Here is a 55,724-nt window from a genome sequence, read left to right as displayed (position 1 = left end):
GGCGGCTGCCTCCGCCCCCGTGGCCAGCAGCTCGCGGAACAGCGCGCACCGGCCCCGCAGCTCCTCCTCGGTCCCGACGTCGACGACGCGGCCGGCGTCGAGCACCGCGATCCGGTCGGCGAGGGCGAGGGTGGAGCGCCGGTGGGCGACGAGGATCGTGGTCCGCCCGGCGGTGAGCTCGCGCAGGGCCTCGTGGATGGCGGACTCGGTGGCCGTGTCGACGGCGGAGGTCGCGTCGTCGAGCACCAGGACGCGCGGGTCGGTGAGCAGCGCGCGGGCCAGCGCGATCCGCTGCCGCTGTCCGCCGGAGAGCGTGAGCCCGCGCTCGCCGACCTGCGTGTCGTACCCCTCGGGCAGCGCCTCGACGAACGTGGCGACCTGCGCGGCCGACGCGGCGGCCCGGATCTCCTCCTCGGTCGCGTCGGGCCGGCCGTAGGCGATGTTGGCGCGGATCGTGTCCGAGAAGAGGAACGCCTCCTCGAACACCACGCCCAGCTCCGCGCGCAGGTCCCGCAGCCGCAGCTCGCGGACGTCGACGCCGCCGATCCGCACCGCCCCGTCCCAGGGGTCGTAGAAGCGGGGCAGCAGCAGCGCGATCGTGGACTTGCCGGACCCGGCGGTGCCGACCACCGCGAGGGTCTCCCCCGGCTCGGCGCGCAGGGACACCCCGTCGAGCACCGGCCGGCCCGGCTCGTAGCCGAACCGCACCCCGTCGAGCTCCACGCCGACCGGGCCGGCCGGCAGGGCCTTCGGCGACGGCGGGTCCTGCACGTCCGGCTCCGCGTCGACCAGGTCGTACACGCGCTCGACGCCGGCCCGCGCCAGCTGCGCGCTGACGATCAGCGACCCGACCAGCCGGGCCGGCCCGACGAGCTGGGCGACGTAGGTGGTGAAGGCCAGGAAGGTGCCCAGCGAGATCGAGCCGCGCAGCGCCATCAGGCCGCCGATGCCGATGACCGCGACCTGGCCGAGCGTGGGCAGCGCGAGCAGCACCGGGTTGAGCCGGGCCGTCATCCGCGCGGCGCGCATCCGCTCGCCGAACAGCCGCCGGGCCAGTCCCTCGAGCGTGCCGACCTCGCGGGTCTCCTGCCCGAAGCCCTTGACCACGCGTACGCCGGTGACGGTCTCCTCGACCTGCTGCGCCACGTCGGCCGCCCGCTGCTGCGCCGACCAGGTGGCCGGGAACAGCGAGCGCCGGGTGCGGCCGGTGATGTAGGCCGCGAGCGGCAGCATGATCAGCGAGACGACGGTGAGCAGCGGGGACAGCCACAGCATCGCCGCCACCGACGCGATCACCAGCGCGACCGTGCCCGCCGTGAGCGGCACCATCGACAGCAACGACTGGACCTGTTGCAGGTCGGTGATCGCGCGCGAGGCGACCTGGCCGGTGCGCAGCGCGTCCTGCCGGCGCCCGTCGAGCCGCTGGACCGCGGCGAACACCTGGCGGCGCAGGTCGTGCTGCACGTCGAGCGCCATGCGCCCGGCGAGGTAGCGGCGCAGGAAGGAGGCGGTGAAGCGGACCACCGCCAGCCCCAGGATGGCCAGCACGATGGGGAGCAGCACGTCCGTGACGCCGCGCACCGCGTCGTCGACCGCGACCCGGGTGAGTAGCGGGCCCGCCGCGTCGAGGCTGACCCCGAGCACGGACGCGACCAGCGCGCCGATCGTGACCCCGCGGTGCCGCAGGCACTCGCGGGTGAGCCGGCGCAGCCATCCGGTGGGCCGGGTGCCCTGGTCGGGCGAGGTGGTGGGGAGCGGGTCGGGCACGGATCCAGGTTAGGACGCCGGTCCGACACTCCGCCGCACGACGACGTCCGTGCTGGTCGGAAGGGGTCTCAGGTCACGTCGCGGCGCCCGCCGACCACCCAGGCGACCGCCAGCCCGGCGCCCGTCCACACGAGGAGCACGAGCAGCGCGCCCCACCCCGGCGGCGGCGCGGCGACCCCGGCCAGCCCCTCCACGATCGACGGCGCGTACCGGCCGCCGAGCTCGCGGGCGGGCAGGTCGTAGAGGGCGACGTCGCCGGCGTTGGCCGGCAGGAGCGAGGTGATCCGGGCGGCCGTTCCCGGCGCCTCGCCCTCCTCGGTGCCCGACCGCAGGACCAGCGCGACCAGGTTCTCCGCCGCCAGCACGTAGACCAGCAGCGCCACGACGGCGCCGGCCTGGTTCACGACCAGCGTGCCGAGCGCGACGCCCAGGACCGACCAGAACGCGCAGACCAGGATCCCGGCGCAGCTCAGCGACACGATCCCGCCGACGGACGGCAGCGGCGCGGCCCCCTGCCCCGCCAGCCCGGCCAGGAGCCCGAGCACGATCGCGAGGAGCGCGTACGCCGCGCCGACGCCGGCCGCCACCGCGGCCTTGGCCAGCAGGGTCGGCACCCGCCCGGCCAGCAGGTAGGTCGTGGTCACGGTGCGGTGCCGGAACTCCGCGGTGGCGAGCACGACGCCGTGCAGCGCGGCGAAGACCGTGGTCAGCGACAGCGCGTAGGCCAGCGACGCCAGCAGGATCCCCGGGATGCCGTCGTCGCCGCCGACCCCGGCGACCGCCGAGCCGAACAGCCCGCCGAACAGGTTGACCATCACCGCGAGCAGGCCCACCGGGATGGCGAGCGCCCACCAGGTGCGCACCGACAGCGCCTTGAGCGCCTCGGCCCGCAGCACGCCCGCGCCGGGGAGCAGATCGGTCGTCACGCCATGCCTCCGCCGGTCAGCCGCAGGAACATCGCCTCCAGGTCCGCGCGCTCCTCGGTCAGCCCGTAGACCGCGACCCCGGCGGCGAGCGCGGTGTCGCCGACGAGCACCGCGTCGGCGGCGACGGCGAGCCCGCCCTCGGCGACGTGGTCGATCTCCAGCACGCCGCGGGCGGCGAGCGCCTCGGCCAGCCGGACGGGGTCCGAGCACCGCACCCGGACCGCCGGGCGGCCCTGCAACCCGTCCGCCGCGCCCTGGTAGACGCAGGTGCCCGACGAGATCACGACGAGCCGGTCCGCGGTCTGCGCGATCTCGGCCAGCTGGTGGCTGGACACGAGCACGGTCCGGCCGGCGCGGGCGAAGCCGCGCAGGAACTCCCGCAGCCAGGCGATGCCCTGCGGATCGAGGCCGTTGCCCGGCTCGTCCAGGACCAGGATCCGGGGGTCGCCGAGCAGCGCGGTGGCCAGGGCGAGCCGCTGGGCCATGCCGAGCGAGAAGCCGCCGGCGGGCCGGTCGGCGGCCTCGGTGAGGCCGACGAGCGCGAGCACCTCGTCGACCCGCTCCTCCCGGACGCCGATCGCCGAGGCGCACACCTGCAGGTGCCGGCGGGCGGTGCGCCCGGGGTGGGTGCCCTGCGCCTCCAGCACCGCACCCACGACCCGCCCGGGTGCCGCCAGCCCGGCGTACGGCGCGCCCTCGACCAGCGTCGACCCGGCCGTCGGGGTGACCAGGCCGAGGATCGCGCGCAGCGTCGTCGTCTTGCCGGAGCCGTTGGGCCCCAGGAAGCCGGTCACCGCGCCCGGCCCGACCGTGAACGACAGCCCGCGCACGGCCTCGACCGTGCCGAACCGCTTGGCCAGGCCGGACACCTCGATCCGGCCGCTGCCGTCGGGTTCGCGTCCCACACCTCTCCTCACGCCTGCCGGAGCCCCATCCTGCCCGCGGTTCGCGCCGGTCGGACCCGGGGGTGCGTCCGTTCGGTTCGTCCCTCGATCCCGGTTCTCCCGACGCTAGAGTGGCGCTCGCCGTGATCCACCTCACGGTCCGTCATCCCGACGAGCAGGGAGCACCGATGACGTTGTCCCCCGACCGCCCCGCCGTCCCCGCAGGAGCGCCGACGGACGCCCCGGGCCTGCTCGGGCGCTGGGCCGCCGAGCGCCCCGACGCCGAGGCGCTGCGGTTCGCGGGCGTGCGGCGCACCTGGGCCGAGCTCGACGAGCGGGTCCGCCGGCTGGCCACCGCGCTGCGGGCCGACGGGGTGCGGGCGGGCGACCGGGTCGCCGTGCTCGACCTGAACCACCCCTCCTGCCTGGAGATGACGCTCGCCTGTGCCCGGATCGGGGCGGCCGACGCCGTCGTCAACTTCCGCCTGGCGCCGCCGGAGATCGTCTACGTGCTCAACGACGCCGGCGCCGTGCTCCTGCTGGTCGGGCCGGAGTTCGTGCAGGCCGTCGAGGGGCTGCGCGAGCACACCCCGGCGCTGCGCCGGACGGTCCGGGTCGGCGGGCCGGAGGACGAGTACGAGGCCTGGCTGGCCGCGCACGAGCCCGAGCAGGGCCCGGCCGAGGTCGATCCCGACGCCTGCTTCGTGCAGCTCTACACCTCGGGCACGACGGGCTTCCCCAAGGGCGTGATGCTCACCCACCGGGCGATGCTGGCCCACTCGACGAACGTGGCCGAGAGCTTCGAGGTGGACCACGAGGCGGTGGTGCAGGTGGCGATGCCGCTGTTCCACGTCGGCGGCACCAGCTACGCCCTGCTCGCGATCCACTTCGGTGCGCGGATGGTGATGCTGCGCGTCCCGGATCCGGCCGCGGTCGTCGAGCAGCTGGAGACGGAGCGGATCACCCACACCTTCCTGGTCCCCGCGCTGCTGGCGGCGCTCACCCGGGTCCCGGGGGTGGCCGACCGGGACCTCTCCGCGATCAAGGTCCTGTCCTACGGGGCCTCGCCGATGCCGCTGCCGGTGATGCGGGCCTGCCTGCCGCTCTTCCCGGGGCGGATGCACCAGGTCTACGGGATGACGGAGGCGTGCGGCGTGGTCACCGCGCTCGGCGCGGCGGACCACGAGGACCCGTCCGTGGCGCACCGGCTGGTCTCGGCCGGGACGCCGATCCACGGCGTCGAGATCGAGGTCCGCGACCCCGCCACCGGCGAGCCGGTGCCGACCGGCGAGCCCGGGGAGATCTGGGTGCGCACGGCCCAGCTGATGAAGGGGTACTGGCAGCAGCCCGAGGCCACCGCCGCGGCGATCACGCCCGACGGCTGGCTGCGCTCCGGCGACGGCGGCCACCTCGACGCCGACGGCTACGTCTACGTCACCGACCGGGTCAAGGACATGATCGTCAGCGGCGGGGAGAACGTGTACCCCGCCGAGATCGAGCGCGTGCTGGCCGAGTACCCCGGCATCGCGGACGTGGCGGTGATCGGCGTGCCGGACGAGCGGTGGGGCGAGGTGCCGCGCGCGATCGTCGTCGCCGCGGCGGGGACCGAGCTCGACGAGGCGGCCGTGCTCGCCCACTGCCGCGCACACCTGGCCCCGTACAAGTGCCCCAAGGGCGTCGACGTCGTGAGCGAGCTGCCCCGCAACCCCACCGGCAAGATCCTCAAGAAGGACCTGCGCGCACCCTTCTGGGCGGGTCGGGAGCGCCGCACGGTGTGATCCGGGCCGCGCATGTGACAGTCTCGCTGTCGTGAAGCTCTCGACCCAGCTGCCGTACAGCGACGACCCGGTGGCGGGCGCCACCCGCATCGTCGAGCTCGAGAAGGCCGGGCTCGACGTCGTGTGGGTCGCCGAGGCCTACAGCTTCGACGCCGTGTCCCTCATGGGCTACCTGGCCGCCCGCACCGAGCGGATCGAGATCGGCTCGGGGATCCTGCCGATCTACAGCCGGACGCCGACGCTCACGGCGATGACCGCCGCGGGCCTCGACGCGCTGTCCGGCGGCCGGGCGATCCTCGGGCTCGGCACCTCGGGGCCGCAGGTGATCGAGGGGTTCCACGGCGTGCCGTTCGACAAGCCCGTCGGCCGGACCCGCGAGGTCATCGAGATCTGCCGGGCCGTGTGGCGGCGCGAGCGCATCGAGCACGAGGGCATCTACACGATTCCCGTCCCCGAGGGCCGGGGCACCGGGCTGGGCAAGCCGCTCAAGCTGATCAACCACCCGCGACGGGCGGACATCCCGATCTGGATCGCGGCGCTCGGCGACAAGAACGTCGAGATGACCGCCGAGCTCGCCGAGGGCTGGCTGCCGCACGCCGTCATCCCGGAGCGGATGCAGCAGGCGTTCGGCGAGCCGCTGGCCGCCGGCCTGGCCAAGCGGGCGCCCGAGCTCGGGCCGCTGCAGATCACCGGCGGCGGCTTCCTCGCGATCGAGGAGGAGATGTGGGAGCCGGCCCGGCAGGCGGCGAGGGCGATGTTCGCGCTCTACGTCGGCGGCATGGGCGCCCGCGGGAAGAACTTCTACAACACCGTGATGCAGCGCCAGGGCTGGGCGGACGCGGCGAGGACCGTCCAGGACCTCTACCTCGACGGACGCAAGGAGGAGGCCGCCGCCGCACTGCCGGACGAGTTCATCGAGCAGGCCACGCTCATCGGCCCGCCCTCGTTCGTCAAGGAGCGGATCGCGGCGCTGCACGAGGTCGGCGTCACCCATCTCCAGGTCAACCCGGTCACCCAGGACGCGGCGAAGGTCCTCGGGCAGGTGCGGGAGTGGCTGCCGTGACACGCGGCTGAGCGGAGCTCGCGGAGCGAACATCGGCACCGAGCGGAGCTCGCGGAGCGAACATCGACACCGAGCGGAGCCCGCGGAGCGAACATCGGCACCGAGCGAAGCTCGCGGAGCGAACATCGGCACCGAGCGAAGCCCGCGGAGCGGACATCGACACCGAGTGGAGCCCGCGGAGCGGACATCGGCACCGAGCGGAGCCCGCGGAGCGGACTTCGGCCCTGAGCAGCGCAGCGTCACACGAACCGGGGGTGGCGTCACGGCCCGTGTCGGGCCGTTCCACAATGCGGGGTGAACCTGTCGACCCCCGGGAGCTGCGTGGTGCCCGACCTGCCCGTGCGCACGTCCGACGAGCCGATGGAACCGGAGCAGTACCGGTACATCGCGACGCACGCCTGGTGGATGGGCACGTTCATGGGCCCCGACCCGGCCGGGCCGGTGCACGTGCACCTGTCCGAGCACCTGCTCCAGCAGTGGACACCGGCCGTCCAGGAGGCCGACTGGCTGCTCGACCGGGAGCTCACCGGGCGGATCACCTGGCTCGCCGGGTCCGGCGAGAAGGCCGACGAGGCCGGGTTCGACCTGCGCGACGCCTGGCCCACCGGCCGGTTCCGCGCGAAGTACGGCGACTTCTACGCCGATCTGCACGACACCGCCCCGCACCGGCCCGCCGGGAGCTGGGCCACGCCCACGCCGGAGTTCCTCGCCCTGCTGCCCCGCGAGCCCGACGAGCTGCTGGCCCGGCTGCTGGCGGACGCGCCGCTGGGGCGCACCTACACCGGGCCCTTCCGCAGCGCCGTCGACGCGCTGCGGACCTGCTCCGTCCCGGCCGACCTGCGCGCGCCGCTCTACGCCGCGCTGCTGCGGCTCCCGGCCGTCTCGCTCGTCGACGAGGTCAAGGACCTCGACGGCAACCTGTGCCTCGCCCTGGTGCACGACGCCGGCCCGACGCGCACCGAGCTCCTCGTCGACCCGGTCGACGGGCAGTACGCCGGCGAGCGGGACGTCCTGCGGCGCGACTCCTCGTGCGGGCTGGTCGAGGGCACGGTGATCGCGGAGACCTCCGTGCGGACCGCCGTCGTGCCCGCGATCGGCGCCCTCCCGGTTTTCTGAGCGGGCCGGACGGGCACCCGCCGGACGGACGTCACAGCGCCGTACCGGCGCCCTCCCGGGGAGGACTACCCTGGGAGGGCGGTCAGCGGCGACTGAAGAGCTTCAAGCGAACCAAGGCGGTTGAGAGCGCGTGTCCACCAGCAGTACGACCGGCCATACCGGCGAATTCGGTGCCAATCAGTTCGGCCCGAACGAGTGGCTCGTCGAGGAGATGTACCAGCGGTTCCTCGAGGACCCCTCGACCGTGGACCCGGCCTGGCACGACTTCTTCGCGGACTACAAGACCGGCGGCTCGCTGTCCGGCGCCGCGCCCGCCGAGGACAGCCCGACCGCGCAGGGCGCGGCCGAGCGCGCGGAGGCCGAGCAGGCCGACCGCGACGCCGCCGGGGGGAGGACGGCGAGGGCCGCGACGGGCACGGACTCCTCGCCCGACGCGGACGCCGACCGCGCCGCGACCTCCGACCGCTCCGCCACCACCACCAACGGCTCCTCTCGCACCGGAAAGCAGGACGTGCCCCCCGCCAGCACACCCACCACCAGTCCCGCCGAGCCGACCGAGGTCCGTCGCGCCGGCGACCGCGCCGCGAGCAACGGCGCCGGTTCGGCCACCGCCGCCAAGCCCGCCGCCGGCAGCACCTCCAAGGCCGCGAAGCCAGCCGCGGAGAGCCGCGACGAGGTCCTGCCGATCCGCGGCGCGGCCAACGCCGTCGTCAAGAACATGAACGCCTCGCTCGCCGTCCCGACGGCCACGAGCGTGCGCGCGGTCCCGGCGAAGCTGCTCGCGGACAACCGCATCGTCATCAACAACCAGCTGAAGCGCACCCGCGGCGGCAAGATCTCCTTCACCCACCTCATCGGCTACGCCGTGGTGAAGGCGCTGGCCGACTTCCCGGTGATGAACCGGCACTTCGCGGAGACGGACGGCAAGCCCACCGTCGTCCAGCCCGAGCACGTCAACCTCGGCCTGGCCATCGACCTGCCGGGCAGGAACGGGCAGCGCTCGCTCGTCGTGGTGTCGATCAAGGGCTGCGAGCGGATGTCGTTCGCCCAGTTCTGGTCCGCCTACGAGGGCATGGTCCACAAGGCGCGCAACGGCTCGCTGACCGCGGAGGACTTCCAGGGCACCACGATCTCGCTGACCAACCCGGGCACGCTGGGCACCAACCACTCGGTGCCGCGGCTCATGCAGGGCCAGGGCACGATCGTCGGCGTCGGCGCGATGGAGTACCCGGCGGAGTTCCAGGGCGCCTCCGAGGAGCGGCTCGCCCAGATCGGCGTCAGCAAGATCATCACGCTGACCTCGACCTACGACCACCGGATCATCCAGGGCGCCGAGTCCGGCGACTTCCTGCGCCGGGTGCACCGCCTGCTGCTGGGCGACGACGGCTTCTACGACGACGTCTTCACCTCGCTGCGGGTGCCGTACGAGCCGGTCCGCTGGGTGCAGGACTTCCCCGAGGGCGAGGTCGACAAGACCGCGCGCGTCCTCGAGCTGATCGAGTCCTACCGCACCCGCGGCCACCTGATGGCCGACACGGACCCGCTGAACTACCGCCAGCGCCGCCACCCCGACCTCGACGTGCTCTCCCACGGCCTGACGTTGTGGGACCTCGACCGCGACTTCGCCGTCGGCGGGTTCGGCGGCGAGGCGCACATGAAGCTGCGCGACGTCCTCGGCCTGCTGCGGGACTCCTACTGCCGCACCGTCGGCACGGAGTACATGCACATCGCCGACCCCGAGCAGCGCGCCTGGCTGCAGGAGCGCATCGAGGTGCCGCACCAGAAGCCCTCGGTCGTCGAGCAGAAGTACATCCTGTCGAAGCTCAACGCCGCCGAGGCGTTCGAGACCTTCCTGCAGACCAAGTACGTCGGGCAGAAGCGGTTCTCGCTGGAGGGCGGCGAGACCGTCATCCCGCTGCTCGACGCCGTGCTGGACAAGGCCGCCGAGAACGAGCTCGACGAGGTCGTCATCGGCATGCCGCACCGCGGCCGGCTCAACGTGCTAGCCAACATCGTCGGCAAGCCGATCAGCCAGATCTTCCGCGAGTTCGAGGGCAACCTCGACCCGGGCCAGGCGCACGGCTCCGGCGACGTCAAGTACCACCTGGGCGCCGAGGGCAAGTACTTCCGGATGTTCGGCGACGGCGAGACGGTCGTGTCGCTGGCCTCGAACCCCTCGCACCTGGAGGCGGTCGACCCGGTCCTCGAGGGTATCGTCCGCGCCAAGCAGGACCTGCTCGACAAGGGCGAGGGCGGCTTCACCGTCCTGCCGATCATGATGCACGGCGACGCGGCGTTCGCCGGCCAGGGCGTGGTCGCCGAGACGCTGAACCTGGCCCTGTTGCGCGGCTACCGCACCGGCGGCACCGTGCACGTCGTCGTCAACAACCAGGTCGGGTTCACCACCGCGCCGGAGCACTCGCGCTCGTCGCAGTACTGCACGGACGTGGCGAAGATGATCGGCGCGCCGGTCTTCCACGTGAACGGCGACGACCCCGAGGCGTGCGTCTGGGTGGCCAAGCTGGCCGTCGAGTACCGGCAGCGGTGGAACAACGACGTCGTGATCGACATGATCTGCTACCGCCGCCGCGGGCACAACGAGGGCGACGACCCCTCGATGACCCAGCCGGCGATGTACGACGTGATCGACGCCAAGCGCTCGGTGCGCAAGATCTACACCGAGTCGCTGATCGGCCGCGGCGACATCACCATGGAGGAGGCCGAGCACGCGCTCAAGGACTTCTCCAACCAGCTCGAGCACGTGTTCAACGAGGTCCGCGAGCTGGAGAAGACCCCACCGGCCGTCTCCACCTCGGTCGAGAAGGAACAGCTCGTGCCGATGGACCTGGACACCTCGATCCCGCTCGAGGTCGTGCACCGGGTCGGCGACGTGCACGAGCAGCTGCCCGAGGGCTTCACCCCGCACCAGCGCGTCAAGCCGGTGCTGGCCAAGCGCAAGAAGATGTCCCGCGAGGGCGACATCGACTGGGCCTTCGGCGAGCTGCTCGCCTTCGGCTCGCTGGCGATGGACGGCAAGCTGGTCCGGCTCTCCGGCCAGGACTCGCGGCGCGGCACGTTCGTGCAGCGGCACTCGGTGCTGATCGACCGGAAGACCGGCGAGGAGTACTACCCGCTGCGGAACCTGGCGAAGGACCAGGGCCGGTTCCTGCCCTACGACTCGGCGCTGTCGGAGTTCGCCGCGGTCGGCTTCGAGTACGGCTACTCGGTGGCCAACCCCGAGGCGCTGGTCATGTGGGAGGCGCAGTTCGGCGACTTCGTCAACGGCGCCCAGTCGATCATCGACGAGTTCATCTCGTCCGGCGAGGCGAAGTGGGGCCAGTTCTCCGACGTCGTGCTGCTCCTGCCGCACGGCCTGGAGGGCCAGGGCCCGGACCACAGCTCGGGCCGCATCGAGCGGTTCCTGCAGCTGTGCGCGGAGGGCTCGATGACGGTCGCGCTGCCCTCGGAGCCGGCGAACTACTTCCACCTGCTCCGCCGGCACGCGCTCGACGGCGTCCGCCGCCCGCTCGTCGTCTTCACCCCGAAGTCGATGCTGCGGAACAAGGCCGTCGTCTCGCCCATCTCGGACTTCACCGGCGGCCGGTTCCGCCCGGTGATCGACGACCCGGAGTTCCGCTCCGCGGACGGCGCCGCCACGTCGGTCAAGAAGGTCCTGCTGTGCAGCGGCAAGATCTTCTGGGAGCTGCACCAGCAGCGGCAGAAGCGCGACATCACCGACACGGCGATCGTGCGCGTCGAGCAGCTGTACCCGGTGCCGGACCGCCAGCTGGCCTCGATCCTGGAGCGCTACCCGAACGCCCAGGACATCCGCTGGGTCCAGGAGGAGCCGGCCAACCAGGGCGCCTGGCCGCACATGGGCCTGGAGCTGCCGGACAAGCTGCCGGAGCGGCTCTCGAGCCTCAAGCGGGTCAGCCGTCGCCGGATGGCCGCGCCGGCAGCCGGGTCGTCGAAGGTGCACGAGGTCGAGCAGCGCGAGCTGATCGACAAGGCCTTCGCCTGATCCTGCGCACGGCGATGTACTTCACCGACCGGGGCATCGAGGAGCTGGTCGAACGCCGAGGGGACGAGGCGGTCAGCGTCGAGTGGCTGGCCGCCCGTCTCCGGGCCTTCGTCGACACCCACCCCGGCTACGAGGACGCCGTCGAGCGCCTCGCCACCTTCCTCGCCCGCGACGACGAGGACGACTGACCCCCGTGAGTGGCGAGGTCAGCGGCGGAAGCCGAAGCGGCGGCGGGCGACCAGGTCCATGAGCTCCGTGTAGGTCCGGTCGACCTCGCGCTCGTAGCGGTCCAGCTGCGCGGGGTCGGCCTCGGGATCGGGGCGCGGGAAGGGGCGGACCGTCATCCACGGCTCCGCCCACAGCGCCTCCAGCGCCGACTCCCAGTGCAGCTCCACCGAGAAGCGGGTCAGCGCCGCGCGCTCGCCCACCCGCCGCATGCGCTCGTCGATGCGGGCCAGCGCCTGCTCGAGGCGGGTCGCGCGCAGCTCGTCCTGCCGGCGGACCGCGCCGACCGCGTCGTCGACCCCGCTCGCGATCCGGCGGTACGCGGCCGCGGGCGACTCCGGGTACCCGCTGCTCATCCGTCCTCCTCGGGCGGGCCGGGCACGATCACGACCTCGGGCCGGGCGTGCACCGCACGGTCGAAGAACAGGCCGCGTCCGGCGCGCGGCGCCCAGGCGCTGATCAGTCCCGGGGCGAGCGGACCGAGCTCCGATCCCTGGACGTCGAGCCCGATCCACGCCCCGACGTCGTCGACGCCCGCGGACAGGGTGAGCAGCTGCCGCAGCCGCGCCGTCGAGCGCCACCAGCCGATCACATGGAGCCCCACCTCGGGTCCGAACCGCAGGACCGTGCGCAGCGCCTCCGTGCCGGGACGCTCGAGCAGCGGATCGGCCGCGTCGGCCCCCAGGAGCAGCACGAACACCGGCGTGCGGTCGCCGCTGGTCACCCGCTCCCTGACCTCGCGCGCCAGCTCCTCCACCCGCCCGCGCATCCCCTCGAGCCCCACGGTCTCCACCGTGCGGGCCGCCAGAACACCCGCGGGCAGATCCCCGACCAGGGGCGCGACGACGAACCGGGCGTCGGCCGGCGCGGTCGCCGCCAGCGCCGCGGCGGCCGCGCCCATGACCCGCAACCCCTCGATCGAACCCGCACCGAGGACGGCGACGTTGCGCCCGGGCGCGTCGGGCAGCTCGACGGCCGCGGCGCTGCCCGCCAGGTCGATCACCTGCCCGAGCACGGCCCGCGCGGGCCCACCCGAAGGCAGGGCCTCGACCAGATCCCCGACGCGGGGCGACCGCGAGCCGTCGAACAGTCGTGGTCGCGGACCCGGGTACCGCTTGTGCGCGGCCCGCTGGACCTCGTCGAGATCGGAGCCGGCACCGGCGTCCGGGATCCGGGCGATCTCGTTGCCGTGCTTCATCCCGGACTCGTGGTTGACGATCGCGTGCCAGCGGGGCAGGGCGAGGGCGGCGTCGTTGAGGTTGGCCAGCACCCGCCGGGCCCGGGGCAGCGCGATCCGCAGCACGAACTGCTCGAAGATCGCCGGGCGGCCCCAGAACGCCTCGATCCCGGAGACGTCCTGGCTGGCGAAGACCAGGTGGATGCCCTGCGAGCGGCCGCGCCGCGCGACGTCCTCCAGCAGCGCCGTGGCCTGCTTCGTGACCTGGTCCTTCTCCGCGAACAGGTACTGGAACTCGTCGACCACCGCGACGATCCGCGGCCAGTGCCCCTCCGGGTCGGCCCGGCGCAGCTCCTCGAGCTTGGTCACCTCGAAGGACTTGGCCACCTCGGCCCGGTGGCGCATCTCGTCGGCGAGGAACTGCAGCAGCGCCAGCCCGAACTCACGGTCGGTGTTGACGTTGATCCCGATCAGCCGGGCGTGCGGCAGCCAGCTCGCGTCCCGGCGGCCCGGTGCGAACCGGGCGAAGGACACGCCCTCCTTGAAGTCCAGCAGGTAGAAGTGCAGCTCGTCGGGGCCGTACCGGGCGGCCATCGACCCGATCATCGCCAGCAGCAGGTTGGTCTTGCCCGAGCCGCTCGGCCCGCCGATCAACGCGTGCGGCGAGGCGTCGTCGAGCGCCATCTCGACCGGCATCCCGTCCGTGAACCCGATCGGCGCCACGACCCCGGCGGCCGACTTCCGGCTCCGTTCCCGGTCCTGGGGCAGCAGGTCGGCGAAGGTGGAGACCCGGGCCTGCCAGGCCTCGTGCGCGCGCACGATCGCGCTGCACGCGTCCGTGACCTGCTGCCGGGGCAGCGGCGGGTCCGGCTCGACGCGCACGTGCGGGCCGGTCATGGAGCACCGCACACCCTGCCGGGTGAAGCGGACGGTCTCGAGGGGCGCGGCGACGGTCACCGGGACGTCGAGCATCACGAGGTGGATCCCGCAGGCCAGGCCGCTACGGGCGATCCGCTGCAGCTGCCGCTGCTGGTCCTCGGGCAGCGCCGTGCGGTTCCCGGCCAGCACCACCACGACCCACGGCTCGCTGCGCCGCCCTTCGTTCGCGGCGTGCGCCCGCAGCGACGGGAACCCGCCGACGAGCACCCGGCTGTGCACCTTGCGGATCCGCTCGGACAGCTCGTCGAGCAGGTCGCCGAGGCGGTTCGGGTCGTGCGAGGTGACCAGGCCGGTGCGGGCCAGCGGGTAGAGCGCCGGCAGCAGCCCGTACTGGCCGACGTCCCAGACGTCGACGGTGAGGATCCCAGGCCTGAAGCACGCGAGCATCCGCATCAGCAGCTGCTCGACCAGCGCCTCGGCGGCCGGGCGGGACTCCGGCACCGAGTCGATCCGCAGGTGGGACTCGTCGAGCAGGGGCAACGCGACGGGGAACGCCTCGCCGATCTCCAGGTGCCCCGCGCCGATCCGCCACAGCTCCGGGTGGTCCTTCACGCCCTCGTTGCGCAGCAGGTCCGAACCCCGCGCCTCCGGGCCCGCCGCGCGGACGACCTCGTCGAGCCACGCGGTGTCGCGCGCCCCGGCCGGCCCGGGGGCGGCACCGGCGACGACGTCGGCGAGGGCACGCGGCCCCTCCGGCAGCCACCTCGACAGCCCGGACAGCCGGTCGCGCTCGGCCCGCTCGACGGCGGCGGCGAGCACGGGCGACCGGAAGGCCGGGGCCATCGAGGGGTCGGCGCGCACGGCCGCGACGCCCTCGCGCCGCAGCCACAGCTCGAACATCGCCTCCGCCTGCGCACGGACGGCCGACTCCCGCTGCCGGGCCGCCGCGCCGAGCGCCCGCGCGGCGGCAGCGTGGAACGCGTCGAACGCGGCGGTGACGCGCTCCCGCCGCGCCTTCCTCCCCGGTGCCACGGCTACAGCCGACCGCCCAGGTCGGCCACCGCGTCGCCCGCCAGGCCCACCGTCGCCACGAGCTCGTCGACCTCCTCGCGCGCCTTCTGCAGCGCCGCCACCGGCAGGTCGGCGCCGGTCCGCTCGCGCAGCTCGGCGAGCAGGGCGGCGGCCTCGGTCAACCGCTCGGCGGCGAGCTGGGCGTGGGCACGGGCCTCACCGGTACTGCCGCCGACGCCCTCCAGGGCGGCGCGCAGCTCGGCGATGCTCACTGGTGGCCCCTCCGGCCGGCCACCGTCAGAGGCGGGCGGCGACGCCCTCGGCCGCCTCGATCGCCGCGTTGATGGCCTGCTGCACGTCGTCGATCTTGCTGGCCGCCTCGGCGTAGTACGCGTTGGCCTGCTCGACGTCGCTCTGCGAGCTGCCCTCGGTCACCTGCTGCAGGGCGCGCTGGGCCTCCTCGATGCTCGAGCGCGCCTGGTCCAGCGCCCCCATGCTCTCGGAGGCCTTGTCGTTGGCCTGCGCGATGCCGTCCCTGACCTCTTCGATGCTCGCCACGGCCGCTGTTCGCCCTCTCTCGTTGAACCCGCTACGACGGTAACGGCGGAAACCTACAGTCCGCACCCCAGCACGATCGGTGAGCCCGCCCACGCGCCGTGGCGGCCAGGCGCTGCGGGACGCACCGGACACTCCTACCTTTTCCTCCGACAAGGTCGTCGGGTGCGGGGAGGTCGCCGTGAGTACGCAGCAGGGAGCCGGCCGGGCCGCGGAACTGACCCCACCCGTCGGGTTCGGCCCCAAGGTCCGGCAGGTCGGCCCGGGCCTGCTGGCCGCCGCGACGGGCGTCGGCGCAGGCGACCTCGTGGCGACCATGGTGGCGGGGGCCCGGTTCGGCACCATGCTGCTCTGGGCGGCCGTCCTCGGTACCGTGCTCAAGCTCGCCCTCGGCGAGGGCGTCGGGCGCTGGCACCTGGCCTCCGGCACCACCCTGCTCGACGGCTGGCGGCGGCTCGGCCGGTGGGCCACCGTCTTCTTCGGCGTCTACATCGTGGTGTGGGGCTTCGTCTACGGGGCGACGGCCATGTCCGCGGTCGGGCTGCCGCTCAACGCCCTGTTCGGCGGGCTGTCGGTGCGGTACTGGGCGATGATCGCCGGCGTCGTCGGACTGGTGCTGGTGTGGACGCAGCGCTACGCCTTCTTCGAGAAGTTCATGACGGTGCTGGTGCTGATCAAGTTCTGCACCGTGGTCGCGGTCGCCGTACTGGTCGCGCCCGATCTCGGCAACCTGGCGTCGGGGCTGGTCCCGCGGCTGCCGGAGGGCTCGACGATCTACGTCCTCGGCCTGATCGGCGGCGTCGGCGGCACCATCACGATGGCCGCGTACGGGTACTGGATGTTCGCCAAGGGCTGGCGGGGCACCGGCTGGCTGTCGATGATGCGGCTGGACAACGCCATCGGCTACATCATGACCGGCATCTTCGTCATCGCGATGATGATCGTCGGCTCCACCCTGCTGTTCGGTCAGAACCTCACCGAGTCCGACAGCGGCCTGCTCGTGCTGGGCACGGCGCTCGACGAGCGCTACGGCGCCTGGGCCCGGATCCTGTTCCTCGTCGGCTTCCTCGCCGTCACCTCGACCTCGCTGCTCGGGGTGTGGAACGGCGTCTCGTACATGTTCGCCGACTGGACCCGCGCGATCCGGCTGCCGCACGGCAAGGAGGCGGAGACGGGTGCGAGCATCGAGCGGTTCGCCTCCGGCGAGGCCGAGCGGTCGCTGCCCTTCCGCGGGTACCTCCTGTGGCTGACGCTCCCGCCGATGGGCCTGCTGTTCATCGACAAGCCCTTCGGCCTCACGCTCGTCTACGGCGTCCTCGGCTCGGTCTTCATGCCGTTCCTGGCCATCACCCTGATGCTGCTGCTCAACTCGAAGCGGGTCAGCGGGCACGGGCGCTCGGGCTGGCTGTCGAACCTGTTCCTCGGTGCGGCCTCCGTGCTCTTCCTCGCGCTGCTCGTGACGGACGTCGCCAACCGCTTCTAGAGCATCCCGAGGAGCATCACGGCCATCGCCCCGGCCATGACCAGGTGGGCGACGGCCGCGGCCTGGGGGGCACGCAGCGCGGCGAGGCGCCCCTCGTGCACGGCCCCGCCGTGACCACAGCCCGCGCTGTCCGCCACGGGTGCGGCGATGTCCACAGGGCTTGTGTCCACAGGGCCTCCCGCCGGGACGGGTTCGCCGAGGGCGAGACGTGCCCGCCGGGCGGCCGCGAACCGGTCCCCGCACCGCATGACGTGCCAGGCGAAGTAGCCGGCGAACACGATCGCGACGACCGAGGTCCAGGCACCGGCGCCCACCGCCGCGTGGTGCACGTGCCCGCTCCCGGACGCCGCCGTCCCCTCCAGGCCGAGGGAGAGCATGAACAGCATGGCCACCGCGCACGCGACGTGGTGCCCGGCGTCGTCCGTCGTGGAGCCGGTGCGCAGGGCGAGGGCCGCGAACCAGGCCGCGCTCACCCCGAACGCCGCGATCCAGACCACTGCCGGGACGGGGTCGCCGGCGGGCGAGAACATCGCCGCCATCCCGAACCCCATCACGGCGTGCGCCGCCTCCCCGGCGACCGGCCGGCCGTCCCGGCGCGCGGTGGCGAGCCGGACGAGGTGCAGCAGCCCGAGGCCGAGGGACACACAGGCGAGGAGGGCGTTGAACCAGGCCATGAACGGTCGACTCCCTCGCGCGCGTCAACTCATCGGTCGACGAGAGCCTAGGCAGAACGGAGCAGGGGAATCCATACCGTGCACGGGTACCTACATCGGGTGACGACCGTCCTCCTGATGCAGCCGGGCGGGCTCACGCTCCGCCCGTACGCCCGACGGTCCTGATCGTCGCCATCATCGCCATGTCCTCGTGCTCGAGGTTGTGGCAGTGCAGCACGAACCGGCCCGCGTGATCGGTGAACCGCACCGCGACGTCCACGATCTCCCCCGGCCGCAGGTCCACCGTGTCCTTCCACCCGGCGTCGGACGGCCCGGGGTCGCGGCCGCCGCGCGCGAGCACCTGAACGGGGTCGAGGTACACGTGCACGGGATGGTGGACGTCCGTGCGGAAGCGCCAGGTCTCCGTCTCCCCCAGGGGCACGTCCGCGAGCGAGGTGTCCGGGTCGAAGGAGCGGTCGTTGATCGTCCAGCCCGCGTGGTCGCCGACGGCGCCGCGCCGGAACACGAACTCGCGGCGCACGGGGCCGGGGACCAGGGGCTCGATCTCGGACAGCACGGCCGGGACGGTGCTGTCGTCGTGCGCGGCGCGGACGACCCGGAAGCGCAGCACGTCCCGCGTCGAGCCGGTGCCCAGCAGGTTGACGACGGTGATCTCGGTGCCGACGGGGACCCGTCCGAGGTCGACGACGACGTCGCACCGCTCCCCCGGCGCGAGGTCGACGGTCGGGCGCTCGAGCGGCGCGGCGAGCAGGCCGCCGTCCGAGCCGATCTGCGTGACGGGCAGGTCGGGGCCGTTCGGGCCCCGGAAGGCGAGGGAGAAGCGCCGGGCGTTCGCCCCGTTGAGGATCCGCAGCCGGTGCCGCGCGGCGTCGACCTCGGCGACCGGCCACGGAGCCCCGTTGACCAGCACGACGTCGCCCAGCACGCCCTCCCTCCACTCGTCCTCCACGCCGGGAACGCGGCGGAGGCTGCGGTCCAGCGAGGGGTAGGCGAACTGCCCGTCGGCGTCGAAGGACCGGTCGCAGAGGACGAGGGGGATCTCGCGGTCCCCGCGGGGCAGCGGCAGGGTGTCCTCCACGGCGTCGCGCACCAGGTGCAGCCCCAGCAGCCCGCGGTAGACGGCCGGGCCGGTGAAGTCCATGCGGTGGTCGTGGTACCAGAGCGTGGCCGCGCGCTGGGTCGTCGGATAGTGGTGGTCGCGGGTGCCCACGGCCAGGTCTCCGGGCATGCCGTGGTGCGGCGGCGTGCTGGTGGCGGGCAGCAGCAGGTCGAGCGGCCAGCCGTCCGAGTCGGCCGGGGTGTGCCCGCCGTGCAGGTGCGTGACCGTCGGGACCGGCAGCGCGTTGCGGTGCCGGACGACCACGGGCCGGCCGGTGCGGGTCTCCAGCGTCGGGCCGGGGAAGGTGCCGTCGTAGCCCCAGATCGTGGTGGTGACGCCGGGCAGGATCTCGACGTCGGCAGCCCGCTGGGTGATCTCGTAGAGGTCGGCGACGGTGCCGTCCGACCGGGTGATCACGCCGGTCGCGTGGGCCGTCGCCGGACGTGGCAGGGGCACGCGGTAGGGCGTGGGCAGGGGCCGGGCGCTGCGGAGCGTCTCGCCGGTCTGGCCGGGCGGGGTGTCGACGCCCAGGACGCCGCAGCCGGGGAGCGCCGTGGCGCCGGCGGCCGCGGCGAGCGCGCCGAGGAAGCCGCGGCGGGTCAGGTGGGGAGTGGACGGTCGTCTCATCGCCGCCCGCCGGGGTTGGTGGTGGGCGCGGTGGCGCCGGGCGCGGTCGGGGCGGGCGCGGTCGGGCCGGGCGCGGTCGGGCCGGGCGCGGTGGGGGCGGACGCGGGTGGGGCGGGCGCGGTCATCGTCGGCCTCGGCGGGCTGCGGGCGTCCACACCCACGCCGTGAGCAGGATCGACACCGTCACGACCAGCACCCCGAGCGGCACGTGCAGCTCGAGCCGGCGGGCGTACCCGAGCCCGACCTGCAGGCCCTCGGCGAAGAACAGCACCACGGACGCAGGCAGCACCCACCACCGGCCGCGGCCGACCAGGACGTAGGCCGCGGCCCCGGCGATCAGCACCAGCCCGACCGCGGCCAGCGCCGACCCGACGGTCCCGTGCACCGCGATCGCGTCGACGTCGCCGGACAGGTACAGCCCGGCCAGCAGCGGCTGCCCCAGCACCGCGAGCACGTGCACGGTCAGCAGCACCCGCAGGGTCCACAGTGTCGCGCGCGGCCGGGCGTCGGGCAGGCGCACGGGACCCGGCGCCTGTGCCTGGTCGGAGAGTGTGGTGTCCACGTCTCGGACGCTAGGAACCCGCCGCGCCCACCGGATCCGGGACGAACCCCGACCCCTCCCTGAGGGCAACGGATCAGGGGCTCGGGGACACCGGAACGGGCGGCTTGGGCGGGGCCGCTGGACCGTCGTTCGTTGCGCGTCCAGCGCTCGGGCCGCACCCCCGGCCGGCCGCGCACATCCAGCTGCCCTCACACACCGACCGGCCCTCGCACACCCGACCGGCCCTCGCACACCCGGCCGGCCCTCGCACACCCGGCCGGCCCTCGCACGCCCGGCCGGCCCTCGCACACCCGGCCGGCCCTCGCACACCCGGCCGGCCCTCGCACACCCGGCCGGCCCTCGCACACCTGGCCGAGAGGCGCTCAAAACCCGCGAGGTCGGCCGCACACCCGGTCGACGGCCCGCGGGACGCGCGAAGGGGTGTGCGAGCCCGACCCGCCCCCGCACACCCGACCGGACCTCGCACACCCAGCCGGACCTCGCACACCCAGCCGAGAGGCGCTTCACACCCGCGAGGACGGCCGCACACCTGGTCGACGGCCCGCGGGACGCGCGAAGGGGTGTGCGAGCTGAGCGAGAGCCGGCGATCGGCCGCGGCGAGCCTCCGAGGATCTGGCATCCGGTGGTCGACAGCTGCTCCGCTCGCTGCTCGCACACCTGATCGCGCGCACTACACCCTGTCGACGGGGTGTGCGACGCACCTCCCGGTTGTGGGACCGTGCGCGAGCGGGTGTGCGAGCAGCATGGGCCGGCGGTCGGCCACGGCGAGGAGTTCCCGGCGCCGGCGCGCGGCCCCACCGGATGCTCCCCGGCCCGCACCCGCTGGAGCGCGCTACACCCTGTCGACGGGGTGTGCGACGCACCTCCCGGTTGTGGGACCGTGCCCCGCCGGGTGTGCCAGGCCCGCCCGGGTGTGCCGGGCTGCGCCGGGTGTGCCGAGCCCCGCCTGATGTGCGAGCCCCGCCTGATGCCGGCCCCGCCTGATGCCGGCCCCGCCTGATGCCGGGCCCACCGGGGGTGCCGCACCAGCGGGCGGGCGATGTCCCGGCGGGTCCAGCGCTGGTGGAGGCGGCTACTCCCCGACCTCCACCTCGTCCCCCGTCTTCACCGTCCCGCCGACCACGACCTCGGCGTACACCCCCGCGCACGGGAGCAGGCCGAAGCCGGGGACCTCGACCCGGTGGGCGAGGAGGGGTCGGACGGCGTCGGGGGCGCGACCCAGCGAGCCGTGTTCCAGCGTGGGCACCGAGCAGCGCGGCGTGGGCAGCGTGGCCCGGAGCCGCACCGTGCCCAGCGTGATCTCCCGGCCGGGCCAGTCGTACTCGGCGAAGGGCGGATAGCCCTCCGGGGTCTGGATGACGACGTTGGGCCGGTACCGGATCGCCTCCGCCGCGCCGACCCCGATCGCGTCGAGCGTGGCGGTGGTGATCAGGTGCACCGGGGAGTGGTCGACGAAGGCGCCGCCCGGGGTGCCCTGGGCGATCTCGAGGATCGCGTAGTCCACGTCGGCCTCGACGCCCTCGGCGAGCACGTCGACCGGGTCCGGGCGCTCGACCTCCGCCCCCGCCGGGCGCTCGTCGGCCATCCGGACCCGCCGCCCGAGCAGCGTGGACAGCTCCTCGTCGGCCGCCCGGGCGTCGACCGAGCGCCCGTCCGGCAAGGTGACCTGCACGCCCTCCGACGACGTGGCGGAGCGGCACTTCAGCAGCTGCCGCCAGCGCCGCGGGTGCTTGGCCGTGGCCACCCGGCCGGTCTCCTCGTCGAGCAGCGCGTACCGCCGGTCCCCGGCGACGCCGAGCGGGCCGACCGCGATCTCCGCGACCGGCTCCCCCAGCATCGACTTGACCGGGTACCGGTACAGCGCGGCGACGCTCCCTGCCGTCATTCCCTACAGCCTCCCTACAGCCCCTGCTGCGCGAGCCAGTTCTTGGCGACCGTGCCGACGTCGGGCTTGTCCGCGCCCGCCAGGGTGCGGTTGAGCTCGACGAGGCCTTCGGTCGTCAGTTTGCCCTGGACCGCGTTGAGCGCCTGCTTGACGGTGTCGGTCGCCTTGGTCGAGTTGATCAACGGCACGACGTTCTGCGCGGCGAAGTTGTTGTCCGGGTCGCCGAGCACCACGAACCCGTTGTCCTCGATCGTGGGGTCGGTGGTGAACAGGTCCGCGGCCTGGACCGTGCCGTCCTTGAGCGCCGCCACGGTGAGCGGGCCGCCGGTGTCCAGCGCCTTGAACTCCTTGAACTTCAGCCCGTAGGTCTTCTCCAGGCCGGGGATGCCGTCGGGCCGGGTCTGGAACTCCGACGGCCCGCCGAACGCCGCCTGCCCGGCGAGCGGGGCGAGGTCGCCGATGTTCTTCAGGTTGTTCTGCTGCGCGTACTGCCCGGTGACGACGACCGCGTCCTTGTTCTCCGCTGCGGCCTTGTCCAGCACCGTGAGCGGCGCGGGGACGGCCTTCTGCAGCGCGGCGTAGACGGCGTCGGACTCGGTCTCCGTGGCGTTCTTGTTGATGTACTGCAGCAGCACGCCGGTGTAGTCCGGGATGAGGTCGATCGAGCCGTCCGTCAGCGCCGGGAAGTAGACCTCGCGGCTGCCGATGTTGAAGTTGCGCTCGACCTTCACGCCCTTGGCCTCGAGGCTCTGGGCGTAGATCTCCGCGAGCAGCTGGTTCTCGGGGAAGTCCGCGGAGCCGATGCGGACGGTGTCCGCCGCGGCCGGGGCCTGGCTGTTGCCGGAGGCCAGCGGGTCGTTCGAGCCTGCGCCGCCACCGCAGGCGGCGAGCCCGAGGACCAGGGCCGCGCCGGCGGCGACGAGGGTGAGGGGACGGGCGAGTTTCACGGTTCGGCTCCTGCGGGCTCTCGGACGGGAACGGGATCGGGGTTCGCGGGTGCGGGGGCGGGACGCCCGACGGTGACGGTGGGCGAGCGGCGGCCGCCGCCGCGCAGCCCGGGTGAGACGACCGCCCGCTGCAGCAGCGCGAGCAGTCCCTCGACGACGAGCGCGAGCACGGCCACGAGTACCGCGCCGGCGGCCATCTGCGCGTACTCCCGGGTGCGCAGCCCGTCGATGAGGTAGCGGCCCAGGCCGCCGTAGCTCACGTACGCCGCGACGGCGGCGGTGGCGATGACCTGCAGCGCCGCGCCGCGGAGGCCGCCGAGGACGAGCGGCAGCGCGTTGGGCAGCTCGACCTTGAACAGCACCTGCGGCTCGCGCATGCCCATGCCGCGCGCCGCGTCGACCGCGCCGGCGTCGACGTTGCGCACGCCGGAGTAGGTGCCGGCGAGCAGCGGCGGGATCGCCAGGACGGCCAGGGCGAGGGTGACCGGGAGCAGCCCGATCCCCATCAGCAGGACGAGCAGGGTGAGCAGCCCGAGCTCGGGCAGCGCACGCAGCCCGTTGGCGGTGCCGACGACGAGGAACCCGCCGCGTCGGCTGTGCCCGACGAGCGCGCCGACGGGCAGGGCGATCACGGCGCCGAGCAGGAGGGCCAGCACGGAGTACCAGAGGTGCTCGACGAGCCGGGCCGGGATGCCCGCGGGCCCGCTCCAGTGCACCGGGTCGGCGAGCCAGGAGAACACGGCGTTCATGCGTTCGCCCCCGCCCTGGCCCAGGGTGTGGTGACCCGCCCGACCAGCACGAGCAGCCCGTCGACGACCAGCGCCAGCAGCAGGATCAGCACGATGCCGGTGAGGATCTCGAGCGGGAAGTTCCGCTGGTAGCCGTCCGTGAACAGCTGCCCGAGACCGCCGACGCCGATGAGCGCGCCGACCGAGACCAGGCTGATGTTCGACACCGCGGCGACCCGCAGCCCCGCGATCAGGACCGGCACGGCGAGCGGCAGCTCCACCGACACGAACCGGCGGCCGGGCCGGTACCCCATCGCCGTGGCCGCGGCGACCACCAGCGACGGGACGGCGCCGAGTGCGTCGGCCACCGAGCGGACGAGCAGGGCGACGGTGTAGATCGTGAGTGCGACCACGACGTTGAGCGGGTCGAGGATCCGGGTGCCGATGATCGCCGGCAGGACGATGAACAGCGCCAGGGACGGGATCGTGTAGAGCACGCTGGCCGCAGGGACGAGCACTCCGCGCAGCGTCCGGTTCCGGTTGGCGGCCCAGCCGATCGGCACGGCGAGCACCAGGCCGATCAGCACCGGGACCAGGGCCAGGACCACGTGCTCGCCCAGGAGCCCGCCCAGCATGCCGAGGTTGCGCGGGATCCAGTCCCAGACCATCAGGCCGCCTCGTCCGCCCGCGAGGCGGCGAGCGCGCGCAGCACGTCGTCGGCGCTCAGCGCGCCGGTGACCCGGCCCTCGCCGTCGACCGCGACCCCGCGGCCCGACGGCGAGGAGAGCGCGGCGTCGAGCGCGCTGCGCAGCGAGCCGGACCCGACCTCGTAGAGGGAGCCGCCCGGGACGACGGCGGCCTCCTCGACCGGGCCCTCGCCGTGCACCCAGCCGAGCGGGCGGTCCTCGGGATCGACGACGAGCGTCCAGCCCCCGGGCGCCGGCTCGCCGACGCGCACGGCGGGCAGCTCGGTGAGCGGCAGCTCGTCGGACAGGAAGCCCAGCTTGCGGTAGCCGCGGTCGCGGCCGACGAACCCGTCGACGAAGCCGTCCGCCGGGCGGTCGAGCAGCACGCCGGGCTCGTCGTACTGCGCGAGGATCCCGCCGGTGCGGAACACCGCGACCTTGTCGCCGAGCTTCACGGCCTCGTCGATGTCGTGGGTGACGAACACGATCGTCTTGCCCAGCTCGCCCTGCAGCCGCAGCAGCTCCTCCTGCAGGCTCTCCCGGACCACCGGGTCGACGGCGCTGAACGGCTCGTCCATCAGCAGCACCGGCGGGTCGGCGGCGAGCGCGCGGGCCACGCCGACGCGCTGCTGCTGGCCGCCGGACAGCTGGGCCGGGTACCGGTCCGCCATCTCGGGCACCAGCCCGACGACCTCCATCAGCTCGTCCGCCCGGGCGCGCGCCCGGCGCTTGGGCCAGCCCAGCAGCAGCGGGACGGTGGCGATGTTGTCCCGGATCGTCTTGTGCGGGAACAGCCCCGCCTGCTGGATCACGTAGCCGATCCCGCGCCGGAGCTCGGCCGCGTCCCCGGACATCACGTCCCGCCCGTCGACGGTGACCGTGCCCTCGGTGGGGGCGATCATCCGGTTGATCATCCGGAGCGAGGTGGTCTTGCCGCACCCGGACGGGCCGACGAAGACCGTCACCTTCCCGGCCTCGACGGTCAGGTCCAGCCCGTCGACCGCGACGGTCCCGTCCGGGAACCGCTTCGTCACGCCGCGGAACTCGATCACGCGGGGTTTCCCCTCGTCCCGGCGGCCACCTTCCGGCCGCCATGGTGGTGCGAGGCTATCCGCCGGCACCGACGGGAGCGAGCCGGATGACCAAGTGTGATCCGCTCGCGACCCGTGCGGCCGCTCGCCGGTCAGGCTCCCGTCGACCGGGCGGGGGTCGGCAGCCGGCCGCCCGCGAGCACCCGGTGGAGCTCCTCCGCCGGGAGCGGCCGGGAGAACAGCCAGCCCTGGTAGGCGTCGACGCCGAGGCCACGCAGCACGTGGAACTGCTCGGCCGTCTCGACCCCCTCGGCCACCGTGGTCCGGCCCATCGCGCGGGCCATGTCGACGACGGCGCGGGCGACCGCGAAGTCCGCCGGGTCCGTCCCGACGCCGGTGACGAACGCCCGGTCCACCTTGACCGTCTGGGTGGGCAGCTCCTTGAGCCGGGCCAGCGAGGAGTAGCCGGTGCCGAAGTCGTCCACGGCGAACCGCACCCCGCGGGCGGTCAGCTCGGCCATCACGTCCCGTGCGGCCTGCGGCAGGGCGACGAGGCTGGTCTCCACCAGCTCGAGGATCAGCCGGTCCCACGGCAGGCCGGAGGCCGAGACGATGCGGGTCACCTCGTCGAGGAACCCGGGCTCGCTGGGCAGCAGGCCGGCGAGGTTCACGGCCACCGCCGCCCGGCCCGGCCAGGTCGCGGCCTCGTTCACAGCGGTCCGCAGCACCCACAGGTCCAGCTCGCGCAGCATCCCCGCGCGCTCGGCGACCGGCAGGAACTCCCCGGGCGGGATCGTCCCGTGCTCCGGGTGCGGCCAGCGGACCAGCGCCTCCGCGGACACCACCGCGCCGTCGGGGCCGACGACGGGCTGGTAGTGCAGCGTCAGCCCGTCCTCGGCCAGCGCGGCGCGCAGCTCGCCCTCCCGCTCCAGCTGCCGGTCGGCCGAGCCCACCACGGAGGGCGACGCGGTGGCGATCCCGCCCCGCTCCGTGCGCTTGGCCTCGTGCATCGCGACCTCGGCGTAGCGCAGCAGGTCGGCGGCCTCCACCGCCCCGTCCGGACGGGCGTCGGGGGTCGCGACGCCGACGGTGGCGGTGACCTGCACCGGCCTCCCCTGCACGCTCAGGGTGCCCCCCAACAGCCCGGCCACGGTGCGGGCCAGCGCCTCGGGCCCGCCGACCAGGGCGTGGTCGGCGCACACGACGACGAACTCGTCGCCGGAGAGCCGGGCGGGCGTGCAGCCGACGGGCAGCTCCCGGCGCAGCCGCGAGGCCGTCGCGGCGAGCAGCTCGTCGCCCGCCTCGTGGCCGAGCGCGGAGTTGACGCGCGCGAAGTCGTCGAGGTCGCCGCAGACCACGGCGACCCGGTCGCCCTCGGGCCCGGCGAGCAGCCCGGCGACGAGGTCGAGCGCGCCCGCGCGGTTCGGCAGCCGGGTCAGGGCGTCGACGGCGGTGCTCCCGCCGCGCTGCGCGGGCGGGGCGGTCTCCGTGGCCACCACCAGCCAGAACGGGTCGCCGTCGTCCGTGGTCGACGCGGTGACGGCGAGCGCGACGGTCACCCGGGAGCCGTCGCCGCGAAGCAGCGTGACGGCCGACAGCCGGTACCCGTGGCCGCCGCCGGTGGGGATGCGGCGCAACCAGCCGGGCAGCGCGGCCGGGGCGGCGTCGGGCTGCGGCTCGGCGTCGGCGGTGAGGTCGAGGGCGGTGTGTCCGCGCAGCTCGTCGAGCGGCCGGCCGAGGAGCGCGCAGAAGGCCTCGTTGGCGTCGACGAGCCGGCCCGCGGCGTCGAACAGCCCGACCCCGTCGGGCACGGTCGACAGCAGGTCGGCGAACCGGCGGGCGGAGTGCCGGCCGCCCTCGGCGAGCCGCTGGGCGGTGACGTCGCGGACCATCCCGGCGAGCCGCACGGGCACGCCGTCCGGACCGCGCTCGACGCCCGCGCGGCAGCTGAGCACACGGTCGCCGGGCAGCCGCAGCTCGACGTGGTGGTCGGTCGGTCCCGAACCGGAGCGCAGCGCCCGGCACAGCGCCGCCACCTGCTCGCCCTCCACCGGCCCGTGCGGGCCGTCGGGCACCACGCCGACGTCCCGGTAGAGCTCCTCGAGCGAGGGGCTGCGCCGGAAGGAGGCCGTGGCCAGGTCGAACGTCCAGGTGCCCACGCGGGCCAGGCGCTCCAGCTCGGCGGTCCAGCGCCGGTCGCCGCGGTCCCGCTCGCCCAGCTCCACGAGGACGACGGTGTGCAGGTCACCGGGCAGGTCCCAGCGGACCACGCGCACCCGGACCACGCCGCCGTCGGCGCGCAGCAGCCGGGCGTCGGCGTCGGGTCCGGCGAGCAGCCGCCCCAGCGGCAGGCCCAGCGGGGCGCCCGTGCGGTCGGCCGGGCAGCCGACGAGCCGCAGGAAGGCGTCGGTGACGCGCAGGATCCGGCCGGCGCCGTCGCAGAGCACCGCCGGCGCGGCCGGGAGCGGCACGAGGTCGATGCGGTCGCCGAAGAGCGCCGACGGCGAGAGGCCCGACGGGGACAGGCCCGAGGGCGGGAGGCCCGACGGGGACAGGCCCGACGGTGGGAGCGGCGTGCCGAAGGCCGCGTCCCGCACCGCCGGCGGCACCGGCGGCACCCCCTCGGGATCGGTCCGCTCCGGCTCGAGCGGGAGCGCGTGCGGACCGCTGACCTGCTGCGGCGGGGCGGCGAGCCGGACCGCTCCGGGATCGGCGCGCAGCTCGGGCTCGCCCGGGTCCTCGCGCTCCGGCAGGCCGGTGCGCCCGAGCGAGCCCGACGCCGGGCGACGGGTCTGGCCCGGCACCTGGCCGCCGGACGGCGCCGAGATCGCCCGTGCCAGGCGGTCGGCGAAGCGGGCCTGCTCCGGGCGCGGCGGGAGCTTCTTCGCCCGACGGAGATCGGCACGGCGCACCGGGAACGGGACGTCGCCCGTCCCGGCCCCGCCGGACCCGTTCAGGCCCCCGGCGACACCGGGCTCGTCGTCCCCGCCGGGCAGGTCCTCCTCGACCGGGTCGATCTCGTCGGGGCCGCCCGCCCGGGCAGGCCCGTCCGCCGCGTCGCCGCGCCCCCCGAAGCCGCTCACCGTGCCCCCCAGGTGCTCCGTGTGGTCGCGGGGCCAGTGGGCCCCGTCACGGAGCACAACGAGCGACTGCTCCACTCGATCCGGGCACGCCGCTCGAACGGACTACCTCACCCCGCGTGAGTTACCGCACGTCAACACACGCTCCGTGATCAACTCGACGGAACGGTGGAAGAGCACCAGGTAGGTGGCTTACTCCTGGTCACCCTCCGTGACACCGGCCGCCGGATCCCGGCGCGCGGCCCGGGCGACTGCGGCGGCCACCTCGGGCGCGACCCGCGGGTCGAAGGGGCTGGGGACGATCCGGTCGACCCCGAGGTCGTCGGCGGCCACGGAGAAGATCGCGTCCGCGGCGGCCAGCTTCATCGACTCGGTGATCCGGTGCGCGCCGGCGTCGAGCGCCCCGCGGAACACGCCGGGGAAGGCCAGCACGTTGTTGATCTGGTTCGGGAAGTCGCTGCGTCCGGTGGCGACGACCGCGGCGTAGCGGGCGGCGACGTCCGGGTGCACCTCCGGGTCCGGGTTGGACAGCGCGAACACGAAGGGGTCCGGCGCCATGGTGGCCAGGAGCTGCTCGGGCAGGGTGGCGCTGGAGAGCCCGACGAACACGTCCGCGCCGCGCAGCGCCTCGGCCAGGCCGCCGGTGACCCCGCGCGGGTTGGTCCCGGCGGCGAGGGCGCCCTTCTCCCCGCCGCGGGCGGTGTCGATGACCCCGCGGGAGTCGAGGACGACCACGTCGGACGCCCCGGCGGCGAGCAGGATGCGTGCGCACGCCACCCCCGCGGCGCCGGCGCCGGAGATCACGACCTTGAGGTGGCGCAGGTCCTGCGCGGTGGCGGCGCAGGCGCCCTGCAGCGCGGCGAGCAGCACGATCGCGGTGCCGTGCTGGTCGTCGTGCATGACCGGGCAGTCCAGCGCCTCGACCAGCCGGCGCTCCAGCTCGAAGCAGCGCGGGGCGGCGACGTCCTCGAGGTTGACCGCGCCGAAGCTCGGGCGCAGCCGGACCAGGGTCTCGACGATCTCGTCGACGTCGGTGGTGTCGAGGACCAGCGGGATCGAGTCCAGCCCGCCGAAGGTCTTGAACAGCGCGGACTTGCCCTCCATCACCGGCAGCGACGCGCGCGGGCCGATGTCGCCGAGCCCGAGCACGGCGGTGCCGTCGCTGACCACGGCGACCAGCCGGTCGGTCCAGGTGTAGCGCCGCGCCAGCGCGGGCTCGGCGGCGATCGCGCGGCTGACCTCGGCCACGCCCGGGGTGTAGGCGATGGCCAGGTCGCGGGCGTCGCGCAGCGGTGCGGACAGCCCGGTGGCCAGCTTGCCGCCCTCGTGCGAGGCGAAGATCTCCTCGCGGGTGGGGGTGGGGGTCGTGGGCAGCTCGGTGGACAGGCTGCGCTCGGGGGAGACGGTCATGGAGGAACTCCGGTACGGGTGCGGTGGCGGACGCGCGCGGGCGTCCCTACTCGCCGTGCACCGGGGGCAGGTCTCGCCGGGTCGGTGCCGGACGGCCCCCTCGTCGCGACCCCGCGGGATGCGGCGGGGCGGGGCGAGGGATCGGCTGTCGGGTACTGGGTGACGACCGTACCTCAGAGCCGCCGGGGGCGGGGCCACAACCGCCGCGTGACGACGGCCACGACCTCGGCCGGGCCGAGCGTGCGGGAGTCCGTGGACCCGAAGGGGTTGTCGCCCTCCACCCACCACAGCGCGCCCTCCGGCCGCACGGCCCGCTTCACCGAGAGCAGCTCGGGGCGCGCGGGCCAGCGCACCAGCACCACGTCACCCGGCCGGGCGGGCCGGCCGAACCGGGCGAGCACGACGTCGTCGTCGGACAGGGTCGTGGACATGGAGGGACCGCGGACGGTCACCGCGCGCCACCCGCGGCGCGGTCCTGTGACCCGCGTCCGGAACACCGTTCCACCCCACCTTCCGGCCTGCTGCCGCCCCGTCCCCGGGAGTAGGGTCGGGCACGCCAGAACGATCACCACCAGGGAGGACCCATGCGGCTGTCCCGCATTCTCCGCCCGCGGCTGGAGGCCACCGCGCACTGCGACCTCCCCTGCGGCGTGTACGACCCGGCCCAGGCGCGCATCGAGGCCGAGTCCGTCAAGGCCATCCAGGAGAAGTACCAGGGCAACGAGGACCCGGTGTTCCGGGAGCGGGCGCTCCAGATCAAGGAGCAGCGCTCCGACCTCGTCAAGCACCACCTCTGGGTGCTGTGGACGGACTACTTCAAGCCGCCGCACTTCGAGAAGTACCCGGAGCTGCACGAGCTGTTCAACAAGGCCACCAAGAAGGCCGGCGGCGGCCCCGGCGGCACCAAGGCCTCGGTCGACCCGAAGGACGGCCAGGAGCTGCTGGACTACATCGCCCAGATCGACAAGATCTTCTGGGAGACCAAGCAGGCTGCCTGAGCCTCGCGCAGAAGCGGCGCCGACCGGCGGGGTCACTCCTCGTGGGTCGGCGTCGCTCTGCGTTGTCGGGCGTCGACGCGAGCCTGGCGGGCCTCGTCGCCCGGAACTCGATTCATCCACGTCCCCCGGCACGCACGAGGATCCTGCAGGCGTCCCTCGTCGCGGGCGAGCGCCCGACGGCCGCCGGCCGAGCCGGCCTGTCGCGGACGTTCCAGGTCCTGGCGCACCGGTTCTCGGCGCGGGTTGTGCGGCGTGGGCAGGGTGGACGGATCGGAGCTCGGCGCAGGGCGAGGCCTTGCCGGACCGCCTACCGTGGTCGCCGGGGTTCGACAGCGCCGTCGGCCGAGGGGACGCGGATGGAACGCGACGAGGAGTTCTGGACCACGAGCGGCGAGGCCGACGCGGCCACGGACGAGTGGCGCGACATGCTCTCGGTCACGCACCTGCCGTGGACGGTCTCGATCCCGGTGGACGCGGATCCGCCCGGGTTCACCGCCTCGGCGCGGCGCTGGTGGATCGACGACCTCGCGCTGGTCGACTGCGAGTGCGGCCCGTGCTCCGGCACCCGGACCCGCCGCGAGCTGGCCCGGACCGAGGGCGAGTTCGTCGTCGTCCTGATCACCCTGGCCGGGCAGGAGACGGTGGCCCAGAACGACGCCGAGGCCTGCCTGCAGCCCGGCGACGCGGTGGCCTGGGACAGCACCCGGCCCGCCCGGTTCGCCGTGTGGGAGCCGCTGGCCAAGCGCAGCCTGCTCATCCCGCGCGCGGCGCTGGAGGAGGTGTCCGGCCGGGCCCCGATGTCGGGCGGCGTGCGGCTCGACGGCGGCAACCCGGCCACCCGGCTGCTCACGTCGTACCTGGACACCTTGCGCACGTCGTTGCCCGAGCTCGACCAGGGCGCGATCAGCGCGGCCCGCAACGCCACCCTGGAGCTGTTCATCGGGGCGCTGCGCTCCGGGAGCGGCGTGCCGGCGACCTCGATGGCCCAGCCGGCACTGCGGGCGCAGATGGACCGCTACATCGAGCGGCACCTGCTCGACGCGGTGACCGCACAGGACCTCGCCGCCGCGCACGGCGTGTCGGTGCGGACGGTCAACCGGATCTTCAACGCCACCGGACAGACGGTGGGCGAGGTCATCCGCGTACGTCGGCTGGCCCGGGCCCGCGAGGAGCTCACCGAGTCCGACCGCCCGATCTCCGCCATCGCGCACCGCTGGGGCTTCTCGGACACCAGCCACTTCAGCCGGTCGTTCAAGGCCCGGTACGGCGCCTCGCCGAGCGACTACCGGACCGCGGCGCACCTGGACCGTACCGGTGGCGCGCCCGTGCAACGACCTGTCGCAGCAGTTCATCGCGCCGGCCCGGGCCGTCGGGAGACTGGGATCACAGCGGCCCAGGGCTGAGCCGGCGCCCCACGCGGGCGCCTCCCGGGCCGGTTCCACCCGACCCGGAGGAGTCCCGATGGCTCGACGCGACGTGGAGTTCGACGCCGAGGGCGTGACGCTGCGCGGCTGGTTCTACCCCGCGGAGGGGGCCGCCGGCCCCGCCCCGACGATCGTCCTCTCCCACGGCTTCTCGGCCGTGAAGGAGATGTACCTCGACAAGTACGCGGAGCTGTTCTCCGCGAACGGCCTCAACGCGCTGGTGTACGACAACCGCAACTTCGGCGACAGCGACGGCACCCCGCGCCAGGAGATCGACCCGTGGGCGCAGGTCCGCGACTTCCGGCACGCCATCACCTACGCGACGACGCTGTCCGAGACCGACGCCACCCGCATCGGCGTGTGGGGCTCGAGCTACTCGGGCGGGCACGTGCTGGTCGTCGCGGCGATCGACCGCCGGGTCAAGGCCGTCGTCAGCCAGGTCCCGATGGTCAGCGGCTACGACAACGTGCGCGCCCTGGTCCGCTCCGACTTCCTCGGCGGGTTCCGCCAGCAGTTCGACGAGGACCGGCTCGCCCGCTTCCGGGGCGACCCGCCGGCCATGGTGCCGGTCGTGGCCGAGGACCCGCTGGCGCCGTCCGCGCTGCCGACCCCCGACTCCTGGCAGTGGTTCACCGAGACCGGCAAGACCCGGGCCCCGAACTGGTCGAACGAGGTGACGCTGCGCACCGTCGAGATGCTCGCCGAGTACAACCCGGTCGACTACATCTGGCAGATCAGCCCCACGCCGCTGCTGCTGCTCCCGGCGCAGAACGACGTCCTCACCCCCACCCACCTGGCGATCGCCGCCTTCGAGAAGGCCCGCGAGCCCAAGCGCCTCGAGATCCTTCCGGGCGGCCACTTCGACGCCTACGTCGAGGGCTTCGAGGCCTCCAGCAACCCCGCCCTCGCCTGGTTCGTGCAGCACCTCGCCCCCTGATCCCCGAACCACGTCACGAGAGGACCTCCCGGACATGGGCAAGCTGCAGGACAAGGTCGCCGTGGTCACCGGTTCCAGCTCCGGCAACGGGCGGGCCATCGCGCTCGCGCTGGCGGCGGAGGGCGCGTCGGTCGTGTGTTCCGACATCCGCCGCGAGGCGCGCGAGGGCGGCTACGAGGGCGACATCCGCACCCCGACCGACGACGTCATCCGCGCCCGCGGTGGGAAGGCAGAGTACGTCGAGGCCGACGCGGCGGACTACGCCGCGGTCGAGAACCTGGTGAACGCCGCGGTCGGCAGCTTCGGCCGGCTCGACGTCATGGTGAACAACGCCGGCATCTTCACCGGCCTGCACACCATCGTCGACGAGACCGAGGACGAGTACGACCGCACCATGGCGGTCAACGGCAAGAGCGTGTGGTTGGGCTGCAAGTTCGCCATCCGCCAGATGCTCACCCAGGAGCCGGTCGACGGCTCCCGCGGCCGCGTCGTGAACATCGCGTCGATCGGGGGTCTCGTCGGGCTCGCCGCCGAGCCGGCCTACTGCGCCGCCAAGGGCGCGGTGGTGAACCTGACCCGCCAGCTCGCCGTCGACTTCGCCCCGGAACGGATCAACGTCAACGCGATCTGTCCCGGGTTCCTCGCCACCGCGATGGTCCGCCCGTTCCTGGACGACCCGGAGCTGAACGAGGTCCTCCACTCGAAGTCCCCGTGGCCCGAGCTGGGCACCGCCGAGGACGTCGCCAAGGCAGCGGTCTTCCTGTCCTGCGACGACTCCCGCTGGGCCACCGGATCGATGGTCACCATCGACGGCGGCTACACCGCGCCCTGATCCACCCGGAGAGGAACCACGTCATGGCTCGTCTGCAGGACAAGGTCGTCATCGTCACCGGCTCCGCGTCCGGGTTCGGTCGCGGCATCGCCGTGGCCTGCGCCCGGGAGGGTGCGAAGGTCGTGGTCTCCGACGTCCACGAGAAGCCCAACGCCGGAGGGTTCGAGACCGACGGGAACCTCACCACGGTCGAGGCGATCGAGAAGGCCGGCGGCCGGGCGGTCTACGTCGCGGCCGACGTCACGAAGTCGGACCAGGTCGCCAACCTGGTCGCCCGGACCGTCGAGACGTACGGCCGGCTCGACGTGATGGTCAACAACGCCGGGGTCTACCGGAACGGGAAGCGCCTGCACGAGTTCGGCGAGGAGGACCTCGACGTCTGCTTCGACGTCAACGCCAAGGGCACCTTCTTCGGCGCGCAGGAGGCGGTCAAGCAGTTCCTCGCGCAGGGCGACGGCGGCGTGATCATCAACCTCGTCTCCACCGCCGGCCTGCAGGGCCACCCCAACCAGTCGGTCTACAACATCTCCAAGGGGGCACAGGCCAACCTCACCCGATGCCTGGCGATCGAGTACGGCCAGGACAAGATCCGGGTCAACGGCATCTGCCCCACCTACGCGAAGACCTCGCTGACCCGCGAGCTGTTCGACGACAAGGACTTCGACCAGGTCTTCACCGAGTCCATCCCGCTCAAGCGGTGGGGCGAGGTCGACGACATCGCGAACCTCGCGGTGTTCCTGGCCTCCGACGAGTCCAGCTACATCCACGGCGACCTGATCAAGGTCGACGGCGGGGAGACCCTCTGCCGCTACTCCGTCTGAGCCGATCCGCTCCCGGCCGGCCGGTCGGAGCCGCTCCCGTTCCCGGGGCGTCACCGACCGGCCGGCTCCGAGATCGGCGCGCTGCTGTTCGTCTGGCCCTCGTCGTCGTCCCGGTGGCGATGTGCCGGTACGTGTCCCGGGGGTGAGACGCGCCGGGCTCGCTGCTGAACCCGACCGCCCGGGTCAGGAGGCGAGGGCGTTCTCCGGCGGGGCGATGTCGGCCTTGAGCGGGGCGAGGGTCTCGCCGATCGCGCCGATGGTCTCCGCCGGCACGCCGAGCTCGGTCAGCGTGGCCACGAGATGCCCCACGACCAGGTCGAAGTGCGCGGGACGGATGCGGAAGCGGGCGTGCGCCTCCTTCATCGGCCGTCCCTGGTAGAGCTCCGGCCCGCCGATCGCGGCGGCGAGGAAGCTGCGCTGGTGGGTCTTGAGGCGCTTCAGGTCGACGTCGGCGAAGTACCCGACGAGGGCGGGGTCGCCGAGCACGCGCTCGTAGAACCGCTCGACGGCGGCGGCGACGGCGTCCGCGCCGCCGATGGACTCGTAGACGGTGGTTCGGGAGGAAGTCACGAGTGGTGTTCTACGGACCACCCGTTGCGTCCGGATGACGCAACGGGGAGACCGCCGTCACCGACTCCTCACGCCGCGAGGAACCCGCCTGTGAGGCTCAGCGCCCGGCCCGCGCCCGCACGTGGGCGCGCTCGCCCTGCGTCCCGAACAGCGACAACAGCTCCACGGGCCGCTCGTCCGCGCTGCCGAACCAGTGCGGGACGTGGGTGTCGAACTCCGCCGCCTCGCCGGGCTTCAGCACGAGGTCGCGGTCCCCCAGCACCAGACGCAACCGGCCCTCCAGCACGTAGAGCCACTCGTAGCCCTCGTGCGTCCGCAGGTCGGGCTGCTCGTCCCGGCTGGGCGGGCAGACCATCTTGAACGCCTGCAGGCCGCCCGCGCGACGGGTGAGCGGCACGAACGTGCGGCCGAAGCGGTGCACGGGCTTGAGGTGCACCCGCGGATCGCCGGTCTGCGGTGCGCCGACCAGCTCGTCGAGCGGCACGCCGTGAGCGCGCGCGAGCGGGAGCAGCAGCTCCAGGTTGGGCCGCCGCCCCCCGCTCTCCAGCCGGGACAGCGTGCTCTCCGAGATGCCGGTCTCCTCGGACAGCTCGGCCAGGGTCAGCTGCCGGTGCGTGCGCAGGGCGCGCAGCCGGGGACCGACCCCGGCGAGCACCGCCTCCAGCTCGTCGTCCACCCCACCAGCATGCCGGACCGGCACACGGTCGTGCCGGATCGGCAGGAGATTCGTCGTCGGTCGCCGCTCACAGCACGGGCAGGACGATCCGCGAGGGATGGTCGGCGTCGTGCAGGACCTCGACCGCGCCCGGCTTGCCGCGGGTCGCGACGCCGAAGGGCTCGCCGGTGCCGACGTTGCGGGCGAACCGCGGGAAGGCGCCGCCGGCCACCTGCACCCGGAGCCGGTGCCCGGCCCGGAAGCGGTAGGCCGTGGGGAACAGCTCGATCTCGACGGCGAGGACCCCGTCCGCCCCCCTCGTGACGTCCTCGGCGGGCACGGTGCGCGGGTCCAGCCGGCGGATGCCGTCGACGACGTTGCGGGACACGCCGCGCCCGTCGACGTCGCAGACCCGCACGAAGACGTCGGCGTGGTCCAGCTCGGGCCGGACGTGCACGTGCGCGGTGACCGGCCCGACCACGTCGACGTCGGCGGGCAGCGGGTCGCCGGTGAACACGAGGACGTCCGGGCGCGCCTCGACCGGGGCCTGGTCGACCTGCTCGCCCGGGGGCTGCAGGAGCGGCCCGCCGACGCTCGGTGTGGGGTCCGCCGGGTCGTAGACGTAGCTGCTCACGCCCGTCCCCGGCTCCTCCCCCAGCCCGCCCCCGGCCTGCAGGTGCAGCGGCCGGCTGGTCGCGGGCGGCGGCCACTCGTCGAACTCCAGCCACTGGTCGGCGCGCATGAGGAAGAGCCGCACGGGCGCGCCCTCGGGCTCCGGACCGCCGCGCAGGTGGTGCTCCAGCCACGCGACGTCCGTCCGGAGGCTGGTCCGGATCTCCTCGAGGGCCCCGTGCAGCCACGGGCCGACGACGATCCGCGCCGGCACCCCGGCCTCCCGGAGCGCCCGGTAGTCGCGCAGCTGCTCCGCGGCGAACAGGTCCCACCACCCGGTGACCATGCTGACCGGCGGGAGCCGGGTCAGCGAGCCCGGGCCCGTGCGGTCGAACGCGGGCGACTCGCCGTAGGTGGCGTCCCAGTAGCCGTCGCCGGGCTCGGCGTGCTCGACGAAGTCCCGCCAGTAGGGCACGGGCGCGCCGGCGACCTCGACGTCGGCCGCCTGGAGCGGGACGCGGCGCAGCGCCCGGCGCAGCCTCGCCGCCCGGATCGGGTGCGGCAGCAGCGGGAGGCCGCCGCGCTCCTGGGTGCCGATCATGGCGGTCCAGGCGAGCGCGTTGAGCAGCGCGGGCGCGCCGTGGGTGTAGAAGGTGTCGGTCATGCGGGCCGCGGTGATGTGCGGCGACATCGCCGTGAGCGGCGGGTCGGCGTAGGGCGCGACGGCCCACTGCGTGGCGCCGAGGTAGCTGCCCCCGGTCGTCGCGACCCGGCCGTCGCACCAGGGCTGGGCGCGCAGCCAGGCGAGCGTGGCCAGGCCGTCCTCGCGCTCGCGGGTGAAGGGCCGGAAGTGCCCGCCCGAGCCGAAGGTGCCGCGGGTGCTCTGCAGGACGACCTGGAAGCCGCGGCGGGCCAGCGGCGCGGCGAAGACGAGGCCGGTGGAGCGCGGGTCGTACGGGGTGCGGATGAGCACCACCGGGAGGGGTCCGTCGGCGCGGGCGGGCCGGTACCGGGTGCCGACGAGCACGGTGCCGTCCGGCATCGGGACGTCGACCCGCGTGCGGGCGTACGGGACGGGCGGGGAGGTCAGGCCGAGGGCGCGGTCGGCCAGCGACCCGGCCGCGCGCAGCAGGGGGTGCACCTCCCCGAGGTTAGACACGCTCGCCCGGCAAGCCGTTCGGCCCGGTGCGGCGCGGGTGCCCGGGGTCTACCGTGGACCATCTGGTACGTGGCCCGACGGCGGATCGACGGCGAGGACGACGACATGAGCGCTGGACGCCCCGGCAGCGTCACCCTGGTGGTCGTGCTCACCTGGATCTCGGCGGTCCTCGCCGTGCTGGGCGGGCTGCTGCTCGTCGTCGCCGGGAGCGTGACCGCCGGCGCCGCGGGGCTGACGCCGGGCCTGCTCGTCGGGATCGGCGTGGCCTACGTGATCCTCGGCATGGTCACCGGCGCGGTCGCCTCCCGGCTGGGGCGCGGCGGCAACGGCGCCCGGCTGCTGGTGTCGATCCTCGTGGTGCTGCAGATCGCGGGCGGCATCGCCGCGATCAGCACGGTGGGCAGCGGGTCGACGCTCACCCAGGCGCTGGTCAGCATCCTCGTCGGGATCGTGATCCTGCTCCTGCTGTGGAACGCGCGGGCCAACGCCTTCTTCGCCTCCCGCTGAGCGACCCGGCCGCCGCTCACCCGTCGATCCGCGCGGCGAGCGTCGGCACGCCCGGCCCGGTGAGCTCACCGGTCACCCCGCGCCGGCCCGCCATGGCGAGCAGCAGGGCCTCGCCGGGCCCACGGACCTCCGGGCCCTTCCCCGCCGCCCAGTCCAGGTCGTCGGCGACGAGCCGCAGCCCTCGGATGCGCGGGAAGGCCCGGATGGGCGGCGCGAACCGCGCGAAGTCCAGCGCCGGGCGGAGCCGCTCCGCCGGGACGGTCCGGGGCAGGCCCAGCGGCCGGCGCAGGTCCTGCTGGTGGATGATCCAGTCGACCAGCGCCACGCGGCCGCCGAAGCCCGCCGTCAACCCGGCCGGCGTGGTCCGGGCGCGCACCGCGGCGACGAGGTCCTCCGGGTCCAGCTCCGCGAACGGCGCGAGGCACGCGTCGTTGGCGCGCTCGCCCGAGAACCGGGCGCGGGCCAGCGCCCGGAGGAACCCGCCCCGGCCGAGGTCGTCGTAGCTGACGACGTGCGCGGCGACCTCGCGGACCCGCCACCGCTCGCACAGCGTGGGCGCCTCCCACTGCTCCGGGGCGAGGGACTCCAGCAGGTCGGCGAGGTCCTCGCGCTCGGCACGGGCCAGCGGGGTCAGGTCCGTCCGCGCGCGGCTCATGGTCGCCAGTCTGCCCGGCGGCGCAACCCGGGTCACCCGGCCCGCCCGGCGCGCAACCGGGTCGGGGTCGTCCCGAACCACCGCCGTACCGCGCGGGTGAGCCCGGACTGCGCCGCGAGCCCGAGCATGGCGGTGACCTGTGCGAAGGGCAGGTCGGTCGTGGTGATCAGGCGGTGCGCGGCGTCGCGGCGCACCTCGTCGAGCACCCGCTCGAACGTCGTGCCCTCGGCGGCGAGGTGCCGCTGCAGGGTGCGTGGGTGCAGCCGCAGCAGCCGCGCGACGTCGCCGACCTGCGGCGGCGCCGACCCGAGCGAGCGGGCCAGCGTGCCGCGCACCCGTCCGGCGACGGTCTGTCCGGGCTCGGCGAAGTGGCTCTCCAGGTAGTCCAGCGCGAGGGTGCGCAGCAGCCGGTCGCCCCCGGCCACCGGGGCCGCGGTGAGCGCCGCCGGCAGCCGCAGGACGGCGGCGGGCCGCTCGAAGCGGACGTCGGCGCCGAAGAAGTCGGTGTAGCGCGTCACCGGGACGAGTGGCGGATGGGCCAGGTGCGCCGATCTCAGCCCGTACGGCCCGCCGTGCAGGAGCAGGATGATCCGGTGCAGCAGCCCCAGCCCGAGGTCCGCGGCCTGCGGTGGCAGCGGCAGGGGCTCGGCGGTCCCGCCGGAGGCCGCCCCGTAGCGCACCGCGAGCACCCCGCGCACCTCCTCCGGGTCCGGGACCTGCGCGATGGACAGCGCCGGGCTGTGCACGAACAGGAAACGCGACGCGCTGTCCAGGGCCTCGCCGAGGGTCCGCGCGTTCTCGATGGCGACGGCGAGGGGGCCGAGCACCCCGGCGTCCTGCCGCTCGGCGAGCAGCAACCCGAGGTCCGGCCGTTCGAGCTCGGCCGCGGCGGTCTCCAGGAGGAGGCCGGCGCTGCGCACGGCGATGACGGCGTCGTCGCTCGACACGGCGTCGCGCGTCACGCCGAAGCGGGCGAGCAACGCCTCCGGGTCGCCGCCCAGCGCGTCGACCAGCGCGGGGAGCCCGCGCAACGACGCGGCACGCACCACCGGGCCCATGTCGCACGAGGGTAAATCATTGTCGCGCAGGGATAAGCACCGGTCGGACCGCCCGACCACACTGGAACCGGTCGCCAGCATCGAAGGGGAGCTGACATGAACGAGACCGACGTGCTGATCGTCGGCGCCGGCCTCTCCGGCATCGGCGCCGCCTACCGGCTGCAGCAGGAGCGCCCGCACGACTCCTACGCGATCCTCGAGCAGCGCGACGCGATCGGCGGCACCTGGGACCTGTTCCGCTACCCCGGCGTGCGGTCCGACTCGGACATGTTCACGCTGAGCTACCCGTTCCGGCCGTGGCGCGGCGAGAAGTCGATGGCCGACGGCGAGAGCATCCGCAGCTACATCCGCGACACCGCGCGCGAGGCCGGCATCGACCGGCACATCCGCTACGGCACCACCGTGCAGCGCGCCTCCTGGTCGTCGGCCGACGCCCGGTGGACCGTGACCACCTCGCGCGGCACCTGGACCTGCAGGTTCCTCTACCTGTGCGCCGGCTACTACTCCTACGAGAGCGGCTACCAGCCCGACTTCCCCGGCCTCGCGGACTACACCGGCACGTTCGTGCACCCGCAGGCGTGGCCCGAGGACCTGGACCACACCGGCAAGCGGGTGGTCGTGATCGGCAGCGGCGCCACCGCCGTCACCCTGGTCCCGGCCATGGCCGGGCAGGCCGCACACGTCACCATGCTGCAGCGCTCGCCCTCGTACCTGACCGCGCTGCCGCTGAAGGACAAGGTCGCCGACACGCTGCGCCGCCGGCTCCCGGCCGGGCTCGCGCACAGGCTCGTCCGGGCCAAGAACATCGCCGTCACCCAGGCCTTCTACCAGCTGGCCCGGCGCCGGCCGGCGATGGTGAAGAAGGTCCTGCGCGGGATCGCCCTGCGCTTCCTCGACGAGCAGGCCGTCGACGAGCACTTCACGCCGCGCTACGAGCCCTGGGACCAGCGCCTGTGCGTGATCCCGGGCGGCGACTTCTACCAGGCGGTCCGCGACGGCTCCGCGTCCGTGGTGACCGACCACGTCGAGCGGTTCACCGAGAAGGGGATCCTGCTGCGGTCCGGGCAGGAGCTGGAGGCCGACGTCGTGGTCTCAGCGACCGGGCTGCGCATGCTCCCCCTGGGCGGCCTGGACCTGAGCGTCGACGGCGCGCCCGTGACCCTCGGCGACACGTTCTCCTACCGCGGCCTGATGCTGTCCGGCGTGCCGAACCTCGCCTACTGCATCGGCTACACGAACGCCTCCTGGACCCTGCGCGCCGACCTGTCGTCGCGGTACGTCTGCCGGCTGCTGAACCACATGGACAAGCACGGGTACGCGGCGGCCGCCCCGACCGCCCCGGCCTCGGCGGAGCGCCGCCCGCTGCTCGACCTGACCTCGGGCTACGTGCAGCGCGCGATCGACGCCTTCCCGAGCCAGGGCACCAGCGAGCCGTGGCGGGTGCAGCAGAACTACGTGGCCGACGCCCTCAGGATGTCGCGCGCCGACCTCACCCGTGACATGCGCTTCACCCCCGCCACCGCCCGCCGCCTGCAGGAGGCCTCCTGATGCGCACGACGCTCCAGCCCTACCGCTTCGCCGGCAACACCGCCGTCCTCACGGGGGCGGCGAGCGGCATCGGCGAGCAGCTGGCCTACGGCCTCGCCGACCGCGGCAGCGACCTGGTCCTGGTCGACCGGGACGCCGCCGGCCTCGAGGCGGTGGCCGGCAAGATCCGTGGCGCACATCCGGGCGTGACCGTCGAGACGCACGTCGTGGACCTGGCCGACCGGGCCGCGACGACCGCGCTCGCCGAGCGCATCGCCGGTGAGCACCCGCGGATCGGCCTGCTGGTCAACAACGCCGGGGTGGCCCTCGGCGGCCGGTTCCGCCAGCTCACGCTCGACGAGTTCGAGTGGGTCATGGACATCAACTTCCGGGCGCCCGTGATCCTCACCCACCACCTGCTGCCCGCCCTGACCGCGACCCCGGGCGGGCACCTGGTCAACGTCTCCAGCCTCTACGGGCTGATCGGGCCGGCCGGGCAGTCGGCGTACTCGTCGAGCAAGTTCGCGATCCGCGGGTTCTCCGAGGTCCTGCGGCACGAGCTGCTCGAGACCGGCACCGGCGTGACCCAGGTCCATCCGGGCGGGATCCGCACGAACGTGGCGTCGAGTGCCCGGATCGGGTCCGGCGTGGACCCGGCGGAGATCGCGCAGCACCAGGCCGCGTTCGCCAAGCTGCTGAGCTACCCGCCGGAGAAGGCCGCCGCGGAGATCCTCGAGGGCGTGGAGAAGCGGAGGACCCGCGTGCTCATCGCCTCCAGCGCCAAGGTGCCGGACGTCCTGGCCCGCCTCCTGCCCGGCTCCTACGGCCCGGTCCTCGAGAAGCTGACGGCCCTGCTCGCCCGCTGACCGACCCGCACCTTGGAACCATGATGCGAATTCGAACGATCCGAGAGCGCATCATGGCTCCCTGATGCGCGAGAGCCGGGCGCCAAATCGCGTTGCGGAACCATGATGCGTCGCAGTGCGACGGCGACCTCCTCGAGGGCGTCGAGCGAGGTCTGCATGCCGCCCTCCATGCCCGACCGGATGTGGTTCTCCCGGACGGCCACCAGCCCCACCTCGTGCAGCACCTTCGGGTGCTTCGAGACCTGCGGCCGGGCGAGGTCCAGCGCCACGACGAGATCGCCCGCCGACCGCTCGCCCCGGGCGAGCACGTCGAGAACCTGCCTGCGCCGCGGCTCGGCCACCGCGTTGTACACGTCGGTGGTGGTCGCCGCCCCATACTCCTATATGGGAACACGTCAAGCCTCGCCGCCGACGATCCGGTGCGGACGGGGATCAGTCGGCGACGAACGGGTCGTAGTGGATCTGCTCCGGCGCGGCCCCGGCGACCCGCAGCGCCCGTACCGTGGCCGTCAACATGGCCGGCGAGCCGCTGACCACTATCTCGCAGTCGCTCCAGGCCCCGAACCCGGTGACGACGTCCGCGAGCCGGCCCACCAGCGGCCCGGGGTACGGCGGCGCCTCCTCGACGACGGGCACGACGTCCAGCCACGCGTGGCGGTAGGTCATCCGGCGCAGCTCGTCGAGCAGGTAGAGCGCGTCCCACGAGCGCGCCCCGTAGAAGACGACCACCCGCTCGGCCCGCCCGCCCTCGCGCTCGAACTGCTTCAGCAGGGCGCGGATCGGGGTGATGCCGGTGCCGCCGCCGATCATGAGCAGCTCACGGCCCGGCCGGGCGGCCCGGTCCAGCGCCCCCATCGGCGGGCCGAGCCGCCAGCGGTCCCCCGGCCGGGCGGAGGCGACGATCCCGCGGCTCACGCTGCCGTAGCCCAACGCCTTGACGTGGAACTCCAGGACACCCGACCGGTCGGGCGCGTTCGCCGGGGAGAGGTAACGCCACAGCCGCGGGTGCTGCGGGGTCTCGACGCCGACGTACTGCCCCGCCCGGTACGGGACCGGCCCGTCCGCGCCCTCCACCTGCACCCGCAGGACCGCCGTGTCCCGGTCGACCCGCCGGTGGTCGACGACCACGCCGGGCCACCAGGGCGGCCCGGGCTCGGCCTGCGCCGCCTTCTGCATCGTGCCGGCGAGGAAGGCGTACGTGTACTCCCACGCCTCGGCCACCTCGGGCGTCCAGGCCGCGCCCGCGGTCTCGGCGAGCGCCGCGAGGAAGGCCTGCCCGACGACGGTGTAGTGCTCGTCCCGGACGTCGAACTTGCGGTGGTCACGGCCGAGCTGGGCCAGGAACGGGACCAGCGCGCCCGGGTCGTCGAGCCCGTCGATCAGGTGCACCAGGGCGCGCCCGAAGCGGGCGTACTGGGTGCTCATCGACAGCGGGAAAAGCGCGCGCAGCCCCGGGGCGTAGCCGAAGAGCGTGCGGTAGAAGCGCGGGACGAAGTCGTCGACGTCGAGCTCGATCTCCGCGGCACTGCGCCGGGCGCGCTCCAGATGGGGCGCGAGGGGGCCGGGCAGGGCGCGACTCTCGGTCGTCATCGCCGGGACCGGGGAGCCACCACGGGCGGAAGCGTAGTCGCCGCCGCGGAACGGCCGATCCCGGCCTGCCCTGTCCGGCCGCGGACGGCGCTCAGGGTGCGCTCCGAGGCGCAGCTCGTACAACGGCTCCTGCGCGACGACCCGCCATGCTCGCGGACAAGATCACTGAGCGTGGCGCAGGGCGGTCGGAGATCGGCCTTCCCGGTCCACGATTCACGATCAAACCGCCCGGCCACCCCTCCGCTGGTCCACTCCGACCCGAAGATCATCGACCCTGGAGCAGGAGAGTCGAAAATCGACCTCCCCGGTCCACGATTCACGATCAAACCGCCCGGCCACCCCTCCGCTGGTCCACTCCGACCCGAAGATCATCGACCCTGGAGCAGGAGAGTCGAAAATCGACCTCCCCGGTCCACGATTCACGATCAAACCGCCCGACCACGCGTCCTGGCTCACTCCGCCCCGAAGATCATCGAGCCTGGAGCAGGAGAGTCGAAAATCGGCCTTCCCGGTCCAGGACGGACGATCATGGTTTCCGGATCGGCGCCGCGTTCACCCAGCCCGTGCCCGGACGGTGATCACCCTCGACGTCGCCTGGTCGACGCGGGCCGGATCTCGCGCGCCGGGGAGCCGCCCTCCGAGCGGGTTGATCGCCTCATCCGCTGCGGACACCCTCCGCCGGCGGAGGAGGCGCCGGTCAGACCCGGGCGGCGCGCAGGGCCGCGTTGCGCTCCTTGACCGCGCGGTCCTTGTTCACCGGGTTCTGCGCCTGGTCGGGCTCGGTGCAGCCGGCCTCGACGGCGATCCGGTTCATGGTGCCGAACATCCGGACCAGGTGGGCGAGCCGCAGCTCCGCGCCGTCGACGGGCTGCTGGTCGCCGCGCAGCAGGCTCAGCGTGGTGTCCACCCACAACGCCTCGGACTGCATCCCGGCCTCGCGCAGCACCTCCTGCGTCCGGTCGGCGAGCACCCGCGGCGGCAGCCCGAGCCAGCCCTCCAGGGTCCGCGCGTCGAGCGGGAAGAGCCGGTCGCGGTCGCGCAGGTAGAGCAGCTCGAGGGCGTGGCCGTGCGCGTAGGCGCAGTAGAGGCAGCCGTTGTACAGGGAGATGACCATCCCGGCCAGGTGCGTGCGCTGGTGGCCGAGGACCTTCATCGAGACCAGGTAGCGGGGCATGTTCCCGGCGAACCAGCCCAGCGCGCCGAGGGCGCCCATCCGGGCGACGATGTGCGGGATCATCCGGGGCGCGAAGCCCCACATCCGGCGGCAACCCGCCTCGAGAACGCGGACCGTCGCGCGGTCGAGCACGCCTCCGGCCATCGAGTTCTCCTTGCTCACTATCAGTGTTCGGATCATACCCCGGGGTGCCGATGGTCGACAGCGATCGCCGCCAGGTCAGGACCGAAGTCCTGCACGCCGTCCCCCGACAGGGCTAACCTCCGGCGGCGTGGGACGCGTCTTCCTCCTCCGGCACGGCGAGACCGAATGGTCGGCCACGGGGCGGCACACCGGCCGGACCGACATTCCGCTGACCGACCACGGCCGCGAGCTGGCCGCGCAGGCGGGCCGGACGTACGAGGCGCTGCGCCACGGCGACCCGCCGCCGGTCCGGGTGATCGTCAGCCCCCGCAGCCGCGCCCAGGAGACCGCGAAGCTCGCCGGCCTGCAGCCCGACAAGGTCGACGAGCGGCTCGTCGAGTGGGACTACGGCGACTACGAGGGCCTGACGACGCCGCAGATCCGCGAGGAGGTGCCCGGGTGGACCGTGTGGACCCGGCCCTGCCCCGGCGGCGAGACGGCCGACCAGGTGGGCGCGCGGGCCGACAGGGTCCTCGCCGAGGTGCGGGGGCTGCTGCCCGAGGGTGACGTCGTGCTCGTCGGGCACGGCCACTTCAGCCGCGTGCTCGCGGCGCGCTGGATCGGGCTGCCGGCCGAGGGCGGCGTGCACATCGCGATGGAGGCCGCGGCCCTGACGGTCCTCGGCGACGAGCGCGGGGTCCCCCGGCTCGACGCGGTGAACCTGCGGATCCCCTAGCCGGAGGGGCGTCCGGTGGATCACCGTCGAGGGGCTCGGCGATCCGGGCGGCTCCGCCGACCAGGGGGCGCACCCGTGACCCACGCCGCCGCCGTGCTCGGCACCCACCCCGCCGGTCTCGGCGGCTCGACCGCGACGCGCTCGTCGCGTGCATCGAGGCCTGCTCCTCCTGCGCGCAGACCTGCACCGCGGGCGCGGACGCCCGCCTCGGCGAGGAGTCCGTGGCCCACCTCGTGGCGTGCGTCCGGCTCGACGCGGACTGCGCCGACGTCGTCGCGGCCACCCGTCCGGTGCTCTGCCGGCGGACCGTCCCCGACCGCGCGGTCCTCCGCAGCCTGCTGGACGCGTGCGCGAGCTGCGGGGCGGAGTGCGCGTGGCACGCCGAGAGGGGCCTGGAGCACTGCCGGGTGTGCGCCGAGGAGTGCCGGCGCTGCGAGATCGCGTGCCGGGAGCTGCTCGCGTCGCTGTCCCGACGCCGTCGTGTCCCTCGCCGTCAGTGGACCTGCACCTCGTCGCCGACCTGCAGGGTGTTGAAGAAGGCCACGGCGTCGTCGTGGGCGAGGTGCACGCAGCCGTAGGACGAGGTCTGCAGGCTGCCCTCGTGGAAGGCGACCCCGCCGTCGGCGAAGAACACCGAGAACGGCATCGGCGCGTGGTTCGGCATGTCGCTGACGTGGTTCTGGTCCTTCCACTGCACGTGGAACGTGCCGACGGGGGTCGGGTCGGCCGCGTCGCCCGGCATCATCCGGACCGGTCCGCGGGTGACCTTCCCGTCCCCGAGGAGCCAGGCGCGGTGCGTGGCGAGGTCCACGCAGGCGTGCGCGGAGGCGGTGCAGGGGGTGCCGGCGACCGTGGCCGTCGTGCCGGTGTCGCCGCGCGGTGCGGCCTGGGCGGGCGCGGCCTGGGCGGGCGCGGCCACGAGCGAGCCGAGACCGAGGACGGCCGCCGTCACCGACGCGGCCCGCACCCTCCCGGCCGCGGACCGCTTCACGCTGTGTCTACCCACTCGTCACTCCTCGGTGCTCCTACCCCCACACGAATGACGAGCGGGAGCAGGAAAGGTTGCTCCGTTCGCCGGTGCGGAGTGGGCCACTGAGCAGCGGATATCGTGCAGACGTGACGGAGTGGTGGACGAATCGGGTCCGGCGGGTCGAACCGGGCGACGTGGCGGCCGTGGTCGGTCTCGTGCGCGAGCTGGCCGAGTACGAGAAGGCCCTCGAGCAGTGCCTGCTGACCCCGGAGCAGCTGCGGACCGCCCTCTTCGGCGCGGCGCCCGCGCTGTTCGGGCACGTGGCGGAGGTCGACGGCGCGGTCGTCGGCTGTGCGCTGTGGTTCCTCAACTTCTCCACGTGGGAGGGCGTGCACGGGATCTACCTGGAGGACCTCTACGTGCAGCGCGCGCACCGCGGCTCCGGGCTGGGCCGGGAACTGCTCGCCGCGCTGGCCGCGGTCTGCGTGGAGCGGGGCTACGCGCGCCTGGAGTGGTCCGTGCTGGACTGGAACACGCCCTCGATCGGCTTCTACCGGTCGATCGGCGCGGTGTCGATGGACGAGTGGACGACCTTCCGGCTCAGCGGGGAGCCGCTGGCCTCACTCGGAGCGTGAGCGTTCGTCCGCCCCGAGCGACCAGCGCCGGGCGGGTTCGCCGACCAGCAGCAGGAAGGTCCCCACGACCAGCAGGAGGGCCACGACGCCGATCACGAGCCGGCCCTCGGCGAGCTGCGAGTACACGAAGGGCACCAGCAGCAGCTGGGCGACGATCGAGGGCGTGCGGGCCCCGGCCCGGCCGCGCCAGAGCAGGACCGCGAGGAGCAGCAGGGCCGCACCGAGCAGCACGAAGTACGAGGACTCGCCGATGCGGTCGCCCAGGCCGCCCTCGGAGGCCACCCAGAAGACCACGGCCGCGCCCAGGCCCACGAGCCCCTCCAGCGCCACGACGGCGGCCGCCGCGCGCACCTGGACCGGCGGCGCGTTCCGGGCGGGGCGACCCGCCTCTCCGCTCGGCTGCTGACTGGACCCGGACGTCACGACGACGAGGATACGGGCCCCGTTACGCTCGGGTTCGTGCGCGCGCTCCTCGTCGTCAACCCGCGGGCGACGTCGACGACCCCGGCGGGTCGGGACGTGCTGACCCACGCCCTGGCGAGCGAGCTCAAGCTCGACGTGCTCGAGACCGCCTACCGGGGCCACGCGGCCGAGGCGACGGCGGCGGCCTGCGCCGCGGGCGTCGAGCTGATCGTGGCGCTCGGCGGCGACGGCACGGTCAACGAGGTCGTCAACGGCATGCTCGTGGACCGCGAGGCGACCGGTCCCCGCGCGCCCGACGGCAGCGATCCCGACGCCCCCGCGCTGGCCGTGGTGCCCGGCGGCTCGGCGAACGTCTTCGCCCGGGCCCTCGGGCTGCCCCGGGACCCCGTGGAGGCCACCGGGGCCATCCTGGGCGCCCTGGAGCGCCGCAGCAGCCGGCTGGTCGGCCTCGGCCGGGCGGACGATCGGTGGTTCACGTTCAACGCCGGCATGGGGTGGGACGCCGACGTCGTCGCCGCGGTGGAGCGCGCCCGGGCCGCCGGCCGCGAGGCCACCCCCTTCCGGTACGCCGGGACGGCGATCGCCGAGTACCTGCGGCAGCGGCGCAACCCGCCGGCCATGACGGTGGAGGTGCCCGGCGCGGGCGCGCTGGAGGAGATCCGGCTCGCCTTCGTCAGCAACACCGACCCCTGGACCTTCCTCGCCGGCCGGGCGGTGCGGACCAACCCCGGGGCCACGTTCGGTACCGGGCTCGCCCTGTTCGCGCTGCGCCATCTGGGGCTGCCGACGATCGGACGGACCCTGCGGCACGTGCTCTCCCCCGACGCCGACCCGCACGGCCGGAACATCGTGCGGCAGGACGCCGTTCCCTCTGTACGGATCCGCAGCGCGGAGCCGCTGGCCCTCCAGCTGGACGGTGACCACCTGGGGTCGAGGACGGACGTCGAGTTCGTCTCCGTGCCCGGAGCGTTACGCGTCGTCGTGTGAGAGGAGCCCCTCGTCGCAGTTCGGGCGGTGTCCCCATCCGGCCGAGTGACAGATGGTGGCCATTCACCGATGCTCGGCGACCACCGAGCAGCTAGGGGCTCGCACCTGCGCGGACCGTGATCCAAGGTAGGTCCTGCGAGAGCGAGGGACTACGTCGGGGTCACCCGGCATGGTCCGCGGGAACCGGGGTAACCCGGCTCCCGTTGGGCAGGGACACTGTCGATCGCACTTCGTCACGGCGTGCGACACGGATCGATGCAGTAACCGAACGTGTCGGGCTTCGTTGCGAAGTGTGGGTGAGGCTCCTCACCCGGCCGGACCTTGTCCCTTGAAGAGCGACGGCGCTCGTGAAATCATTCACAAGCGCGGAAACACCGTGACAGACAGACGTGCGATCGGCGCGACCCCGATCGCGAAGTACGAGGAGTAGGACGATCATGGATTGGCGTCACCGCGCTATCTGCCGCGACGAGGACCCGGAGCTCTTCTTCCCCGTGGGGACGAGCGGCCCGGCCCTCCTGCAGATCGCCGAGGCGAAGAGCGTCTGCCGCCGGTGCCCGGTGGTCACCGAGTGCCTGGCCTGGGCGCTCGAGAGTGGCCAGGACGCGGGTGTCTGGGGCGGCATGAGCGAGGACGAGCGTCGCGCCCTCAAGCGCCGCAACGCCCGGACCCGCGCGCGCACCGCCTGAGACCGAAGCACGAGAGCAGTACCGGAGCAGTACCGAGCACGGAGCAGTACCCGAGGGCACTCCCCGCCCTCACAGTTCCCCAGAAGACTCGGAAGAGCGGGCCCGAAGCCGGACACCACCGGCGTCGGGCCCGCTCTTCGTGGTTCCGGGGGGTGTCACCGCACCACCCCGCGAACCCGTGACCGTCGAGCACGGCACCGGCGCGACCTCGGCACCGGGATCGGCGATCACGCTGCAAGGCTATCGCGCCGTCATGGGCACCGTGATAAGGGCCTCGGTTCCGCCGCCCTCGCGGGGCCTCAGCGCCAGCTTCGAGTCCAGCTCGGCCAGCAGGGTGCGCACGATCTGCAGGCCCAGCCCGTCCGCCCGGTCGATGTCGAAGCCCTCCGGCATGCCCCGTCCGTCGTCGGCGATGATCAGCTCCAGGGTGTGCGAGGAGCGGTTCGCCTTGACCACGACCTCACCCGCCTGGCCCGGCTCGTAGGCGTGGGCCAGCGCGTTGTGCACCAGCTCGGTGAGCACGAGGACCAGCGGGGTCGCGAGCGCCGAGCCGAGGGTGCCCAGCGAGCCCTCGCGGCGGACCTTCGCCCGCACCTCCGCCGTGGCGCCGTCGCCGATCGCCGGCAGGACGGTGTCCACCAGCTCGTCGAGGTTCACCATCTCGGCCACCGAGTAGGCCAGTGCCTCGTGCACGAGTGCGATGGAGGTCACCCGGCGCACGCTCTCGGCGAGCGCCCGGCGGGCCTCCGGGATCTGGGTGCGGCGGGCCTGCAGCCGCAGCAGCGCCGCGACCGTCTGCAGGTTGTTCTTGACCCGGTGGTGGATCTCCCGGATCGTCGCGTCCTTGCTCAGCAGGGCCTGGTCGCGGCGGCGCAGGTCGGTGATGTCCCGGACCAGCACCAGCGCGCCGGCCGCGTCGCCGCGCGGGCGCAGCGGCAGCGCGCGCACCAGCATCGTGGCGCCCCGGGTGCGGATCTCCATGCGCAGCGACGTGCGGCCGTCGAGGGCGGCCTGGATGCGCGCGGCGACCTCGCTGGCGTCGAACGGGTCCCGGGTCAGGGACTTCGTGAGCGAGGCCAGCGGCACGCCGACGAGGTCCGTGTCGTGGCCCATGCGGTGGTAGGCGGACAGGGCGTTGGGGCTGGCGTAGGCCACCAGGCCGTGCGCGTCCAGGCGGATCAGGCCGTCGCCCGCCCGCGGGCTGGTGTCGGCGCCGGCCGCGGCCGCCGTCGTCGGGAAGGTGCCGTCGGCGATCATCTGGCACAGGTCCGAGGCGCTGCCGAGGTAGGCGATCTCGAGCGGGCTCGGCACCCGCGGCATGGCCAGGTTGGTGTCCCGGGACAGCACCGCGATGACGCGACCGTGGTGCCGCACCGGGATCGTCTCCCGGCGGATCGGGACCTCCAGGTGCCAGCGCGGCTCCTCCTCGCGGCAGATCCGCCCCTCGACGACGGCACGGCGCAGCTGCGGGTTGTCCCGCGGGTTGACCCGGGCACCGACGGCGTCCTCCGAGTGGGCCGTCGGGGCCGTCGTGGGGCGGGCCTGGGCCACGCAGAGGAACTCCTCCGGGCCGCCCGCCATCTCGACGTCGGCGTCCTGCGGCAGCGGGATCCAGAGCAGGAAGTCCGCGAACGACATGTCCGCCAGCAGCTGCCACTCGGCGACGACCCGCTGCAGGTGCTCGACGGCGTCCCCGGGGAGACTCGTGTGCTCGGCCAGCAGTTCGCTCAGGGTCGACACGGACTCATCCAATCACGGTGGGACACTGGTCCCAGGTCTGCGTACTTGTGAAGGAGGGACGAGCATGTCGAAGCGCGCGCGCAAGCGTCGCGACCGCAAGAAGGGCGGCGCGAACCACGGCAAGCGGCCCAACACCTGAGGGCCCGCCCGGAACGTGCGAACGGCCCCTCCGCTCCCACCGGAGCCGAGGGGCCGTTCGTGTGCCGTCAGGCGCGACGTTCGATTCGCGTGGCGCTGATCTCGGTGCGGACCTCGAGGGTCGTGCCGCCGGGCCCGGACTCGATGCTCACCTCGGCCTGCTCCAGCACCGCGGTGCGGATCTGCCGGCGCAGCCGGTCCTTCAGCCCGTCCGGCGCGATCTCGCCGCTGCACTTGCGGGCGAGGAGCTGCTTGAGCTTCTCGTCGATCCCGTACTCCTGCAGACACGGGGCGCACTCGTCGAGGTGCTGCACGAGCTGGCGCTTCCGCTCCTGGTCGCACTCGCCGTCCAGGTACAGCCAGACCTCGGCGAGGACCTCGGAGCAGTCCGTCTCGTGGTGGTTGCCGCAGCTCATGAGCTCGTCACCTCCTGCTCGCCCCGGATGAAGCCGCGCTCCCGAGCGGTGTCGGTGAGCATGTCGCGCAGCTGCCGGCGGCCGCGGTGCAGCCGCGACATCACGGTGCCGATCGGCGTCCCCATGATCTCGGCGATCTCCTTGTAGGCGAACCCCTCGACGTCGGCCAGGTATACCGCCATCCGGAAGTCCTCGGGAAGCCGCTGGAGCGCTTCCTTCACGTCCGAATCGGGGAGATTGTCCAGCGCCTCGACCTCGGCCGAGCGCAGGCCCGTCGAGGAGTGCTCACCGGCCTGGGCGAGCTGCCAGTCCGTGATCTCGTCCGTGGGGGCCTGGACCGGCTGCCGCTGCCGCTTGCGGTAGCCGTTGATGTAGGTGTTCGTCAGGATCCGGTACAGCCACGCCTTGAGGTTCGTGCCCTCGCGGAAGGTCCGGAACGCCGAGTACGCCTTGAGGTAGGTCTCCTGGACCAGGTCCTCGGCGTCGGCCGGGTTGCGGGTCATGCGCAGGGCGGCGCCGTAGAGCTGGTCGAGCATCGGCATCGCGTCCCGCTCGAAGCGGGCCGCGCGCTCGGCCTCGGTCTCCTCCGGGGCCCGGTCGAGCGAGTCGGTCCCGTCCACCCGCCCCGGATCCTGTCCCGGGTCCTGCTCGGTCTCGGCCGCCGTCTCGTCCGGCACCGCGCTCCTCTCCCCCGCGACCGTCTGCACGATCATCCGTGAACCTGCGGGGGTCGAGCGTACGCGCCCGCGACGTGACGGGCGCGGCCGAGCCGGTCGGGCCGCGACCGGGGCGTCCATCAGTGCTGGGGTCACGTACGGTCTCAACACCTCCGGCCGGGCGGCGATTCCCGGCCGGTCCGGCGGAGGAGGGCGGGACGAGTGGCAGGGCGGGGCACCCCGGCGACGGCGCTGCTGAGCAGGAAGAAGATCGGTTTCACCCTGCATGCGTACGAGCACGAGGGCGGCGCTGCGTACGGGCAGGAGGCCGTCGACGCGCTCGGGCTCGAGGCCGGGCGGGTGTTCAAGACGCTCGTCGCGGAGGTCGACGGGAACCTGACCGTCGGGGTGGTGCCGGTCGACGCCACGCTGGACCTCAAGGCTCTCGCCGCCGCCGTCGGCGGGAAGCGGGCGCGGATGGCCGAGGTCGCCGACGCCGAGCGCGCCACGGGCTACGTCGCCGGCGGGATCTCCCCGCTCGGGCAGAAGAAGCGGCTGCCGGTGGTGGTGGACGCCTCCGCCACCGACTGGGGCACCGTCTTCTGCAGCGCCGGGCGGCGCGGGCTCGAGGTGGAGCTGGCGCCCGCCGACCTCATCGCCGCGGTCGACGCCCGCACCGCCCCGATCGCCGCGCGGGGATAGGGCGGGACCCGCCGGTCTGCCGACGCTCCGCCATGACCACCGTGCGAGGTGCCCGGCGGCCACCCACGGCCACGACGGGCCGCACCCGGCGATCATGACCGGGCGCGCGGCGGACCGCGCTCCGACGGCGTGTGCTGCGCGCTACGGCAGGTGGCGGGAGAGCCAGTCCGCGACCGCCTTCTCGACGGCCGGCACGTCCTTCTTCAGCGAGTGGTCGCCCGGCAGCAGCACGACCTCCCGGGTCGCGGTGGGTTCGGGCCGGCCGAAGGGGTCCGACTCGCCCTGCACCACCAGCACCGGCACCGTGACGCCGTCGATCTCCGCCGTCCGGTGCTTCTCCGGCCTCCCCGGCGGGTGCAGGGGGAAGGCCAGGCACACGACCCCGGTCGCTCCGCCCGCCGCCGCGCACCGGCACGCCACCCGGGCGCCCGAACTGCGGCCGCCGAAGAGCACCGGCAGGTCTGCCGCCAGCCCGCCGACCGCGCCCGCGGCGCTCCCGGCACCGGGTCCCCCGGCCGCCCCGCCCTGCGCGCCCTCACCTCGGAGCGCCTCGACCACCGCGTCCCACGCGGCGTCGAGCTGGGTCGCGGGGGCGGGGGCGCGGCGGCCCGCGACCCGGTACGGCTGCTCGACCAGCACCACGTGGAGGCCGACGTCGAGCGCGGCGCGGGTGGCCGCGCGCAGGTCCGGGGCGTCGACCCCGCCCCCGGCCCCGTGCCCCATCAGCAGTGCGCCCCGCGGCGTGCCCGGCGCGCGCCGGACGTGCACGCGGGCCGGGCCGTGCGGCGTGGGGACCTCGGCGAGCTCGGCGGGCCCGAGGTTCGTCAACTCAGCAGGTCCAGCTGGATCGGCTCCTCGACCTGCGAGGGGTCGAGCGGCTCGAGCAGCTCCTTGCCGTTGTTCCGCACGCTGTTGACCTTGTCCGACACGGGCACGATGTCCAGCCTGCCCACCAGGTCGACCGACGGCGGGGCGAGCCAGCGCCGGACCTCGTCCGCCTGCGCGTCCGTGTCCGGGTCCAGCCACGCGTCCCACGCCTCGGGCGGCAGCACCAGCGGCATGCGGTCGTGGACCTGCGTGAGCGGGCCGACGGCCTCGGTGGTCAGCACCGTGCAGGTGACGAGCCCGTCGGGGAACTTCTCGAGGAGCTCGCCCTCCTTGGGCCGCCAGAACTCCCACAGCCCGGCCATCGCGAGCGAGCGCCCGTCCTTGTAGTGCGTGAAGTAGGGCTGCTTGCTCGCCTTGTGGTCCTTGGTGGCGGCCCGGCGCTGCCACTCGTACCAGCCGTCGGCCGGGAGGAGGCAGCGGCGCGCGGCGAGGGCGCGGCGGAACGCGGGCTTCTCCGCGGCCGTCTCGCTGCGCGCGTTGATCATCCGGGCTCCCGCGGACGGGTCCTTGGCCCACGACGGCACCAGGCCCCAGCGCACGAGCCGCAGGCTGCGCTCGGTGGTGTCCGGGTCGGGGTTGCCCTCGGCGTCCCGTGGGTGGCGCTGCACGACCGCGATCACGTCCCGCGTGGGTGCGACGTTGTAGTCCGGCCGCCGCTCCTCGCCGGCCTTCTCCGTCACGGCGTCGACGGCGGTGAACTCCTCCGCCAGGTCCGTCGGCGCCTTCGTCGAGGCGTACCTCCCGCACATGCCCCCATCGTGGCACGCCGCACCGACGGTCCGTCCGGACACGATCTCCCGGCCGGCGCCCCGCCCCGGGCGGCATGGGGAATCATGGGGCCGTGGCCCCGACCAGCGCCTCGTCCGACACCCCGACCAGCCCCTACGCCGCGCCGACGGCGAGCCGTCCCGTGCGCGGGACGGTCTCCGTGCCCGGCTCGAAGTCCGTCACCAACCGCGCGCTGCTGCTGTCCGGGCTCGCGCACGGCCGCTCGGTGGTGCACGGCGTGCCCGCCACCCGGGACTCCGCGCTGATGTGCGGGGCGCTGCGCTCGCTCGGCGTCGGGGTCCGGACCGAGGGCGAGACCGTCACGGTCGACGGCGGCACCCTGACCGGCGGCGGCGCGGTGGACTGCGGGCTGGCCGGCACGGTGATGCGTTTTGTCCCGCCCGCCGCGACCCTGGCCGACGGCGCCGTGGTCTTCGACGGCGACCCGCACGCCCGCGAGCGGCCGATGGGGACCGTGCTCGACGCGCTGCGCACGCTGGGCGCGGTGATCGACGGCGACCGGCTCCCCTTCGTCCTGCACGGTGCGGGCGGCCTGCCGGGCGGCGCGGTGACGATCGACGCCTCGGCGTCGAGCCAGTTCGTGTCCGGCCTGCTGCTCTCGGGCGCCCGGTTCGACAAGGGCGTGACCGTGCACCACGACGGCGAACCGGTGCCGAGCCTGCCGCACATCGAGATGACCGTGGCGATGCTGCGCGAGGCCGGGGTGGCCGTCGACGACGCGGAGGCGAACACCTGGCGGGTCGAGCCCGGTCAGGTCGCGGCGCGGGAGTGGGCCGTCGAGCCCGACCTGTCCAACGCCTCGGTCTTCCTCGCCGCGGCCGCGGTCACCGGCG

55 protein-coding genes (1 of these 55 running past the window's edge) are annotated in these 55,724 nt (G+C 74.1%); 22 read left to right on the top strand and 33 right to left on the bottom strand.

Translation table 11 applies throughout. The features are described 5' to 3' along the window. The 3 genes from ACFQH9_RS15355 to ACFQH9_RS15345 form a co-directional block, all read right to left on the bottom strand. Positions 1–1,767: ABC transporter ATP-binding protein (locus ACFQH9_RS15355; RefSeq protein WP_379566775.1), on the bottom strand; the 1,767-nt coding region annotated here is incomplete at its 3' end. A gap of 68 nt (positions 1,768–1,835) precedes the next feature. Next, positions 1,836–2,693 carry a hypothetical protein gene (locus ACFQH9_RS15350; RefSeq protein WP_379566774.1) on the bottom strand — a complete coding sequence of 286 codons (858 nt, stop codon included), beginning with the start codon at positions 2,691–2,693 and terminating at the stop codon, positions 1,836–1,838. Continuing rightward, on the bottom strand, positions 2,690–3,598 hold the full coding sequence (locus tag ACFQH9_RS15345; protein WP_379566773.1) for an ATP-binding cassette domain-containing protein: 909 nt from the start codon (positions 3,596–3,598) through the stop codon (positions 2,690–2,692). The genes ACFQH9_RS15350 and ACFQH9_RS15345 overlap by 4 nt, the downstream gene beginning before the upstream one ends. Positions 3,599–3,765: 167 nt before the next feature. On the opposite strand from ACFQH9_RS15345, the gene ACFQH9_RS15340 reads away from it, so the two are divergent. The 5 genes from ACFQH9_RS15340 (at position 3,766) to ACFQH9_RS15320 (ending at position 11,743) form a co-directional block, all read left to right on the top strand. Further along, positions 3,766–5,355, top strand: a complete 1,590-nt coding sequence (locus tag ACFQH9_RS15340; RefSeq protein ID WP_379566772.1) for a long-chain-fatty-acid--CoA ligase — start codon at positions 3,766–3,768, stop codon at positions 5,353–5,355. A 31-nt stretch (positions 5,356–5,386) separates the two neighbouring features. Continuing rightward, positions 5,387–6,418 carry an LLM class F420-dependent oxidoreductase gene (locus tag ACFQH9_RS15335; protein WP_379566771.1) on the top strand — a complete coding sequence of 344 codons (1,032 nt, stop codon included), beginning with the start codon at positions 5,387–5,389 and terminating at the stop codon, positions 6,416–6,418. A 324-nt stretch (positions 6,419–6,742) separates the two neighbouring features. Further along, on the top strand, positions 6,743–7,534 hold the full coding sequence (locus ACFQH9_RS15330) for a hypothetical protein (RefSeq protein ID WP_379566770.1): 792 nt from the start codon (positions 6,743–6,745) through the stop codon (positions 7,532–7,534). A gap of 130 nt (positions 7,535–7,664) precedes the next feature. Continuing rightward, positions 7,665–11,555, top strand: coding sequence for a multifunctional oxoglutarate decarboxylase/oxoglutarate dehydrogenase thiamine pyrophosphate-binding subunit/dihydrolipoyllysine-residue succinyltransferase subunit (locus tag ACFQH9_RS15325; RefSeq protein ID WP_417715124.1), 3,891 nt, complete (start codon positions 7,665–7,667; stop codon positions 11,553–11,555). 14 nt (positions 11,556–11,569) lie between these two features. Further along, complete coding sequence (locus tag ACFQH9_RS15320; protein ID WP_379566769.1) at positions 11,570–11,743, top strand: DUF6104 family protein; 174 nt, start codon at positions 11,570–11,572, stop codon at positions 11,741–11,743. A gap of 18 nt (positions 11,744–11,761) precedes the next feature. On the opposite strand, the gene ACFQH9_RS15315 is transcribed toward ACFQH9_RS15320, so the two are convergent. Genes ACFQH9_RS15315 through ACFQH9_RS15300 form a run of 4 tightly spaced genes read right to left on the bottom strand, consistent with a single transcriptional unit; the run spans position 11,762 to position 15,405 of the window. Beyond that, positions 11,762–12,136 carry a hypothetical protein gene (locus ACFQH9_RS15315; RefSeq protein ID WP_379566768.1) on the bottom strand — a complete coding sequence of 125 codons (375 nt, stop codon included), beginning with the start codon at positions 12,134–12,136 and terminating at the stop codon, positions 11,762–11,764. After that, complete coding sequence (locus tag ACFQH9_RS15310; protein ID WP_379566767.1) at positions 12,133–14,868, bottom strand: FtsK/SpoIIIE domain-containing protein; 2,736 nt, start codon at positions 14,866–14,868, stop codon at positions 12,133–12,135. The genes ACFQH9_RS15315 and ACFQH9_RS15310 overlap by 4 nt, the downstream gene beginning before the upstream one ends. 2 nt (positions 14,869–14,870) lie before the next feature. Next, a complete protein-coding gene (locus tag ACFQH9_RS15305; RefSeq protein ID WP_379566766.1) occupies positions 14,871–15,119 on the bottom strand; it encodes a hypothetical protein in 249 nt (82 codons plus the stop codon). Positions 15,120–15,144: 25 nt separating this feature from the next. Further along, positions 15,145–15,405, bottom strand: coding sequence for a hypothetical protein (locus tag ACFQH9_RS15300; protein ID WP_037053182.1), 261 nt, complete (start codon positions 15,403–15,405; stop codon positions 15,145–15,147). A gap of 178 nt (positions 15,406–15,583) precedes the next feature. Here ACFQH9_RS15300 and ACFQH9_RS15295 point away from each other — a divergent pair, with 178 nt between their 5' ends. Next, on the top strand, positions 15,584–16,885 hold the full coding sequence (locus tag ACFQH9_RS15295; protein ID WP_379566765.1) for an Nramp family divalent metal transporter: 1,302 nt from the start codon (positions 15,584–15,586) through the stop codon (positions 16,883–16,885). On the opposite strand, the gene ACFQH9_RS15290 is transcribed toward ACFQH9_RS15295, so the two are convergent. From ACFQH9_RS15290 to ACFQH9_RS15240, 11 genes are all read right to left on the bottom strand, one after another. After that, positions 16,882–17,559 (bottom strand): DUF5134 domain-containing protein, encoded by a 678-nt coding sequence (locus ACFQH9_RS15290; RefSeq protein WP_379566763.1) that lies wholly within the window; start codon positions 17,557–17,559, stop codon positions 16,882–16,884. The two genes, ACFQH9_RS15295 and ACFQH9_RS15290, sit on opposite strands and share 4 nt — an antisense overlap. 133 nt (positions 17,560–17,692) lie before the next feature. Continuing rightward, positions 17,693–19,285, bottom strand: coding sequence for a multicopper oxidase family protein (locus ACFQH9_RS15285; RefSeq protein ID WP_379566762.1), 1,593 nt, complete (start codon positions 19,283–19,285; stop codon positions 17,693–17,695). Between the two features lie 121 nt (positions 19,286–19,406). After that, complete coding sequence (locus tag ACFQH9_RS15280; RefSeq protein WP_379566761.1) at positions 19,407–19,847, bottom strand: hypothetical protein; 441 nt, start codon at positions 19,845–19,847, stop codon at positions 19,407–19,409. A gap of 1,072 nt (positions 19,848–20,919) precedes the next feature. Next, positions 20,920–21,732: an MOSC domain-containing protein gene (locus ACFQH9_RS15275; protein WP_379566760.1), complete on the bottom strand. Its 813-nt coding sequence runs from the start codon at positions 21,730–21,732 to the stop codon at positions 20,920–20,922. A gap of 14 nt (positions 21,733–21,746) precedes the next feature. Continuing rightward, positions 21,747–22,679: an ABC transporter substrate-binding protein gene (locus tag ACFQH9_RS15270; protein WP_379566759.1), complete on the bottom strand. Its 933-nt coding sequence runs from the start codon at positions 22,677–22,679 to the stop codon at positions 21,747–21,749. Continuing rightward, positions 22,676–23,428 (bottom strand): ABC transporter permease, encoded by a 753-nt coding sequence (locus ACFQH9_RS15265; RefSeq protein ID WP_379566758.1) that lies wholly within the window; start codon positions 23,426–23,428, stop codon positions 22,676–22,678. The genes ACFQH9_RS15270 and ACFQH9_RS15265 overlap by 4 nt, the downstream gene beginning before the upstream one ends. Further along, complete coding sequence (locus tag ACFQH9_RS15260) at positions 23,425–24,075, bottom strand: ABC transporter permease (RefSeq protein WP_379566757.1); 651 nt, start codon at positions 24,073–24,075, stop codon at positions 23,425–23,427. Before ACFQH9_RS15260 ends, ACFQH9_RS15265 begins: the two co-directional genes overlap by 4 nt. Next, on the bottom strand, positions 24,075–25,145 hold the full coding sequence (locus ACFQH9_RS15255) for an ABC transporter ATP-binding protein (protein WP_379566756.1): 1,071 nt from the start codon (positions 25,143–25,145) through the stop codon (positions 24,075–24,077). Before ACFQH9_RS15255 ends, ACFQH9_RS15260 begins: the two co-directional genes overlap by 1 nt. A gap of 131 nt (positions 25,146–25,276) precedes the next feature. Continuing rightward, complete coding sequence (locus ACFQH9_RS15250) at positions 25,277–28,207, bottom strand: putative bifunctional diguanylate cyclase/phosphodiesterase (protein ID WP_379566755.1); 2,931 nt, start codon at positions 28,205–28,207, stop codon at positions 25,277–25,279. A gap of 189 nt (positions 28,208–28,396) precedes the next feature. After that, positions 28,397–29,614 (bottom strand): NAD(P)-dependent malic enzyme, encoded by a 1,218-nt coding sequence (locus ACFQH9_RS15245; RefSeq protein ID WP_379566754.1) that lies wholly within the window; start codon positions 29,612–29,614, stop codon positions 28,397–28,399. Positions 29,615–29,787: 173 nt separating this feature from the next. Beyond that, positions 29,788–30,066 carry a S26 family signal peptidase gene (locus tag ACFQH9_RS15240; RefSeq protein WP_379566753.1) on the bottom strand — a complete coding sequence of 93 codons (279 nt, stop codon included), beginning with the start codon at positions 30,064–30,066 and terminating at the stop codon, positions 29,788–29,790. A gap of 132 nt (positions 30,067–30,198) precedes the next feature. Here ACFQH9_RS15240 and sodN point away from each other — a divergent pair, with 132 nt between their 5' ends. The 5 genes from sodN to ACFQH9_RS15215 all read left to right on the top strand — a co-directional run bounded on the left by sodN (position 30,199) and on the right by ACFQH9_RS15215 (position 34,626). Next, entirely contained in the window at positions 30,199–30,612 is a 414-nt protein-coding gene (gene sodN / locus ACFQH9_RS15235) for a superoxide dismutase, Ni (RefSeq protein ID WP_379566752.1), read from the top strand. A gap of 356 nt (positions 30,613–30,968) precedes the next feature. Then, on the top strand, positions 30,969–32,015 hold the full coding sequence (locus tag ACFQH9_RS15230) for a helix-turn-helix domain-containing protein (protein ID WP_379566751.1): 1,047 nt from the start codon (positions 30,969–30,971) through the stop codon (positions 32,013–32,015). A gap of 58 nt (positions 32,016–32,073) precedes the next feature. Continuing rightward, the gene (locus ACFQH9_RS15225; RefSeq protein ID WP_379566749.1) at positions 32,074–32,973 is read left to right on the top strand and encodes an alpha/beta hydrolase; all 900 of its coding nucleotides are present in this window, start codon (positions 32,074–32,076) and stop codon (positions 32,971–32,973) included. A gap of 34 nt (positions 32,974–33,007) precedes the next feature. Beyond that, positions 33,008–33,805 (top strand): SDR family NAD(P)-dependent oxidoreductase, encoded by a 798-nt coding sequence (locus ACFQH9_RS15220; protein WP_379566747.1) that lies wholly within the window; start codon positions 33,008–33,010, stop codon positions 33,803–33,805. Positions 33,806–33,828: 23 nt separating this feature from the next. Beyond that, on the top strand, positions 33,829–34,626 hold the full coding sequence (locus ACFQH9_RS15215; RefSeq protein WP_379566746.1) for an SDR family NAD(P)-dependent oxidoreductase: 798 nt from the start codon (positions 33,829–33,831) through the stop codon (positions 34,624–34,626). Between the two features lie 183 nt (positions 34,627–34,809). On the opposite strand, the gene ACFQH9_RS15210 is transcribed toward ACFQH9_RS15215, so the two are convergent. The 3 genes from ACFQH9_RS15210 to ACFQH9_RS15200 form a co-directional block, all read right to left on the bottom strand. Next, entirely contained in the window at positions 34,810–35,196 is a 387-nt protein-coding gene (locus ACFQH9_RS15210; RefSeq protein WP_379566744.1) for a group I truncated hemoglobin, read from the bottom strand. Positions 35,197–35,293: 97 nt separating this feature from the next. Continuing rightward, entirely contained in the window at positions 35,294–35,872 is a 579-nt protein-coding gene (locus ACFQH9_RS15205; RefSeq protein WP_379566743.1) for a helix-turn-helix domain-containing protein, read from the bottom strand. A gap of 67 nt (positions 35,873–35,939) precedes the next feature. Beyond that, positions 35,940–37,604, bottom strand: coding sequence for a CocE/NonD family hydrolase (locus ACFQH9_RS15200; protein ID WP_379566741.1), 1,665 nt, complete (start codon positions 37,602–37,604; stop codon positions 35,940–35,942). A 123-nt stretch (positions 37,605–37,727) separates the two neighbouring features. Here ACFQH9_RS15200 and ACFQH9_RS15195 point away from each other — a divergent pair, with 123 nt between their 5' ends. Then, complete coding sequence (locus ACFQH9_RS15195) at positions 37,728–38,129, top strand: hypothetical protein (RefSeq protein ID WP_379566740.1); 402 nt, start codon at positions 37,728–37,730, stop codon at positions 38,127–38,129. Between the two features lie 16 nt (positions 38,130–38,145). Here ACFQH9_RS15195 and ACFQH9_RS15190 read toward each other — a convergent pair whose 3' ends face one another. Both ACFQH9_RS15190 and ACFQH9_RS15185 read right to left on the bottom strand, forming a co-directional pair. Continuing rightward, complete coding sequence (locus ACFQH9_RS15190; protein WP_379566739.1) at positions 38,146–38,784, bottom strand: maleylpyruvate isomerase family mycothiol-dependent enzyme; 639 nt, start codon at positions 38,782–38,784, stop codon at positions 38,146–38,148. A gap of 32 nt (positions 38,785–38,816) precedes the next feature. Beyond that, a complete protein-coding gene (locus ACFQH9_RS15185; RefSeq protein WP_379566737.1) occupies positions 38,817–39,842 on the bottom strand; it encodes an AraC family transcriptional regulator in 1,026 nt (341 codons plus the stop codon). Between the two features lie 96 nt (positions 39,843–39,938). Here ACFQH9_RS15185 and ACFQH9_RS15180 point away from each other — a divergent pair, with 96 nt between their 5' ends. Both ACFQH9_RS15180 and ACFQH9_RS15175 read left to right on the top strand, forming a co-directional pair. After that, positions 39,939–41,390: a flavin-containing monooxygenase gene (locus ACFQH9_RS15180; protein ID WP_379566735.1), complete on the top strand. Its 1,452-nt coding sequence runs from the start codon at positions 39,939–39,941 to the stop codon at positions 41,388–41,390. Next, positions 41,390–42,235, top strand: coding sequence for an SDR family NAD(P)-dependent oxidoreductase (locus tag ACFQH9_RS15175; RefSeq protein ID WP_379566734.1), 846 nt, complete (start codon positions 41,390–41,392; stop codon positions 42,233–42,235). Before ACFQH9_RS15180 ends, ACFQH9_RS15175 begins: the two co-directional genes overlap by 1 nt. Here ACFQH9_RS15175 and ACFQH9_RS15170 read toward each other — a convergent pair. The 3 genes from ACFQH9_RS15170 to ACFQH9_RS15160 form a co-directional block, all read right to left on the bottom strand. Then, positions 42,190–42,588 carry an ArsR/SmtB family transcription factor gene (locus tag ACFQH9_RS15170; RefSeq protein WP_379566732.1) on the bottom strand — a complete coding sequence of 133 codons (399 nt, stop codon included), beginning with the start codon at positions 42,586–42,588 and terminating at the stop codon, positions 42,190–42,192. The two genes, ACFQH9_RS15175 and ACFQH9_RS15170, sit on opposite strands and share 46 nt — an antisense overlap. Positions 42,589–42,667: 79 nt before the next feature. Then, on the bottom strand, positions 42,668–43,825 hold the full coding sequence (locus ACFQH9_RS15165) for a globin domain-containing protein (protein WP_379566730.1): 1,158 nt from the start codon (positions 43,823–43,825) through the stop codon (positions 42,668–42,670). Between the two features lie 697 nt (positions 43,826–44,522). After that, the gene (locus ACFQH9_RS15160) at positions 44,523–45,143 is read right to left on the bottom strand and encodes a carboxymuconolactone decarboxylase family protein (RefSeq protein ID WP_379566729.1); all 621 of its coding nucleotides are present in this window, start codon (positions 45,141–45,143) and stop codon (positions 44,523–44,525) included. Between the two features lie 127 nt (positions 45,144–45,270). Between ACFQH9_RS15160 and ACFQH9_RS15155 the strand changes: the two genes are divergently transcribed. Beyond that, a complete protein-coding gene (locus ACFQH9_RS15155) occupies positions 45,271–45,858 on the top strand; it encodes an acid phosphatase (RefSeq protein ID WP_379566728.1) in 588 nt (195 codons plus the stop codon). 41 nt (positions 45,859–45,899) lie between these two features. Next, positions 45,900–46,436: a four-helix bundle copper-binding protein gene (locus ACFQH9_RS32265; protein WP_465269524.1), complete on the top strand. Its 537-nt coding sequence runs from the start codon at positions 45,900–45,902 to the stop codon at positions 46,434–46,436. Here the strand turns inward: ACFQH9_RS32265 and ACFQH9_RS15150 are convergent. After that, positions 46,352–46,864 carry a L,D-transpeptidase gene (locus ACFQH9_RS15150; RefSeq protein ID WP_379566727.1) on the bottom strand — a complete coding sequence of 171 codons (513 nt, stop codon included), beginning with the start codon at positions 46,862–46,864 and terminating at the stop codon, positions 46,352–46,354. The two genes, ACFQH9_RS32265 and ACFQH9_RS15150, sit on opposite strands and share 85 nt — an antisense overlap. A 110-nt stretch (positions 46,865–46,974) precedes the next feature. Between ACFQH9_RS15150 and ACFQH9_RS15145 the strand changes: the two genes are divergently transcribed. Then, positions 46,975–47,463, top strand: coding sequence for a GNAT family N-acetyltransferase (locus tag ACFQH9_RS15145; protein WP_379566726.1), 489 nt, complete (start codon positions 46,975–46,977; stop codon positions 47,461–47,463). Here ACFQH9_RS15145 and ACFQH9_RS15140 read toward each other — a convergent pair. Further along, positions 47,449–47,886, bottom strand: coding sequence for a hypothetical protein (locus tag ACFQH9_RS15140; protein WP_379566725.1), 438 nt, complete (start codon positions 47,884–47,886; stop codon positions 47,449–47,451). The two genes, ACFQH9_RS15145 and ACFQH9_RS15140, sit on opposite strands and share 15 nt — an antisense overlap. A gap of 36 nt (positions 47,887–47,922) precedes the next feature. Here ACFQH9_RS15140 and ACFQH9_RS15135 point away from each other — a divergent pair, with 36 nt between their 5' ends. Both ACFQH9_RS15135 and ACFQH9_RS15130 read left to right on the top strand, forming a co-directional pair. Then, on the top strand, positions 47,923–48,873 hold the full coding sequence (locus ACFQH9_RS15135) for a diacylglycerol/lipid kinase family protein (RefSeq protein WP_379566724.1): 951 nt from the start codon (positions 47,923–47,925) through the stop codon (positions 48,871–48,873). Positions 48,874–49,310: 437 nt separating this feature from the next. Next, positions 49,311–49,562 carry a WhiB family transcriptional regulator gene (locus ACFQH9_RS15130; RefSeq protein ID WP_037051753.1) on the top strand — a complete coding sequence of 84 codons (252 nt, stop codon included), beginning with the start codon at positions 49,311–49,313 and terminating at the stop codon, positions 49,560–49,562. 240 nt (positions 49,563–49,802) lie between these two features. Here the strand turns inward: ACFQH9_RS15130 and ACFQH9_RS15125 are convergent, their stop codons facing one another. Further along, complete coding sequence (locus tag ACFQH9_RS15125) at positions 49,803–51,302, bottom strand: sensor histidine kinase (RefSeq protein ID WP_379566723.1); 1,500 nt, start codon at positions 51,300–51,302, stop codon at positions 49,803–49,805. Positions 51,303–51,366: 64 nt separating this feature from the next. Between ACFQH9_RS15125 and ACFQH9_RS15120 the strand changes: the two genes are divergently transcribed. Beyond that, complete coding sequence (locus ACFQH9_RS15120) at positions 51,367–51,441, top strand: 50S ribosomal protein bL37 (protein ID WP_370467464.1); 75 nt, start codon at positions 51,367–51,369, stop codon at positions 51,439–51,441. A 67-nt stretch (positions 51,442–51,508) separates the two neighbouring features. Here the strand turns inward: ACFQH9_RS15120 and rsrA are convergent, their stop codons facing one another. Together rsrA and ACFQH9_RS15110 are read right to left on the bottom strand one after the other, a co-directional pair. Next, positions 51,509–51,856, bottom strand: coding sequence for a mycothiol system anti-sigma-R factor (rsrA, locus tag ACFQH9_RS15115; RefSeq protein WP_379566722.1), 348 nt, complete (start codon positions 51,854–51,856; stop codon positions 51,509–51,511). Beyond that, a complete protein-coding gene (locus tag ACFQH9_RS15110; RefSeq protein ID WP_379566721.1) occupies positions 51,853–52,569 on the bottom strand; it encodes a sigma-70 family RNA polymerase sigma factor in 717 nt (238 codons plus the stop codon). Before ACFQH9_RS15110 ends, rsrA begins: the two co-directional genes overlap by 4 nt. Positions 52,570–52,734: 165 nt before the next feature. Between ACFQH9_RS15110 and ybaK the strand changes: the two genes are divergently transcribed. Next, positions 52,735–53,214, top strand: coding sequence for a Cys-tRNA(Pro) deacylase (gene ybaK / locus ACFQH9_RS15105; RefSeq protein WP_379566720.1), 480 nt, complete (start codon positions 52,735–52,737; stop codon positions 53,212–53,214). Positions 53,215–53,355: 141 nt separating this feature from the next. On the opposite strand, the gene ACFQH9_RS15100 is transcribed toward ybaK, so the two are convergent. Both ACFQH9_RS15100 and ACFQH9_RS15095 read right to left on the bottom strand, forming a co-directional pair. Next, positions 53,356–54,042 carry an alpha/beta hydrolase family protein gene (locus ACFQH9_RS15100; RefSeq protein WP_379566718.1) on the bottom strand — a complete coding sequence of 229 codons (687 nt, stop codon included), beginning with the start codon at positions 54,040–54,042 and terminating at the stop codon, positions 53,356–53,358. Then, entirely contained in the window at positions 54,039–54,851 is an 813-nt protein-coding gene (locus ACFQH9_RS15095; protein ID WP_379566717.1) for an SOS response-associated peptidase, read from the bottom strand. Before ACFQH9_RS15095 ends, ACFQH9_RS15100 begins: the two co-directional genes overlap by 4 nt. A 92-nt stretch (positions 54,852–54,943) precedes the next feature. Between ACFQH9_RS15095 and aroA the strand changes: the two genes are divergently transcribed. After that, positions 54,944–55,724 carry the 5' portion of a 3-phosphoshikimate 1-carboxyvinyltransferase gene (aroA, locus tag ACFQH9_RS15090; RefSeq protein WP_379566716.1) on the top strand. The gene runs 512 nt beyond the window's last position, so only the first 781 of its 1,293 coding nucleotides appear in the window; it begins with the start codon at positions 54,944–54,946; its stop codon lies beyond the right edge, outside the window.

This window comes from Pseudonocardia lutea (assembly GCF_042658055.1).
Classification (GTDB): domain Bacteria; phylum Actinomycetota; class Actinomycetes; order Mycobacteriales; family Pseudonocardiaceae; genus Pseudonocardia; species Pseudonocardia lutea.
This window is presented reverse-complemented; position numbering and strand designations above follow the sequence as displayed.

Coding starts and splice junctions, on each gene's coding strand:
- ACFQH9_RS15340 (WP_379566772.1), top strand. CDS start 3,766: ATGACGTTGTCCCCCGACCGCCCCGCCGTCCCCGCAGGAGCGCCGACG.
- ACFQH9_RS15320 (WP_379566769.1), top strand. CDS start 11,570: ATGTACTTCACCGACCGGGGCATCGAGGAGCTGGTCGAACGCCGAGGG.
- ACFQH9_RS15315 (WP_379566768.1), bottom strand. CDS start 12,136: ATGAGCAGCGGGTACCCGGAGTCGCCCGCGGCCGCGTACCGCCGGATC.
- ACFQH9_RS15290 (WP_379566763.1), bottom strand. CDS start 17,559: ATGGCCTGGTTCAACGCCCTCCTCGCCTGTGTGTCCCTCGGCCTCGGG.
- ACFQH9_RS15285 (WP_379566762.1), bottom strand. CDS start 19,285: ATGAGACGACCGTCCACTCCCCACCTGACCCGCCGCGGCTTCCTCGGC.
- ACFQH9_RS15275 (WP_379566760.1), bottom strand. CDS start 21,732: ATGACGGCAGGGAGCGTCGCCGCGCTGTACCGGTACCCGGTCAAGTCG.
- ACFQH9_RS15265 (WP_379566758.1), bottom strand. CDS start 23,428: ATGAACGCCGTGTTCTCCTGGCTCGCCGACCCGGTGCACTGGAGCGGG.
- ACFQH9_RS15260 (WP_379566757.1), bottom strand. CDS start 24,075: ATGGTCTGGGACTGGATCCCGCGCAACCTCGGCATGCTGGGCGGGCTC.
- ACFQH9_RS15245 (WP_379566754.1), bottom strand. CDS start 29,614: ATGACCGTCTCCCCCGAGCGCAGCCTGTCCACCGAGCTGCCCACGACC.
- sodN (WP_379566752.1), top strand. CDS start 30,199: ATGCGGCTGTCCCGCATTCTCCGCCCGCGGCTGGAGGCCACCGCGCAC.
- ACFQH9_RS15230 (WP_379566751.1), top strand. CDS start 30,969: ATGGAACGCGACGAGGAGTTCTGGACCACGAGCGGCGAGGCCGACGCG.
- ACFQH9_RS15225 (WP_379566749.1), top strand. CDS start 32,074: ATGGCTCGACGCGACGTGGAGTTCGACGCCGAGGGCGTGACGCTGCGC.
- ACFQH9_RS15220 (WP_379566747.1), top strand. CDS start 33,008: ATGGGCAAGCTGCAGGACAAGGTCGCCGTGGTCACCGGTTCCAGCTCC.
- ACFQH9_RS15215 (WP_379566746.1), top strand. CDS start 33,829: ATGGCTCGTCTGCAGGACAAGGTCGTCATCGTCACCGGCTCCGCGTCC.
- ACFQH9_RS15195 (WP_379566740.1), top strand. CDS start 37,728: ATGAGCGCTGGACGCCCCGGCAGCGTCACCCTGGTGGTCGTGCTCACC.
- ACFQH9_RS15190 (WP_379566739.1), bottom strand. CDS start 38,784: ATGAGCCGCGCGCGGACGGACCTGACCCCGCTGGCCCGTGCCGAGCGC.
- ACFQH9_RS15185 (WP_379566737.1), bottom strand. CDS start 39,842: ATGGGCCCGGTGGTGCGTGCCGCGTCGTTGCGCGGGCTCCCCGCGCTG.
- ACFQH9_RS15180 (WP_379566735.1), top strand. CDS start 39,939: ATGAACGAGACCGACGTGCTGATCGTCGGCGCCGGCCTCTCCGGCATC.
- ACFQH9_RS15175 (WP_379566734.1), top strand. CDS start 41,390: ATGCGCACGACGCTCCAGCCCTACCGCTTCGCCGGCAACACCGCCGTC.
- ACFQH9_RS15165 (WP_379566730.1), bottom strand. CDS start 43,825: ATGACGACCGAGAGTCGCGCCCTGCCCGGCCCCCTCGCGCCCCATCTG.
- ACFQH9_RS15160 (WP_379566729.1), bottom strand. CDS start 45,143: ATGGCCGGAGGCGTGCTCGACCGCGCGACGGTCCGCGTTCTCGAGGCG.
- ACFQH9_RS15130 (WP_037051753.1), top strand. CDS start 49,311: ATGGATTGGCGTCACCGCGCTATCTGCCGCGACGAGGACCCGGAGCTC.
- rsrA (WP_379566722.1), bottom strand. CDS start 51,856: ATGAGCTGCGGCAACCACCACGAGACGGACTGCTCCGAGGTCCTCGCC.
- ACFQH9_RS15110 (WP_379566721.1), bottom strand. CDS start 52,569: ATGATCGTGCAGACGGTCGCGGGGGAGAGGAGCGCGGTGCCGGACGAG.
- ACFQH9_RS15095 (WP_379566717.1), bottom strand. CDS start 54,851: ATGTGCGGGAGGTACGCCTCGACGAAGGCGCCGACGGACCTGGCGGAG.